The organism is Oceanobacter sp. 3_MG-2023, from assembly GCF_030688925.1.
Taxonomy (GTDB): domain Bacteria; phylum Pseudomonadota; class Gammaproteobacteria; order Pseudomonadales; family Oceanobacteraceae; genus Oceanobacter.
The window spans coordinates 288,357-345,469 of sequence record NZ_JAUYVX010000001.1 but is presented as its reverse complement, the minus strand read 5'-3'; the positions used below and the strand labels follow the sequence as shown (position 1 = coordinate 345,469).

Sequence of the window (57,113 nt, the reverse complement as noted above, 5' to 3'; positions counted from 1 at the left end):
TCTCACTGGCCGGTCGGCAGGCACTGGATGCCGCACTGCACCCGGATGAGGGTGATGCCTTGTTCTTTGTGGCGCGCGGGGACGGCTCACACGTGTTCTCCGCGACGTTTGCGCAGCACAACAAGGCTGTGTACCAATACCAGATACGTAACCGCAAGGCGGATTACCGTTCAACGCCGGAACCGGCGGCACCTTCTTCACCCGCATCGCCTGACGCAGGAACACAACCATGACTTCAGCCAACACCCCGCCGCCACGCGGCAAATTCATTACCTTTGAAGGAGGGGAGGGTGTTGGTAAGACGACCAATGTCCAGTGGTGTGCCGACTGGCTGATGGAGCGCGGGCTGGAGGTAATGGTGACCAGAGAGCCTGGGGGGACACCGATTGCCGAGCTGATTCGCAACAAGTTGCTTAAAGCCCATCATGCCGAGTCCATGGTGCCAATGGCTGAGTTGCTGCTGGTGTTTGCTGCCCGGGTACAACATCTCGAAGCGGTTATTTTACCGGCGTTGTCACAGGGCACCTGGGTATTGTGTGACCGTTTTACGGATTCCACCATTGCCTATCAGGGGTTTGGTCGAGGTCTGGACCTGGGTAGTATTGAAACGCTCAAAAACCTGGCTCAGGGCACACTGGAACCAGACTGTACCTTGCTGCTTGATGCTCCTGTTGACGTTGGAATGGCACGGGCACGTGGTCGTACAGCCATCAGCGGTGAAGACATCGATCGCTTTGAAACAGAACAAATGGCTTTTTTTGAACGGGTAAGAGACGGCTTTCAAGCCCTGGCGGCGACCCAGGCCCGTTTTGTTACTCTGGATGCCACTCAGTCACTGGATGATATTCAATCCGAGTTGGCGATTCGGCTCAGCCTGTTGAGTGGGCTATGAGCGATTCTCACTGGTCGCATGTTTATCCTTGGCAGTCCGACCTTTGGGATAGCCTGATCAAACGGCATCAGCAGCAGGGGTTGCCCCATGCACTGATGCTTACCGGTGTTGAAGGAATTGGCAAACACGCCCTGGCGCTGGAAACGGCGCGCTGGCTACTCTGTACCCGTCGGATTGAACAGCATGCCAATGTTGCTTGTGGCGAATGTCACAGCTGTCGTTTGTGGCAAGCAGGCAATCATCCGGATTTTATGGAATGCCAGCCAGAAGACGACAGTCGGCAAATTCGTATCGACGGCGTGCGCAAACTCAACGAATTTCTGATGCAAACACCGCAAATCAGCCGGTGTCAGGTGGTCAGCCTGCATCCGGTGGAAGTCTTGAATGGCAACGCCGCCAACGCCTTGCTTAAAACCCTGGAAGAACCACCGGGCGAAAGCTTCCTGTTACTCGAAACCGAGCGTCTTGGCTCGGTCATGCCGACCATTCGCAGCCGCTGCCAGCGTTTGACACTGGCGACACCATCGCCGCAGCAGTCCCTTGACTGGATGCAGGCCAACGGCTGTGACCCCTTGGTGGCTGAACAGGCGCTACGCATGAACCAGATGGCACCGATCGCGGCTCTGGCATGGGTACAACAACAACGCCATGAACAACATAACCACTGGTTGCAACAACTGCAGCAATGGTCCAACGGCAGCTTGCCACTCGATGCCATGGTTGCCATCTGGAAAAAAGACGAGCTGACCGGGATTCTGTCCTGGCTGGGGCAGCTGAGTGCTGATTTGATGCGGGCACATATGGGGGCCGACCACAGCCAGTTGCTGGAGCCTGCCATCTTGGGCTGCTTTGACGCATCTACTCTGCAGCCCGCAAAACTGATAGCCTTGCATGACCGGATCAACAGCACATTAGGGCAAATACAGTCCGGTGCCAGCTATTTTAATCGCCAGCTGTTGCTGGAATCATTGATGATCGAGTGGCAAACACTCGTAACCAACCCAGGGAGAGACTGATGGCCAATATGGGGCGTAGCGGTATTCTGACGCTGACCATCAAAGATAAGGCTGTTCTGTACGGTGCGTATATGCCGTTTCTCAAAGAAGGCGGCTTGTTTATTCCAACTAACCGCAGCTACAAGTTGGGTGATGAAGTCTTTTTGTTATTAAAGCTGATGGATGACCCGGAAAAACTGCCGGTGGCAGGCAAGGTTGTCTGGATTACACCGCAGGGAGCACAGGGAAATAAAACGGCCGGTATTGGCGTCCAGTTCTCTGGCGATAACACCATGGCACGGGACCGGATCGAAACCCATCTCGTCGGGGCGATGAAATCTGAACGCCTTACCCACACCATGTGATACCCATGTGCCTGGACACGCCCGGCCTGACCGGCCCTGTCTGTGGCGCGACACCCGTTCTGTCACGTCAAGCACTCTTCCGATCGCACGCGACCGGAAAGTGATGTATACGGAGTACGAACGTCGTCTGAACACTACAAGGTTTGTATATGTCTGATTCTGATTTTCGTCACCTGAGTGCCACACCGGTTGAGTCGCTCAACCTGGTGGTTCACCACTATGAACACACCGGCACCGGGGCGGTCCACTACCACCTTGAGTCTGATCACGACGAAAAGGCCTTTATGGTCGCAGTCCGTACCATGCCGAAAGACTCCACCGGGGTCGCCCATATTCTTGAGCATACGGTGCTGTGCGGCTCAGAAAAATTCCCGGTGCGTGATCCTTTCTTTATGATGACCCGGCGCTCGCTCAACACCTTTATGAACGCCATGACCAGCAGCGACTGGACCGCCTATCCGTTTGCTTCCCAGAACGACAAAGACTTCAATAACCTGCTTGATGTGTATCTTGACGCGGTGTTTTTCTCGCGACTGCATCCGCTCGATTTTGCCCAGGAAGGCCATCGTCTGGAACTGGAAGACCCGCAAGACCCGAACTCCAAGCTGGTCTTCAAGGGCGTGGTGTTCAATGAAATGAAAGGGGCCATGTCTTCACCGGTGTCACAACTGTGGCAAGGTATCAGTGCCTACCTGTTTCCAACCACCACCTACCACTTCAACAGCGGCGGTGATCCGGCTGAAATTACCCAGCTCAGCTACGAGCAGTTGATGAGCTTTTACAAAAGCCATTACCACCCCAGCAACGCGGTGTTTATGACGTTTGGCAATCTCGACGTTGACGCACTGCAAGCACGGCTTGAAAGCGAAGTCTTGTCCCGCTTTGAGCGGCAGACCCAGCGCTGGAGCGTACCCGCAGAACAACGTTATGCCGCGCCAGTTGCCGTACAGGAATACTACGGCGTCGACAGCGACGACCTCAGCGGTAAAACCCACCATGTCACCGGTTGGCTGCTGGGCTCTTCGGTTGATCTCGACGCCCAGCTGGAAGCCAACCTGCTCAGCCAGATTCTGCTCGATAACAGCGCTTCGCCATTACGCCGGGCGCTGGAACAAACCGAACTGGGTGGCTCACCATCGCCGCTGTGTGGGCTGGAAGAATCCAACCACGAAATGAGCTTTATGTGTGGCGTCGAAGGCAGTGAGCCGGAACACGGCCAAGCCATTGAAACCCTGATTCTCGACACCCTGCAACAGATCGCCACCGATGGCGTGGACGCTGACATTGTTGAATCCGCCTTGCACCAGCTGGAATTGCATCAGCGGGAAATCGGTGGCGATCATTACCCATACGGTCTGCAACTGGTGTTTAACGCCTTGCCCGCTGCGATCCATCATGGTGACCCGGTGGCAATGCTCAATCTGGATCCGGCGCTGGCCCGCTTGCGCGCCAACGCCAGCCAGCCAGGCTGGGTGCAGGCAACCGTGACCCGGTTGCTGCTCAACAACCGCCATCGGGTACGTTACAGCCTGTTGCCGGACGCCGGGCTGAATGCGGAAGCCAAACGACTGGAACAACAGCGACTGGATACCATTCGCGCCAACCTGACGGAACAACAGCTGCAAGCCATTCGCGACCAGGCGGAGGCGCTGCAACAACGCCAGGCGGCAGAAGACGATCCCGGCTTGCTGCCCCAGGTGACTCTCGAGGACGTCAAACCGGATATCCACTACGTTGCCCCCGATAATCATTACACCGACACACTGACAACCACTGAATATGTTACCGGCACCAACGGTATTCTTTACCAGCAACTGATTGTCGGCCTGCCAGCATTCAATGCAGAACAGCTCAGCTGGTTACCTATGTTTACCAATGCCTGGAGTGAAGTGGGCGCTGGCGGTAACGATTACCTCACCCAACAAATCAAGCAGACCGCACTGGTGGGGAGCCTGTCGAGCTACGCCTCTATCCGTGGTGATGTCGACAGCAATCAGCACCTGCACGGTCACCTGGTAATGAGCGGTAAGGCCTTGGGCAGTAAAGCAGAGGACTTCAGCGCGCTGATGAAAGAGACCTGGCAGACTCCGACTTTCGACGACAATGCCCGGTTACTGGATCTGATGACGCAAATGAAAGCCCGTCGCGAGCAAGGTGTGACCGGCAGTGGCCACAGCCTGGCGATGTCAGTCGCGGCGTCGACCTTGAACCCGGTCGCCAATATCACCAATATCATGACCGGTATGCCCCAGCTGGTTGAATTGAAACAACGACTGAAACAGGCACAACAAGACGGTGGCGCCTCGCTGTCGGCAGCACTGAACAGCCTGTACGCCTGTATTGCCAGCAGCCCGGATGAAGCCTTGCTGATTCACGACGCACCATATCGGGAAATACACCTCGATGCACTGCAGCAACAGTGGCCCCAGGCATCGGCCAGTACACCCATCGACTTGCCCTGGGCACCCGTTGCGAGCGCCAATTACTGGATGGTCGATTCCCAGGTCAATTTCTGCGCCTGGGCGTTGCCCACCGTCTCTATGGTGAACGAGGACGCCGCCGCCCTGTCGGTATTGGCAGGTGTCATGCGCAACGCCTACCTGCACACTGCCATCAGGGAAAAAGGCGGTGCCTATGGTGCCGGTGCCACACAAGACAACAGCAGCAGCTGCTTCAAGTTCTACTCCTATCGCGATCCTCGGGTAGAAGGAACGTTTGATGATTTCGCGGCTTCTATCGACTGGGTGCTGGAACGTACCAGCGGCGATGACCTGGTTGAGCAAGCAGTGCTGGGACTGATTGGCGGTATGGATCGCCCCGGCTCTCCGGCCGGAGAAGCCAAACAGGCATTCCATATGGATCGGGGTGGTCGCACCCGGGCTCTGCGTCAACAATACCGCGAGCGTCTTCTGTCTATTCGCTGGAGCGACGTTCAGCGGGTCGCCGCTACCTACCTGCAAGGGCAGGAGGGCAGCAAGGCAGTGATTGCGCCACGAGGCACACAGGATATTGCCGCGGCACTGGGCCTGACCGCACAAGACTTTTAGACCATCGGTTTTTAAGTCAGACTTTTCACTACTAACGCTTGAACTACACAACCAGTAGGTGTTTGCCACCTGCTGGTTGCTTTTTTTTACCCACTTTTAGAGCAACCTGATGACCATCTTGCTTTATCTCGCCCGTATTTTGCTTGTCGCCGTACTGGTTGTGGTGGTTTGGGCTTCGCTCAAACAAACCGGCAGTGCCATCGCAGGATCCGACAAAACTGCTCACTTCCTTGCGTATATGGCATTGGCTGGACTGGGGCTGGCCAGCTTCCAGTTATTGCGCAATCAGGGATTGTTTATGCTGTTCTGCCTGGCACTGGGAGGCGCGATGGAACTGATTCAGGGACAGCTTCCCAGTCGAGTCATGGGCTGGGACGACATGCTGGCCAACAGCCTGGGCGTGCTGGCAGCGATTGTCGTGTATTGGCCTTTGAGGAAATGGATTGACCGGCTGCTGGGGCGGGGAGGAGCTACTGTTATTCGTGGTGAATAACGTCGTTCTTGCGTATCTGCTGCGGCAGGACATTATCTGGCAACGATATGGTGTATTCAGGGAGGAATTCGTATGGTCGAGCATAACTATTATCGCTATCTGGGCAAGGCCAGTGCTGGGGAAGGCAGTACGCCCCGCTACCATTTATTGGCTTATCACTCGCTTGACGTGGCGGCAACGGGGTATACGTTGTTGTCTCAGAAGGATGGATTACTGGACGATTTGGCGGATTTACTGACGCTTCCTCCAGAGTCATTAAAACGTCTGCTTACCTTTCTGTTGGCATTACATGATCTTGGCAAGTTTTCGGCGGCTTTTCAGCAATTGCCTGTGTTTTCGGCTTTCCCTTCCGGGCTTAAATCCCCAGCCAGAGTCTATGATGCCAGTACACACCGTCATGATCGTTTGGGTAGCTACCTGGTGGAACAATTGTTTCGCCACGGCCAGGTTGATATTCCAAGTTGGAATTATCGATCGGTTCATGCTCGTAAAAGTGCCGTGCAGTTCAGTAAATTAATGGATGTCATGCTTGGCCACCATGGCAAGCCGATCAATGCTCGTACCGATGGGATGCAAGCTTTTTATTGCGAGGAAAATATTGCCGATGCGTCAGCTTTTGTGGCAGATGTGTTCAATTTGCTCGATGTTGATATACCCATTGAACAACTGGTAAATAAAGAGTGGCAAGATCGATTCACTCTGGCCAGCTGGGTTCTGGCCGGTTGGGCAGTTATCTCAGACTGGGTTGGTTCGGATCAGCAATATTTCCATTACTGCACTGATGTGATGCTGGTTGATGAGTATTGGCCAATAGCGCAACAAAATGCTCGTAGAGCGTTGAATGCAACGGATCTGATTGCCGGTATTCGGGCCAGTGATTTTCCAGGGTTTCAAGCCCTGTTTGGTTTTGAGCCAACGCCGTTACAGCGTTGGGCGGAACACGTCGAGTTATCCGAGCAGCCGCAACTGTTTATTCTGGAGGACATTACCGGGTCGGGTAAAACTGAAGCTGCATTGACGCTGGTGCATCGATTGATGGCGGCAAAACACGCCAAGGGTTTTTATTTTGGCTTGCCGACCATGGCGACGGCTAATGCCATGTTTCATCGTCTGGCAGATCATTATTTGAAAATGTTTGACACGAGTTCTGACCGTAAGCCCTCGTTGGTATTGGCACACTCTGCCCGCGCAATGGATGAGCGCTTCCGGGAGGCTGTCGGGGTTCAGGGAGCCGATGACAGTGCTTATGATCATGATGATGAAACCGCCAGCTTGTATTGTAATCACTGGCTGGCAGACTCTCGCAAAAAAGCCCTGTTGGCCCCGGTAGGGGTTGGCACGATCGATCAGGCTTTACTCGGGGTGTTGCCACGGAAGCATCAGAGTTTGCGGGTGCTGGGGCTGCATCACAAAGTATTGGTGTTCGATGAAGTTCACAGCGCTGATGCCTATCAGCTGCAATTGCTGGAAACCCTCTTGAAGCTCCACCTCCATCAAGGGGGGAGTGCTATATTGCTCACCGCTACCTTGAGCTTTGATGCTCGTGAGCGGTTGTGCCGAATCTGGAATGAGGTACCGGTGTCGTCATGGGGTAAGCCTTTAAGGGGCCCTTGGTTGACACAGTCGAGAAGACTGGATGCCTTTCCTTTGGCGACTCGTGTTGCAAAAGGGAGTATTCCGGATGAGGCATCTGTGGGCGGTAGAGCTGCAGTTTCCCGGCGAGTCGACGTTGATTTTTTGCATGATGTTGAGCTTGTGATCCAGCAATTGTTGGCTGCGGCTAAAGCGGGGCGTTGTGTTGTGTGGGTTCGTAACTCCGTTGGGGATGCCCAGCAAGCCTATGACACCATTAACCAGCGATTGGCTGATTCTCCATCAGACTCTGTCTGCTCTTGTGAAACCCTGTTGTTTCACAGTCGCTTTACGCTGCATGATCGTCAACGTATCGAACGGCAGGTATTACATTGGATTGGAAAAGCGAGCCAACCGGTCCACCGCGCTGGCAAAATCATTGTCTGTACCCAGGTATTCCAGGAAAGCCTGGATGCTGATGCGGATTTGTTGATAACCGACTTGTGCCCAATCGATGATCTGATTCAGCGGGCAGGGAGACTGCATCGTCATTTTCGGCAGTATCGGTTGGGCGAACCTCCCAAACTACTGGTTTATTCGCCAGAATGGCAAGAGCAGCCAGGCCTTGATTGGCTGCAACAGGATTTTCGAGCGACACAAGCAGTGTATCAAAGTCCGGCTTCGCTCTGGATGGCAATGAAAGTGCTGCGAGAGGAGGGCGGATACCGTATGCCGGACGATGCCAGACGGTTGATCGAATCGGTTTATGGTGAGTTGGCTCCAGCGTTGCCAGAAGCTTTTGAAACGATTGAATTGGAATATCGAACGGCGCAGCGTCGCAAGGCCAGTGCTGGCCAGATTCGTCGTATATCCATTGAACAGGGTTATAGCTGGGGGGTTGATGGCGACTGGCCAGAGGATCAATCTGATCTCAGCACCCGTTACCAGGAAGTTGATCAGGATTCGCTGGTTTTGGTACGTCGGGTTGATGACCAGTTAATCCCCTGGGTGACTGATGCACAATTCGCGATAGAGCTCAGCACCGTCAAGCTCGCATCGAACAAACGTAAACAGCTGACAGCCTTGCTGGGCCCTTCGGATGGCAAAAGTGGCTCCCCAGACGTGCTGGATTTTCTGCAGCGTTATCGTAATGCCAGATACCAGTACCTCTGGTTGGCGGAAGAAGATGAGGTGATGCGGTATTGTATGGAATCAGGTGTTATTGCTGGCGTAATAAATAAAAGCTAATGTCTTTCAGTTATTTTGATTGGTATAGTGTGTATCAAATGAATACACAAAAAGACAGGTATTGTTATGGCTAGAACAGCGCCAATCAATATGAGAGTTGAGCCAAGTCAACAGGCACTATTGACCAAGGCAGCAGCTTTGGTACACAAGGATAGAACATCTTTTATCTTGGAGGTTGCCTGTCGAGAGGCTGAGAATATACTGCTCGACCGGCGACTCTTTCAGCTGGACGATAGCGCGTTCCAGACATTTGAAGAAGCGCTTGATCGGCCAGTACCTATGAATACAAAGCTGAAAAATCTTTTGTCGGAAGAATTTCCCTGGGATTGAGGGAATCTGTAAAACCCCGCAAAGCGGGGAACAACAGCGAACTACAGCAGTAAACTACAGCCATCGTTGGTATATCTCCAAATTGTTGGAGAACAGTTTGAGTCTAACTGATAGTCGTATATTTAAAAAGGAAGACGATAGCTGTTGTTATTTTTTTGGAATTGTTGATATTCTGGATGCTAGGCAAAGATAGGAGTTTGTATTGATGGGAGCGCTGCTACAGCCTATGGCATTGAATCATACTCATGAGTTACTGGGGTTCGATTGCGGCAACGAGACCTTGAATGAATGGTTGATAAAACGTGCGCTCAAAAATCAGGCCGGTGGGGCCAGTCGTACTTTTGTGATCTGCTCTGACCAGAGGGTGGTTGGTTACTATGCGCTGGCAACAGGCAGTGTCGAACGTGCGCTGACGAATAGTAATTTTGCTCGTAATATGCCAGAACCTATTCCGGTGATTGTATTGGGACGGTTGGCGATTGACACGCGTTGGCAGGGGAAGCGATTGGGCGCTGCTTTATTAAAAGACGCACTGACAAGAGTTTTACAGGTGTCCGATCAGGTAGGTATTCGGGGAGTATTGGTACAAGCAATCTCAGATGCTGCAAAAGTTTTTTATCAGCAGTATGGATTCCAGCCGTCGCCTGCGGATGACATGTCGTTACTGATTTCTGTTAAAACCATACGGGAACATATTGTCTCGTGACTACCCCGATAGATTTTTTACTCTGAGCAAGCATAAAACGAAGGTTTCGATAGATAACACAGGAGGTGTGATGAATCTGCTCAATGACCCGTGGCTACCGGTTATTCTGATCAACGGCCAGCAAACAAATATCCGCATGGCAGAGATTGTCAGGCCGGATATCCAAAATCTTGCATTTCCTCGCACCGATTTTCAAGGTGCTGCCTATCAGCTGATAATCGGCGTATTACAAACCGCGTTTGCGCCGGAAAATGAAGATGATTGGCTTGAGCGTTTGCAAACCCCACCGTCAGAAGACAATCTGCAGCAGGCGTTCGAACAAATAGCCCATGCCTTTAACTTGGCTGGCGATGGCCCTTTGTTTATGCAGGATTTTGACTCATTAGAGAGCGCCAAATCATCATCTGTTGCGTCGCTGTTGATCGAAGCTCCGGGCGAAAACGGCATCAAGCTTAACACCGACTTTTTTGTTAAACGGCAGATTGTGCAGCAGATGTCGTTACCGATGGCGGCCTTGGCCTTGTTTACGCTACAAATCAACGCGCCTTCTGGAGGTCAGGGGCATCGTACCGGTTTGCGTGGTGGTGGACCGCTATCGACACTGGTGTTGTCGAATCAGACTGATGCCACGTTGTGGTCATCGCTGTGGCTGAATGTTATGTGTTTGAGTTGGCTCCAACAAGCGATCAAAAATGAATGGCCGGAACCGGATTTTACCGATGGTTCAGTATTTCCCTGGTTGGCCGCCACCCGTACCAGCGAGAAGAAGGGTAGTGCCGTACTACCAATAGATGTACATCCGCTGCAGCGCTATTGGGCTATGCCTCGTCGTATTCGCTTGATCCCCGAAGAAAGGGAGGGGCAGTGCGATCTTTCTGGAATGGTATCGAAACCGCTGGTCAGCCAATACCGGTCACAAAATTACGGTGCTAACTATGAAGGTGACTGGTATGTCCACCCATTCACACCGTATCGCGGTGATCCTAAAAAACCTGAAAATGAACGTTTGTCGATCAAGGGTCAACCGGGTGGCATCAGCTATAAGCACTGGGATGTCTTGCGGCTGGCCGCAGATAGCAGTTCTGGTGCTAACCAGACCCCTGCATTAGTGGTCGAGCATATGCATGAAATGGCCTACCAGCTGGCAGATGAGCTGCAAGACCAACTGCGTTTATGGGCGTTTGCCTACGATATGGACAATATGAAACCCCGTGGTTTCTATAGCATTGAAATGCCGTTTGTTGCTTTGCCACCGGCGTTGGAAAAAGCCTTTTTTAGCGAGGTTAAACGGCTGCAAGGCTTGGCGACGGACATGCTCAAACAAGTACGCTCCCAGATCAAAAAGGCCTGGTTTGAACGCTCTGAAGATGCCAAAGGCGACTTCGGCTTTATTGATCTCACCTTTTGGCAGCGAACGGAAGTGCACTTTTTTACTGCCATCAGTGAGCTTGGCAAAATCGCCAAGGCGCATCCGGATTATCTGCAATTGTCGCCAGAGAGTGCCCGGCGTTGGTTATGGTCCATGCAGCGCAGCGCGCTGGATATCTTTGACGAAACGGTACTCTCCAGTGAGCCAGAACCACGCAAAATGAAAGACAAGATACAGGCCAGAAACGAACTGAAAGCCTGGCTGAATTACAGTAAAAAACCGATTCAACAGTTCAAAACGGATTATCAGGTTGACGTAACCAAACCACAGGAGGTGAACCAGTGACAATCGCACCCTATTGCCAGTATTTAACGGAAGAGCAAGCCAAGCAGCTTCGACGCTGGCACCAATCGATGAATGCGGCTCCGAGTGAACTACAAGAGCAGAATATTATGCCAGCACCTTCTGGCCAGCGAGCCAGGTTATGCCGATCTGAAAATCTGCCTGCGCTCCTGATGACCGATGGGTTTCGTCGGCTCTGGTTCGCGATCAACCCTCCAGAACACAATGATAATGACGACGCTTCCTGCTTGCCAGACGCCGGCAAGTCAGCGGTCAAGTCGGTACTGAGCGAGCGGGTACAACACACTCCGTCTCCAACCAAACGCAACTACCTGAATAACCACTTCGCCATGCTGGCCTGGGCCTGTGTGGCGGGTGTATTGGCGGATGTACGGACCGATGTTACCCCAAGGGCAAAAACCAAAGCCCCTGCCAAGGGGAAATCCAGAAGCGAAGAAAACATCGATTATCGCTCGCTGGCCGCTATGGCCGGATCACCTGCAAAAAACAGTGATCGCTCCCAGTTGAGTGAGCTGAGATTTCAGCGGCTTCAGACCGCAGAGAGTGAAGAAGAGTTGTTACTGCTATTGCGCCGTCTGGTGAAACAACTGGATCGTAAGGCACCACTGGCCCGACTGGCCGACGACATCCTCTGCTGGTTTGCGGAATATCACGACCGTGTGCCCCGGGACGTCGAAAAACGCATTGCTCTGAAATGGGCGACTGAATATTACCGCGCTGCCAGCAGCCACTCTAAATAAACTCACCGTAAAAGGAATTCATCATGAGCCAGTTTTTACAGCTTCATATCCTCACATCTTATCCGCCATCCAATCTCAATCGTGATGATATGGGCCGACCCAAAACTGCCCGTATGGGCGGCAGTGAGCGCCTGCGCATCAGCTCCCAGAGTCTGAAACGACACTGGCGCACATCCGACTTGTTTGAGGATGCTTTGTCCGGCCATATCGGCACGCGTACCAAAAACATCGGCCCCAACGTTTATGCTGAACTGGTGGCTAATGGCGTGGCTGAGAAAAAAGCCAAAGAATGGGCAGCAGACATTGCCAATGTGTTTGGCAAGGCAAAAAAAGAACAGCTGGAGATTGAACAACTGGTGCATGTCAGCCAGGCGGAGTGGGAGGGCGCCATGGCGTTGGCCAAACAGTTAGCCGAAGAACAAAGGGCCCCGGAAAAAGAAGAATTGGAACTGTTGCGTAAGGACCGAATGGATGCCGATATCGCCTTGTTCGGTCGTATGCTGGCATCCAAACCTGCTGAAAATGTCGACGCTGCCTGTCAGGTTGCTCATGCTATCAGCGTCCATTCTGTCACCATTGAAGACGACTATTTCACCGCAGTGGATGATCTGAATGACGGACAAGATGATCTTGGTGCCGCGCATATTGGCGAGCGGGGTTTTGCTGCTGCCTTGTTCTACAGCTACCTTTGTATCAATGTTGACCAGCTGGTGGAGAACCTTAACGGCAATAAAGATCTTGCTGACAAAACACTCAAGGCACTGACGGAAGCCGCTGTCAAAGTCTCGCCAACTGGCTATCAAAACAGCTTCGGCAGCCGCGCTTATGCCAGTTACGTATTGGCAGAACAAGGCGAGCAGCAGCCTCGCTCCTTGTCTGTTGCCTTCCTCAAGCCCGTAGACGGGCGAGAGCAGGGTATGGCGCTGGACACCATCGATGCGCTGAACAAACAAGTCGAGATTTTCGACCAGGTCTATGAACCTTGTGCAGATACTCGCTACGCACTCGATGCCGTCACCGGCCAGGGAAGCTTCAAGGAATTGTTAGCATTTGTTGGTTTGAATGATGAGATCGGCAGCGGGGAATAGCCAATATGGAATATCTGGTTTTTCGACTCTATGGACCAATGGCCAGTTGGGGACAAGCCGCCGTTGGCGGTGACCGGCCAACCGCAATGGCCCCTGGAAGAGCCGCTATCATTGGTTTGCTGGGTGCCGCTTTGGGGGTGAAACGTGATGATGAAGCCGGTCAACAGCGGCTGTTCGACACGATTGTCGTGGCAGTAAAACAGCTGGGTGCGGGCACTTTGCTGCGTGATTATCACACCGTACAAGCACCTTCGACGGATAAAAAATTCACTCATTACAGCCGTAAAAGTGAACTGGCGGGCCCCAAGGAAAAACTGAATACCGTATTGTCGAGTCGTCATTATCGTCAGGATGGTGTTTGGGTGGTGGCCATTTCTCTTTCCCAACACTCAGCAGAACTGACTTTGGAATACTTGCAAGCAAAGCTGCAACGCCCGGTTTTTCCACTGTATCTGGGACGTAAATCTTGCCCGCTGGCATTGCCTTTGACCCCCATGCTGGTATCGACCGATCAACTGAAACACGCTTTGGACACTGAATTCCCTGCCATCGTGGGAAGGGATGGTGTGGGCAGCGATGTACATACCAGTGTTGCGACGGACCGCTATTGGTTGGGTATGGGTAAACAGGCGACTTACTACTGGCAAGGTGAGCTGGTGGATCTCGATGGAGAACGTCACGATGACACCTTGACGTATCATCCCTGGGATAACCCCATCAGTCGTAGCCGCTGGCAGTTTGGCCAACGCCGTCAACACCAGCTTACCCTGATGGAGGATCGCTGATGTATTTTTCCCGAGTCACAATCAGCAACGCCTTGACTGCATCCCAAGAGCTTGTGGAGCTGCAAAAAAATGGCGCATACGCCAGTCATGCATTGCTATGGCAGCTGTTTCCCGGCTATGAAGACAGCTGGAGCAACCTTAAAGGTAAAGCAAAAGAACAGACCCAACGCCCGTTTCTGTTTCGCGAAGAAATCGATAGCAATGGTCTGCCGCTTTTTTATGTGCTGTCTGAACAACAGCCAGTAGTGACACATTCTGCCCTTACCTGTCAGACCAAACCGTATCAGCCACAATTGAGCGTGGGTGATCGGCTGGCCTTCAAGCTGCGGGTGAACCCTGTGGTCAGTATTCGTGACGCGCAAGGTAAATCACGGCGTCACGATGTCCTTATGAACGCCAAGAAAAACGCCGACGTCTCTGGCCTGAACTCCCACGCAGCACAGCAAAAAAAAGCACTGGCAGCCCATCAAGCTGCCCTTGGCTGGATTTCCGACAACAAACGTCTGGCGGAGTGGGGCATACAGTTGGAAAGTGAACCCGAGCTTGATCACGACAGTTATTATCAACACCAACATTATCAGCCAAAAGGAAAACACACGATTCGCTACTCCACGGTGGATTATCAAGGGTTGTTGACGGTTGTTGATCCCGAGCGTTTTTTGCAGACCCTGGCCAAAGGCGTTGGCAAGGCCAAAGGCTTTGGCTGTGGATTGTGGTTAATTCGTCGGTGTTAGTCATGAACATCCAGATAAGCCTGGCCTGTATCGGCCAGGCTCTGTTGAGCGGATACTGGCCGCAAGAGGTTTACCCCATGACCCAAACTTGCTCAGAATCTGATTTGGCGGACTGTTCGACGACATCGGCTTAACTTATTACCCACTTGCAAGGATGCACTTATGAGTTTTATTCCCCTTAAGCCCATCCCCATCAAAGACCGCAACTCCATGATCTTTATTGGTATGGGGCGCATTGACGTCCGTGATGGCGCTTTTGTTGTTATCGATGAAGTGCACGGCGAACGCATGCACATTCCGGTGGGGTCTATCGCCTGTTTGATGCTGGAACCTGGCACCCGTATTAGCCACGCGGCGGTTAAGCTGGCTGCTACCACAGGCACTTTGCTGATCTGGGTGGGTGAAGCGGGTGTCCGGCTCTATTCTGCAGGACAACCTGGTGGAGCACGATCTGACAAATTGCTGTACCAGGCACAACTGGCACTCGATGCCGATCTGCGGTTGAAAGTTGTTCGTAAAATGTTCGAAATCCGCTTTGGTGAAGAAGCGCCACAGCGGCGTAGTATCGACCAGTTACGTGGCATTGAGGGCAGTCGGGTTCGTAAAATCTATCAGCAACTCGCCAAACAATATGGCGTGGACTGGCGCGGCCGGGACTACGACGTAAAAGACTGGGACAAAGGAGATGCCATTAATCAATGTCTGAGTTCAGCCACTGCTTGTCTGTATGGCGTCACCGAAGCGGCCGTATTGGCTGCGGGATATGCACCGGCCATCGGATTTTTACACTCAGGTAAACCGTTGTCGTTTGTGTACGACATTGCCGATCTGGTCAAATTTGAAACTGTCGTACCCATAGCTTTCAAAATAGCCGCTAAAAAGCCACGTCAGCCAGACCGGGAAGTGCGTATTGCCTGTCGTGAAATATTTCGCTCCAGCCGTTTACTAAGTCGACTGATTCCATTGATCGAAGACGTACTGGCTGCAGGAGAAATAGAACCGCCCAAACCACCAGAAGACGCCCAGCCACCCGCGATACCGGAACCACCCGGAGTGGGGGATGAAGGGCACAGGAGTAAATAGCCATGAGCATGGTAATGGTTGTTACAGAAGCCGTACCGCCACGACTGCGCGGACGACTGGCTGTATGGCTGTTGGAAATCCGGGCAGGCGTTTACGTTGGTGATGTATCACGGCGAATACGTGAAATGATCTGGCAACAAGTCGATGTACTCGCCGAAGACGGCAACGTCGTGATGGCCTGGGCAACCAATACAGAGTCAGGCTTTGACTTTATTACTTACGGCCATAATCGTCGTATGCCCATTGATTTTGATGGGCTTCGACTGGTGCGCTTTCTACCCGATGAACCCGATTCAAAAGATGCATGAATGAAGTTCCGAAACGTTCTTTAATAACATAAATTTTTTGGTGGATTTTGAAGGTATAAATTTCCTTTTTAAAATCAACCATGTACATTTAGTGCGTTCCCCGCGTAGCCGGGGATCAACCGGACGGTGAAATATCCGGCGGCCAGGTTGTAGGGCGTTCCCCGCGTAGCCGGGGATCAACCGCGCGCATCAATCCGAATCAGCGACTGGTGCAAGCGTTCCCCGCGTAGCCGGGGATCAACCGACCGGGGCGCAGCAGTCTATGAGCTGACAATTGCGTTCCCCGCGTAGCCGGGGATCAACCGCAAAATCTTGCAGAGGTGATGGCGACCGAAACGCGTTCCCCGCGTAGCCGGGGATCAACCGCCTTGGAACCTTTTTTCAAATACTGTTGGCAAGCGTTCCCCGCGTAGCCGGGGATCAACCGACTGATCACGCGAACAACCCCCGACATCATTCGCGTTCCCCGCGTAGCCGGGGATCAACCGTGGAAAACCGCACCGGTGACGAGGTAGTCATTGCGTTCCCCGCGTAGCCGGGGATCAACCGTCCGGTCTCCATTCGCACTACCAGTAGTCGGTGCGTTCCCCGCGTAGCCGGGGATCAACCGAAAATCCGCGTTCAACAGGTGATCTGGGACACGCGTTCCCCGCGTAGCCGGGGATCAACCGGCACCGATATTGGTACCGCCCGGGCAGAAGCCGCGTTCCCCGCGTAGCCGGGGATCAACCGAATCCGTCAGGCATGTCTGGAGACTGGATGAAGCGTTCCCCGCGTAGCCGGGGATCAACCGGAAAATATGGCCACCTCGGTGAAAAACATCAAGCGTTCCCCGCGTAGCCGGGGATCAACCGGGCTATTATCATTTCATTTGAGAACAATATCGGCGTTCCCCGCGTAGCCGGGGATCAACCGGTTCGCCACGACTTTGCCGCCGCTGCCGTCGAGCGTTCCCCGCGTAGCCGGGGATCAACCGGGGATGACAGGTGCCACTATACCACAGAATTTGCGTTCCCCGCGTAGCCGGGGATCAACCGCCATTGGCGGCAGCTGGGCACAAACCCGCACCGCGTTCCCCGCGTAGCCGGGGATCAACCGTATTTCTGGTGGGTCTGTTCTTCTTCATTCTTGCGTTCCCCGCGTAGCCGGGGATCAACCGCGGGCGGACTGGCAGGCGCCGCCGATACCCTTGCGTTCCCCGCGTAGCCGGGGATCAACCGAGGGCGTTTCTATTCGCTGGGGTGGTGACTGGGCGTTCCCCGCGTAGCCGGGGATCAACCGCTACCCCATGGGCACCATGGTCTATATTGATCGCGTTCCCCGCGTAGCCGGGGATCAACCGACCGCAGCCCCAGCCTGCCCGGTTTGGGAGTCGCGTTCCCCGCGTAGCCGGGGATCAACCGGCCTTGTCGATGCCGATGGCGACGGCGTCGCTGCGTTCCCCGCGTAGCCGGGGATCAACCGATTTTGCTGCTCCATCATGCGCAGCATTGTCGGCGTTCCCCGCGTAGCCGGGGATCAACCGATGCTTAACCAGCAAATCAGAGCCGATACGCAGCGTTCCCCGCGTAGCCGGGGATCAACCGGTATAATGTCTTTATCAACTGAGGAAACAGTTGCGTTCCCCGCGTAGCCGGGGATCAACCGTTTTTCTCGGAATCAAACTGATTATCAAAAATGCGTTCCCCGCGTAGCCGGGGATCAACCGATTTATAATCATGTCTTCCCCCTTTTAAATCCGCGTTCCCCGCGTAGCCGGGGATCAACCGATTAGCAAGGTTGTGTGGTGTTGCCCGGTATCGCGTTCCCCGCGTAGCCGGGGATCAACCGCCCGCTGGCACTTGTCGGCTGACCTAAAATCCGCGTTCCCCGCGTAGCCGGGGATCAACCGCCGTGGTGTTGGTGCGGTCAAAATTGCCGCGAGCGTTCCCCGCGTAGCCGGGGATCAACCGAATGTTTGCCCTTGTAGCTCAAGTGGATAGAGGCGTTCCCCGCGTAGCCGGGGATCAACCGTGGAAGAACGCGCGAAAAAGCGCTTCATCGGAGCGTTCCCCGCGTAGCCGGGGATCAACCGCCGTTTGGCTTTGATGTGTACGAAGATAATGAGCGTTCCCCGCGTAGCCGGGGATCAACCGGGTGGTATTGAATATCTGGACGCATATATAACGCGTTCCCCGCGTAGCCGGGGATCAACCGACACCTCAACCATTGACTGGGATTCTGCGACCGCGTTCCCCGCGTAGCCGGGGATCGACTGCGATTCCGCGGGATCTCTCTGTCTTCACCCCAAATAATTTGTATTGGCAGTTGCGTTCTGCTCTCAGTTTGCTCGTCAGATGACAAAGGCATCCATGCCGTGGCTACCGATGGCTTTATGATAAAGATTTTGGTTCATTGGTTTGCAGCCATGGCAGGGCGACAAGCAGCAGCAGGGTAATGGCGATCACGGGGAAGGTGATCAGGTTGAGTTCGTACCAGCCGTAGAGGTTGAATTGTCTGCCAGCACCAAGGGACGCGAGGGCGACAGTGCCAAATACCAGCAGGTCGTTGAGGGCTTGCACCTTGGATTTTTCTTCTGGTCGGTAGGTCTTGGTCAACAGGTTGGTTGCGCCAATAAAGCCGAAGTTCCAGCCTAAGCCAAGCAGGATTAACGATCCCCAGAAGTGTATCACTTCCATCCCGGACATGGCGGTAGCGGCGGAGGTGAACAGCAGCATCAGTCCCAGCGCGGTGATCCAGCGGGCACCGAAGCGGCTGATCAATCGGCCGGTAAAAAAGCTGGGAGCAAACATGGCGAGGATGTGCCATTGAATGCCGAGGGTGGCTGTGCCGCTACTATGACCTTCGTGCACCATGGCGATCGGGGCGGCAGTCATGATAAAGGACATCAGAGAGTAGGATACTGTACCTGCCAGGGCAGCAACGATAAATCCCGGGGTTTTGGCTATTTGCCATAAGGACCGGGTGTGCTCACTGATGTGGTGGCGGCGGGGTGGCGGTAATCGGAGTGATAGCAAAATAGGAATGGCGAAGAGTGCCAATACGCCCTGGGCAATAAAGCTGGCAGCGAAAGGGGCGGACTCCCAAAGGTTTTGGGTCCAATAAACGGTTTGTGGACCAATAATGGCAGCGGCTAACCCGCCCAGCATAATCAGTGAGATCGCGTTGGCTTTATGGCTGACAGGTACCAGGTCGGCGGCGGCAAAGCGGTAGTTTTGGACGCAGGCACCATAAAACCCGGTCAGTCCAAGTGCTGCACAAAAAAGCCAGAATGAGGTGTTGGCAATGGCGCTGGCGGCTAGTGCAGCGGCCACTACACACACCAAGGTTCCGATCAGGTAGGTGGCTTTGCGTCCGGCATTTTTCATTAACATGGCGACGGGAATCATGGCGAGGGCGACGCCGATGCCATACAGGCTGACCGGGAGTGTGGCCAGTGCGGGATCCGGGGTCAGCCGTTGGCCAACTAGGCCGCCAATGGAGATGATGATCGGTGCTGAAGAGCCGCCCAGCGCCTGGGCTGAAAACAGTTTGCCTAGGTTGCGTTGAGTGAAGGCGTCCAGGGTTTTAAGCGACATACGGGTATCCAGTCTGGAAGGTGAAATCGGCCATGTTATGTTGGCGTTGCATTGGCCTGGGTTACCAAGACCTGGTCGCGCTTGGCACGACCTGGGTATTCCATTACCGGGTACGTTTGTGGGAAAGACGAACTAGCTCTTTTTAGTTATTGGTGGGGTTGTCGCCATTCGGTTTTCACGTAGTTGTTTGATTTTGATTCTGCCTGGAATTGCCATAATGATATGCATCAAGGAATTTCCTTTATGTAGGGCAATCCTACAAATTTTTTGTTGTGTAAATCGGGCAGGAATGATACGAGGTTGTGGCCAGATTGTCAGCCCTGGCATGGATTCTGTTGCTGTTATTGAGACAGGGTGTCCACTTTTGCAGTCGGATGGTTGGCGTACAGTGAGGTAATGAGGGAGGACCAATAGGCGTTATCTTGTTCTGATGCAACGGTGTCGTGACCGATCCGACTGGATGGCTTGGCTGGACTTTGTTTGAATGCGCGGCCAGCGTGAATGTTGTGGTTGTCGGACATCAAAGTGGTGGCAGCCGCTATATTCTGTTTGTATCACTCACAGGTAATAACGAGAAATATTGTGCATAACATCCCTGAAGATGCCATCAGTTGGTTGAATTGGGCCGCGCTGGCCTGGTTTTTGTTCTGCTGGATTGTTTATGGGCGCTTTGCCAAGTACATGGCAAAGCGTACCGCTTCTCTGTCATCGGTGATGCATGTACACCGGATCAATTGGATGCGACGGCTGCTGATGCGAGAGGTAAGGGTCGGGGATGCGGCCTTGCTGGCCAACGTCGAACGGAATGTTAACTTTTTTGCGTCTTCCTGTGTGTTGGTGTTGGCGGGTTTGTTGACGGCTATGTCGGCGGTGAACGAAATTCAGGATGTCTTGCTGGAAATTTCTTTTGTTACCCCTGACAGTCTGTTGGCCATGGAATTGAAGGTCGGGGTCATGATTGGCGTATTTATTTATGCTTTCTTTACTTTTACCTGGTCGATGCGGCAGTTTGGTTTTGCTTCGGTCTTGATTGGGGCGGCACCGTTCCCTAATGATAAAACCGTAACGGCGGCCGAACGGCGCAGTTTTGCTATTTATGCTGCCAAGGTGATCGATCAGGCTGGCCACAGTTATAACAACGGCTTGCGAGCTTTTTATTTTTCTCTGGCGTTGTTGTTGTGGTTTGTCAATGTCTGGTTGTTTATGGCCAGTGCCGCAACGGTGGTATTTATTCTGTATGAACGGGAGTTTTTATCCAGTTCATTAAAAGCATTAAAGATGGTTGAAAATGTTGGTGAAAAACTGACTCGGGATGACAAGGAATTGTCGAACTATTGATTCCTGTGGCCGAGTGGCTGATGAGTCGCTTATGATTCGGGTCCACTATTGATAAACGGATGGAATAATGCTGGATATACTTCTGGTTGCAGTGATTGCCGGTTTGCTGGGTTATGCCTTGCGTCGTGCGGGGGTTGGCAGTAAAGGGGCGGATGAAAATATCGCGCTGGGAGATGCCTTTCTGGCAAAGAACGGAGCGGAAGACGGGGTTGTCTCGACCGCTTCGGGTTTGCAATACAAGGTGTTAAAACCGGGTAATGGTGGTGAGCACCCAGCCGCCAGTAGCAAGGTAACAGTGCATTATCATGGTACCTTACTGAACGGTACTGTCTTTGATAGCTCGGTTGAGCGTGGAGAAACCATCAGTTTTCGTTTGAATCAGGTGATTCCTGGTTGGACGGAAGGTGTGCAGTTGATGACCGTTGGCCAGAAGAATATCTTTTATATCCCGTCAGAGCTGGGCTATGGCAAACGCCGTGCTGGCCGGATCGAACCGGGCAGCCTGCTGATATTCGAAGTGGAATTGCTCGGTATCGAGTAGGGATTGGTTCTGTCGGTGTTTTTGTCCTGTTCTTGTCAGCTGCTCCGTCTAAAGCAAAACCGGCTCGCCTGTATGGGCGAGCCGGTTTTGACTATCTATCAGGCTATCAGACTATCAGACTTTGTTTTGTGCTTCTGACTCAGCCGGTTTGCCCAGGCTTTTGTTCAGAACCATATAACCAAGGATGCCGGAAGCAATCGAGCCAATCAGAATCCCCAAGCGCTCATCGAAAGTGTTTTCGATACCGCCACCGTCCTCAAAGGCCAACGAGCCGATAAACAAACTCATGGTAAAGCCGACGCCACACAATGCGGCGGTGCCGTAGAGTGTTGTCCAGGAGACGTTGCTAGGCAGTTTGGTCCAGCCGATCTTGATGGCCAGCCAGCAGAACGCAAAGATCCCTAGTTGTTTACCGATGAACAGGCCTGCGGCAATCCCGACCGGGATTGGGTGTAGCAGTTGATCCATGCCGATGCCGGTGAGGTTGAGGCCCGCGTTGGCAAAGGCAAAAACGGGTAAGATGAAGAACGCAACGACCGGGTGCAAGTCTTTTTCCAGTTGGTGGGCCGGTGAGTAACCAGGCTGGCGATCAAGTTTCATTGGTACGAACATCGCCAACATGATGCCCGACAGGGTGGCGTGTACACCGGATTTCAGCATCGAAACCCACATGATGGCTCCCAAGAGCATGTAGACACTTTTGGAGGCTACTTGAAGCCGGTTCACCATGAATAGTATCGGCAAGCACAAGGCGATGACGCTGAGTGCCGTCAGGGAAATGTTGTCGGTATAAAACACGGCGATAATGATAATGGCGCCAATATCGTCAAAGATGGCCAGAGATGTCAGGAATATCTTGATGCTGGTCGGGACGCGAGAGCCCAATAACATCAAAATACCGAGAGCAAAAGCAATATCCGTGGCTGCCGGGATAGCCCAACCCTGAATATCCAACTCATTTTTGTGATTGAACGCGATGTAAATCACCGCAGGTACGAGCATGCCGCCCAAGGCACCGATGCCTGGCAAGACAACGTTGCGTTTGTCGCGTAACTCACCTTCGAGCCATTCGTATTTCAGCTCCAGACCTACCATAAAGAAGAAGATAGCCATCAGGCCATCGTTAATCCAAAGCAGCAGGGGTTTGGCAATATGCAGCGCGCCAATATGGACTTCTACCGGAGTGTCCAGTAGCAGATTGTAAAACGGTTCCAGTGGAGTATTGGCAAAGATGATCGCCATCAGTGCGGCAAACATCAGCAACAGACCGCTGGCGGATTCCATCTTGAAAAAACTGTTCAAGCTGTTCAGTGATTTCGGCAAGAGTGAGGGTATGTTCATAGGTAATGAATAGGCTTCCTGTCGTTCAGAGGTGTCTACATTATCATTTTGCTTGTCTGTCGGGCCAGCATGATCGGATATAAATATTCGATCTGGAAGGAGTTTTTACGTTGGATTTGATTTCTTGTAAATTTGAATAATCAACTGTTAATTCAGGGGTTTAGCGGATTAAGTCAAGCTGGGTTAATATGTCATCTTTGTACGATCCACCGAAGGTGTTGGCGGGTTGGAATATTACAGATTTTGGAATTGTCATTATGCTTACCGAAAAAATCCGCAACAGGGAAAGTGGCATCGTGTTGTACGGCATCGTGCCACCGAAAAAAGGTACGGAGCCAGCCCGGATTGCAGAGATCGCTGAGCTGCAAATCCAGCGCATGCAGTCATTGCCTATCGATGGTCTGGTGCTGTACGACATTCAGGACGAAGAATCACGAACCGCCGAGAAGCGGCCTTTTCCGTTTATCGAAACCCTGGATTGTTTTGACTACAGCCGCCAACAGCTGGCAGCGCTGACCGTACCCAAAATCATTTATCGCGCCGCTGGCAAGTATCCAGGCGAGCAATTGAGTGCGTTTCTCCAGCAGGTCTCTGCGACAGATAATCTGACTGTCTTTGTTGGTGCTGCCTCAAAAGACCAGTCGGTCACCATGACCATGTCTGAAGCTTACCAGTTAAAGCAGCGGGTTCGGCCGGATGTCCTGCTGGGAGGTGTGATGATTCCTGAGCGCCACCGGGCCAAGGGTGATGAGCATCTGCGTGTTTTTGAAAAGATTCGCCAGGGCTGTTCGTTTTTTATCTCCCAGGGGGTTTACGACTTGCAGGCATCGAAGGATTTTTTGTCTGACTATTATTACGCTGGTAAAGCCCAGGGAATCGATCTGGTGCCGGTAATCTTTACCTTGACGCCCTGTGGGTCTGTGCAGACGCTGAATTTCATGAAATGGCTGGGGATCAGTATTCCACGCTGGCTGGAGAATGAGCTGCTGCACGCTCACGATATTCTTGAGCAATCGGTCAATTATTCTGAAGCTAACTGGCGCGAGCTCAAGGCTTTTGCGGATACTCTGGGGGTGCCGGTGGGATGCAATATCGAAAGTGTTGCTGTACGCAAGGTCGAAGTAGAAGCGGCTATTGAGTTACTGAACCGGGTGTCGCGACCGGCTCCGTCCGTATCCTGAGCTGGTTCTGCCCTGATGTCCTTTGAGTTGACTCATTCGTACCCTGAGAGCTGGTTCTGTCCGCTGAACCAGCTCTGTCGATGACGCCGAAGCTGACCGGTTCGCCGATGAATCCGGAGTGGCCTAGTGTAAGAGCTTAGCGTTGGGGATCGATAGGGGTGACAGGAGGTCTGGAATTGGGTTGATCCTGCGTTGTAGCTGGAATCACGGAGCTTGCTTTGTTGGTCGGCTGGCGAGGGCCAAAACGAGGGGCAGGCAGGCTAGGGGTTCGAAGAGCACGATGCGCCTGAAGTCGAGAATTGGGTTTGGTCATGTCGATTCCTGTTCAGTCTGGATGGGGCCAGGCTCTGTCAATGAACTTTGGTTCGGTTGTTAAACACCGGATAACCAATGCGAACATTGCGGTGTCTGCTGTTACTGATGTGGTTGTTTTTCCGGTCTGCTTTGCCTCATCCGTGGGCCGTTGGGCATCCTGTCAGCGCCCCAGTCTATCATAGTTGAGCACTCTATAATTAGGGTTTGCCGCGACAGCTTGCCTGATAACGGCTTTCTGCCGGTGAATCAATCGCCATTGACTGCATGGATTTCAGCGTGGTCTCTGCCGGATGCCTGCCAGGAATCACCGTGTGCGATGTTGCCTGATGGTGTTGCATAAACGCTATTTGTGACTGGGTTGAAGGTATTAGAGGGTATTAAATGCCTGTCAATCTTTATTTTTTCTGGCTTTGTCGTTATGGTCGAAAGCCAAATATGACCTGTTCGGGACAGAAATTATCATGGAAAAACTCTGGTTGGCGGTGCTGTTGGTATTGGGATCAACATTGACGATGGCGGACACCATTTTTGTGGATGTGCGTACTGATGAAGAATATCAGCAGGATCATCTCACCGGTGCTGCCCATATTCCTTTTCAGCAAATAGCCGAAAAAATAGGCCAGTTGCAGCTGCAGAAAGATGATCAGGTTGTGCTGTACTGTCGTTCCGGGCGTCGCGCCAGTATTGCTGCCGATACCCTGGATGGTATGGGATTTACTAATATCAAGAATATCAAGACATTGAGCAGTGCCCGGGCATACCGGAGCGAATTGCTCGACAAGCCTTAAGTCGATGGCTGGCAGCTGCATGTAGTCTTTTACAATAAATTCACCTTCGACTGCCAAGCGACCTGCCAAGCCACCGACGAATGCTGCACTGCAGCTGTTGGTGGCTTTTGTGGTTGCCTGTTTATGTCTGCTCGACAAAGGCGAGAGCTTGCTCCATGACTTCCGGTCCAGAGCCTTTTTTGTAGGCATTTTCACTAAGATGTCGGCGATATAAACGAGCACCTTTCTGGGCATTGAACAGCCCCAGTGTGTGGCGGCTGATATGGCTTAATGTGGCGCCGAGGCTGAGTTGCTCTTCAATATACGGGTAGAGGCTGCGAATAATGTCCGCTTTTGACATCGGGCCGGTGCTGTCGGGTGTTGTGTCGAAATACAAGCGGTCAACGTCCAGCAAAATGCCAGGGTTCTGGTAAGCCTCCCGGCCAATCATGACACCATCGATATGTTGCAGGCTCTGTAACGACTCGTCGTGGGTTTTCAAACCGCCGTTTAACAGAATATCCAGATGCGGAAATTCCTGCTTCAGGCGATAAACATAGTCGTATTTCAGTGGCGGCACTTCGCGGTTTTCCTTGGGGGAAAGCCCCTGCAAAACCGCTTTGCGGGCGTGCACAATAAACACCTCACAGCCTGCTTCGGCGACGGTGGCGACAAAGTCGCGCATATGGTCATAGCTGTCCTGATCGTCGATACCGATTCGGTGTTTGACTGTGACCGGAATGGAGCAGTGGTCTTGCATGGCCTTGACGCAGTCGGCGACCAGTTGCGGATGACCCATCAGGCAAGCGCCAATCATGTTGTTCTGTACCCGGTCGCTGGGGCAGCCGACATTCAGGTTCACTTCATCGTAACCCCAGTCTTCAGCAAAACGAGCGCATTGGGCCAGCTCGTCCGGATTACTGCCGCCCAATTGCAAGGCAATCGGGTGCTCGATGTCGTTGTACTGTAAAAAGCGCTCACGGTTGCCATGAATCAGGGCGCCGGTAGTAACCATCTCGGTGTACAACAGTGCTTGTCTGGACAGGTGGCGCCAGAAATAACGGCAATGACGATCGGACCAGTCCATCATCGGAGCGGTGCTGAAGCGGCGATTCAGTGTCCTCATTCGCTGTTGCCCGGTCGTGATAATTGCGCCAGGGCGTTGAGGTATTGTTTACGGCGCAGTAGCAGATGCCAGCGGCGTCCGCCTACCTGGCGCCAAAGGATGGCTGCCCGGATGCCAGATAACAGCAGCGCCCGTACCTTGTTGGCGGTGTGTTCGTTTTGCAGGTGCATCGGGTCACCGGTGACATGAATGCGGAAGCTGAGGTTGCTGAGGGTTTGCTTGTAGAGCTCGGCCAGAGCGGAAATGGTGTTTTCGTGGCTGATGGAAAAGTGATCCACCTGGCGAGATGCTTGCTGGATGCCATTGCCGAGCGCTGCAATCATATCGTGGTTGCGGCGCAGTTTGCTTTCCAGGTGCAATATGGCGACGGTGTAGCGGGTGATATCGGGGCTGAGGCTGTCTCCCTTGCCGGATGCCAGCGTTTGCAGGGTGTTGATACCGAGGTGCAGGCTGTGGCTGGGGTCGCCGTAGATGTCATCAAATGACTCCGGATTCTGTTCAAACAGACTGGCCAGGAGTGGTGTAGCATCGCTGATGGAGGTATCTCCGGTACGAGCCAGCTGCTCTACCAGAGTGGCGGCCTGAACGACGGCGGCAATGGCAATGGCTTGCTGACGGCGGTCAGTCATGTTGGTTCCCTGCTGTGACGGATGAGTCATTAGTGGATGGTTGATTGCTGGTGGTTTCAATAACGCCGCCGCCGAGGCAAACGTCATCCAGATAAAAAACCACCGATTGCCCCGGTGTGATGGCGCGTTGTGGCTGTTCGAAAATCACCCGGTAGCCCGTCTGACCATCGACGGTGTCTTGTCGTTCAATCACGCAGTGCTGGTCACTCTGGCGATAACGGACTTTGGCGGTGCAGTGTAAGGGCAACTTGGCCGGTTCCTGATTTACCCAGAAAATAGCACCGGTGGTGAGTGTGTCGGTAAACAGCAGCGGGTGGTTTTTACCCTGTACGGCAATCAGAACGTTATGTTCCAGGTCTTTGCCGGCGACAAACCAGGGTTGGTCCGGATGGTTGGCCAGCCCGCCAATACCCAGTCCCTGGCGTTGACCCAGGGTGTGGTACATCAACCCCTGGTGCTCACCAATGTCTTCACCTTCCGGGGTTTTGATGCGGCCGGGTTGGGCTGGCAGGTATTGTTTGAGAAAATCACGAAAACGCCGTTCACCGATAAAGCAGATGCCGGTCGAGTCTTTTTTGTTGGCGGTGACCAGTCCGTTGGCTTCGGCAATCTTGCGGACTTCAGGTTTCTCCAGCTCGCCAACGGGAAATAATGTCTGGGCGATTTCTTCACCGCCGACCGCGTGCAGAAAATAGCTCTGGTCTTTGTTGGGATCGAGCCCCTTGAGCAGCTCGGTCTGGCCGGATGAAGTGTCGCGTCGGCGAACATAATGCCCGGTGGCGATCAGGTCAGCCCCCAGTACTTTGGCGTATTCCAGAAAGGCTTTGAACTTGATTTCGCGGTTGCAGAGGATGTCTGGATTCGGGGTGCGGCCAGCCTTGTATTCCGCGAGGAAGTATTCGAAGACATTGTCCCAGTATTCGGCGGCAAAGTTGGCCTGGTGCAAGGGAATGTCCAGCGCATCGCAGACTTGTTGGGCATCAGCGAGATCGTCTTTGGCGGTGCAGTATTCGGTGCCGTCGTCTTCGTCCCAGTTTTTCATAAACAGGCCTTCGACCTGATACCCCTGTTGCTGTAACAGCCAGGCGGAAACGGACGAGTCAACACCGCCGGACATGCCAACGATGACTTTGGTGTTCTGGTTTGGCATCTTACGGGTGCTCAACGATTGCGTTTAACGGGAATTGTTTGCCACTGAGGTAGTCTTCGACGCAGCTCAGAACCATGGCACTACGGAGATTGGGGCAGTGGCGTAATTCTTCAATGGTCATCCAGCGGGGGCCAATGATGCCATCGTCAAGCGGGCTGTCTGGCAAAAAGCGGTCGGCTTTGGCACTGAAGCAGTAGCGATGGTAGGTCACGCCATTGGCCGGAGCGGTGTAGGTGTAAAGGCCAATCAGTGCGGTCGGGGTGACTTGCCAGCCGCTTTCTTCAAGGGTTTCCCGGATGGCGGCATCGATAATGGTTTCATGCTGTTCAATATGCCCGGCGGGCTGGTTGATCACGGTTTTTCCGGCGCTGATTTCTTCAACCATCAGAAAACGTTGATCTTGCTCAACAATGGTGGCAACGGTAGCGTGGGGTGTCCAGCGATTAGGCATGATGGCTCCAGATAACAACGAGAGAGAATAATAAACGATAGTGACAGCAAAACCCAAAAATGACGTTGAGCTGACCAATGAGGGGAGGGAAGTAGCTGTTTTTCCAATATTGTCCGGGAAAAACAGTTATTCCTGATTGATCGTTATCGGCGGCGTGTTCCTGCGGATTTTCCCGCCCTGGAAGTCCGGCCAGAAGCGGTACGGCGATTATTTTTGGGCCGTTCAGAGGGTTGTGGCATATGCACGGTTTCAACCCGGAACTCTCCGGGCGCCAGGTTGTTCAGAGTCCAGTTACCGATGGCGGTTCGGACCAGTCGCAAGGTTGGGTGGCCAATGTGGGCTGTCATGCGTCGCACCTGGCGGTTACGGCCTTCCTTGATGCGTATTTCGAGCCAGCTGGTGACGTCGTTGGCGCGCTGTCGAATGGGCGGATGCCTTGGCCAGAGCCGGGGTTCGGCAATCCTGGCCACTTGGGCAGGGCGTGTCGGGCCGTCTTTCAATGTGACGCCCTGGCGTAGTTGTTCGAGTGCTTTTTGATCAGGAATACCTTCAACCTGGACCCAATAAGTCTTCTCCATTTTTTGTGCCGGATGAGCAATTCTGGCCTGGAGTTGACCGTTGTCAGTAAGCAAAAGCAGGCCTTCGGAGTCATAATCCAAACGGCCCGCGGGGTAGACTTTTGGGATGTCGACTAAAGTAGCTAGGGTTTTTCGTCCTTCAGTATCGGTAAACTGGGAGAGGACGTTAAAAGGTTTGTTGACAAGGATAAGCAGGGCCATATGAGCTCATTGTTCTGTAGGAAAACTACTTAACTAAATAGTCTAGCTTGCATTTTTTGTAGAAAAACTACAAATTATGCGCCGTTTTCACGATCGAAATGCTACCGGAGTAGGTGGTGTTTCAGCGAGTCCAGGCAATCCCTTGACTTGTTTTATCATTTGTCTGCGGGTTTCTACCTCAGCATAACTACCACAAGTGGTTATCAGGAAATCCGAGCGCTATAGCAATTTCAGCTCACACAACAGGAGTAAGAATGTCTATTAATAATCCTACGATCATCTACACCGACACTGACGAGGCTCCGGCTCTCGCGACCTATTCCTTACTCCCAATCGTTAAAGCCTTTGCAGGGCAGACTGGTATCAATGTAGAGACTCGGGATATTTCTCTCGCAGCTCGTATTATTTGTCAGTTTCCAGAATACCTGACCGAAGAGCAACGCCAGGCGGATGAATTGGCCTTTTTGGGTAAGTTGGCGAAACAACCAGAAGCCAACATCATCAAGCTGCCGAACATCAGTGCTTCGATCCCTCAATTGGAAGCTACCGTTAAGGAACTGCAATCCAAAGGTTACAAGCTGCCTGACTATCCGGCTAACCCGGTGACTGATGAAGAAAAAGACATCCGTAGCCGTTACGACCGCGTCAAAGGCAGTGCAGTTAACCCGGTGCTGCGTGAAGGTAACTCTGACCGTCGTGCTCCAGAATCTGTCAAGGCTTATGCTCGTGCCAACCCACACTCCATGGGTGAGTGGAGCAAAGAATCCAAATCCAATGTTGCTTTCATGGAAGACGGTGATTTTTACGGCAGTGAAAAATCCGTTACCTTGCCGGCTGCTACCGACGTTCGTATTGAGCTGGTGAATGAAGCGGGCGAAACCGTTGTCTTGAAAGAAAAACTGTCGTTGTTGGCTGATGAAGTCATCGACGGGTCCAGTATGAGCGTTGCCAAGCTGCGTGAATTCTACGAGCAAGCAGCCGAAAAGGCGAAAGCAGAGGATGTACTTCTGTCCTTGCACCTGAAAGCCACCATGATGAAGGTATCTGACCCGATCATGTTTGGCCACGCGGTAGAGGTGTATTACAAAGACGTATTTGCCAAATACGCTGACACCTTCGAAAAACTGGGTGTGGATGTGAAAAATGGTCTGGGCGATGTGTATGCCAAGATCAAATCCCTGCCAGATGCAGAGCGTGAAGCGATTGAAGCGGATATCGCTGCTGTTTATGAGTCCCGTGCTGACCTGGCTATGGTGAACTCGGACAAGGGCATCACCAACCTGCACGTACCAAACGATGTGATCGTGGATGCATCCATGCCGGCGATGATCCGTTCTTCCGGTAAAATGTGGGGTGCTGATGGCAAACTGCATGATTCCCTGGCCATGATTCCAGACCGTTGTTATGCCGGTGTCTATCAGGAAGCGATTGATTTCTGTCGTGAAAACGGTGCTTTTGATCCGCGCACCATGGGTACCGTACCGAATGTGGGGCTGATGGCCCAGAAAGCAGAAGAATACGGTTCACACGATAAAACCTTTGAAATCCCTGCTGCTGGTACCGTACGCGTCACTGATGCCGCGGGTACTGTGTTGATGGAACATGCGGTTGAGTCTGGTGATATCTGGCGTATGTGTCAGGCCAAGGATGCACCGATTCAGGATTGGGTGAAGCTGGCGGTTAGCCGTGCTCGCGCTACTGGCTGGCCAACCATCTTTTGGCTGGATCCTGAGCGTGCCCACGATGCTGAGCTGATCAAGAAGGTAAATGCCTACCTGCCGCAGCACGACACCGAGGGTTTGGATATTCGTATCATGACTCCAGTGGAAGCGACTCACTTCTCGCTGGAACGCATGAAGAAAGGTGAAAACACCATTTCTGTTACCGGTAATGTTCTGCGTGATTACCTGACTGACCTGTTCCCGATTCTGGAACTGGGTACGTCTGCCAAAATGTTGTCCATTGTGCCGCTGATGAGCGGTGGTGGCTTGTTTGAAACCGGTGCTGGTGGTTCCGCACCAAAACACGTTGAGCAGCTGATCAACGAGAACTACCTGCGCTGGGATTCGCTGGGCGAATTTATGGCACTGGCAGCCTCTCTGGAGCATCTGTCTGAATTTGCTGATCTGCCTAAAGCCAATGTATTGGCCAAGGCGCTGGATTCTGCAACCGGTAAATTCCTGGTTGAAAACAAGTCGCCTGCTCGTAAGGTCGGCGGTCTGGATAACCGTGGTAGTCATTTCTACCTGGCCATGTACTGGGCTGAGGCGTTATCCACTCAGGATGAAGACGCTGAGCTGAAAGAAATCTTTGCCCCGGTTTACGCCGCCATGGCTGAAAACGAAGACAAAATTGTTGCTGAGTTGGCGGCAGTTCAGGGCAAACCGGTAGATCTTGGTGGTTACTACAAGGTCGACAAAGAGCTGGTTAAAACCATTATGCGTCCTAGTGCAACACTGAACGAAATAGTGGATGGTCTGGCCAAGTAATTGATCAGAGCATAAAAAAACCGCCGAAAGGCGGTTTTTTTATGTCTGGTTGCTGCGTTTTGAAATTATTCTGTCCTGAAATGGAACACTCAGTTTGCTAAATATTACAAATTGAAGATGGTCCTCTTTGCCTGTATGTCTCTGTTTTGATGCCAGGCCGTCTCAGGCAGACACCGGCATCTCGTTGCTGCAGACCGCTGTGGCAACCGATTCAGAGATTGTGCCTGGAGTGGTGTCTGGCGTTGTGGTGGCAGCTTGAGATGCTGTGGCATCCAGAGTGCGAATATTGATGGCGTGAGTGCCCTTATCGCTTGGTTTGGTGTCGAATTGTACGGCCTGACCGGCCTTGAGCGTGCGATAACCATCCATCACGATGGTGGAGTAGTGGGCGAACAACTCCTCGTTGTCTTCATCGGTGAGGATAAATCCATAGCCCTTGGCGTTGTTGAACCATTTGACAGTTCCGGTCTTCATCGCAATACCTCCTTGTTTTGTTGTCAGTATGTTGCTGTGACAATTATTACGACGCGGGCCAATACAGTACTGGTGGTCGTGTCGGGCGTCAAGCCGCTAGAGCATCCTTGCTTGCACAGGTATCATGAAATCAAATTCCAAGATCATCAGTGCTATGTACCTTACTTCCAAAACTCAACTAGAATCAAACATGAGCAACCAGCCAGGGGATGAGCGTGAAGGCGGTGTAGCGGTTGAAAATACCAAACCTGCCCTCAAGAAACCTTCTATGTACAGTGTGATTATGATGAACGACGATTACACGCCCATGGAATTTGTGGTCGAAGTGCTGCAACGGTTTTTTAACAGAAGTCCGGAGCAGGCCACACAAATCATGTTGACAGTTCATACCAAAGGCAGTGCAGTATGTGCCATCTACACTCGGGATGTTGCTGAAACTAAAGCTGAGTTGGTGAATCAATACGCTAGAGATTGCCAGCATCCATTGCTGTGCGAGGTAGCACCAGCTGACGATTAGGGGGACTATTCAATGCTGAACAAAGAGTTAGAGCTTACTCTGAATGAGGCTTTTAAAGATGCTCGCTCAAAACGGCATGAGTTTATGACCGTAGAGCATTTGTTGTTGGCATTGCTCGACAATGATGCTGCGTCAGCCGTATTGGGAGCCTGTGGTGCTGATGTGCCACGGATTCGCAAGGAGTTGACGGATTTTGTGGACGCGACAACACCACTGATTCCAGACACGGATGACGAGCGTGAGACCCAGCCAACCTTGGGCTTCCAACGAGTACTGCAGCGTGCTGTGTTTCATGTGCAATCGTCTGGCAAGGCGGAAGTGACCGGTGCCAACGTACTGGTTGCCATCTTCAGCGAGCAGGAAAGCCAGGCCGTTTATTTTCTCAAACAACAGAATATTGCCCGTATTGACGTGGTGAATTACATCTCCCATGGCATTTCCAAAGTGTCGGGCCAGGAAGATGAATCCGGTACTACCGGTACGTCGGGTGTCACCGATGAAGATGGCGAACCAACAGCCAGTAATGCATTGGAAGGCTACGCCACCAATCTCAACAAGGTCGCCCGGGATGGCAAGATTGATCCACTGATCGGCCGTGATCAGGAAGTCAGTCGCCTGATCCAGATCCTGTCGCGTCGACGCAAGAACAACCCATTGCTGGTAGGGGATTCCGGTGTCGGTAAAACGGCGATTGTAGAAGGTCTGGCGAAGCGGATTGTTGACGGCGAAGTGCCGGATGTGATCGCCAATGCCGTTGTATACAGTCTGGATATGGGCGCATTGTTGGCCGGTACCAAGTATCGGGGTGACTTCGAGAAACGTCTCAAGGCTTTGTTGGCCGAGCTGAAGCGCCAGCCTCATGGCATTTTGTTTATCGATGAAATTCACACGATCATCGGTGCAGGAGCGGCTTCTGGTGGTGTTATGGATGCCAGTAACCTGCTGAAACCGATGTTGAGTTCTGGTGAAATTCGCTGTGTTGGCTCAACCACCTTTACTGAATTCCGTGGAATCTTTGAAAAAGACAGTGCATTAACCCGTCGTTTCCAGAAAATCGACGTGGCGGCACCGTCTGTTGATGATACCTACAAGATTCTTAAGGGGCTGAAGTCCAAGTTTGAAGATCATCACAACGTCAAATACACCGACAAGGCACTGCGTGCTGCGGCAGAGCTGTCAGACCGCTATATTACCGATCGTAATATGCCGGACAAGGCCATCGATGTTATCGACGAGGTGGGAGCGTTACAGCAATTGATGCCCGTCAGTCGGCGCAAGAAACAGATCAATGTGGCCGAAATTGAGCAGGTGATTGCCGCGATTGCCCGTATTCCGCCAAAAACCGTCTCTGCCGATGACAAAGAGTTGCTGTTCAAGCTGGAAGACAAGCTGGAAATGGTGGTGTTCGGGCAAAATGAAGCCATTCAGACTCTGTCGACGGCCATCAAGATGTCTCGTGCCGGACTCAGTGCACCACAAAAACCCATTGGTTCATTCCTGTTTGCTGGCCCTACGGGGGTTGGTAAAACGGAAGTGTCGCGCCAGTTGGCCAATGTCATGGGGATGGAACTGATTCGTTTTGATATGTCGGAGTACATGGAGCGTCATACCGTGTCCCGCTTGATTGGTGCACCTCCTGGCTATGTGGGTTACGACCAGGGTGGCTTGTTGACCGAAACCGTTAATAAAACGCCGCATTGTGTGTTGTTGCTGGATGAGATCGAAAAGGCACATCCGGAAGTCTTCAACATTCTGTTGCAGGTTATGGATCACGGTACGCTGACGGATAACAACGGTCGCAAGACCGATTTCCGCAACGTGATTCTGATCATGACTACCAATGCCGGTGCCGAGCGGATGAGTCGAGCCAGTATCGGCTTTACACATCAGGACCATACGGTTGACGGTGCTGAGGAATTGAAAAAATTCTTTACTCCGGAATTCCGCAACCGCCTGGATGCTACGGTACAGTTTGCAGCCCTGGGTCGAGATACCATTCTGAATGTCGTCGACAAGTTCCTGGTTGAGTTGCAGGGACAACTGGACGACAAACGTGTGATGCTGCATATCGATGACGATGCCCGTCAATGGTTGGCTGAGCATGGCTATGACGAAAAAATGGGTGCTCGCCCGATGGCTCGTCTGGTGCAGGAAAAGGTCAAAAAACCGCTGGCAGAGAAAATTCTGTTTGGGGAGTTGGCACGTGGGGGGGATGTGATGGTTCAGGTTGAGGACGGCGAACTGGTCGTTGTGGTACCTGAAGAGGTTTCTGCCTGAAAAGGCAGTAACCAGACTGTGAGTTGGTAGTCTGTGGCCCCACCTGTCAGGTAGGGGTCACAGATATCACAGCCGGTTAGCGGGCGCGATAGGTAATTCGGCCTTTACTGAGGTCGTAGGGAGTCAGCTCAACCTTGACCTTGTCACCAGTCAGAATGCGGATATAGTTCTTGCGCATCTTTCCAGAGATATGAGCCGTAACCACGTGACCATTTTCAAGTTTTACGCGGAACATGGTATTAGGCAGAGTGTCTATCACCTCACCTTCCATTTCTATATGATCGTCTTTCGCCATTCATCACCTGTTTAGAGAATATACAGAGCGGGCGCATTCTGCCCTAATTCCTGCCAATAATCAAAGTTATCCGGGCGAATAACTGCACCAATTGCCATTAACAAACTGTTCCAATGGTTGAAAGTCCGTTTTGTATTCCATTTTGGAGCAACCGGGCACCCAATAACCAAGGTAATGGTGAGGTTGTTGCAAGGCCGCTGTCAGGCGCGTGAGCTGCAAAATCATAAAGGTTCCTGGTGACTCCCGTGTGAGTGCCGGATCGTAAAAACAATAAACCGACGATAAGCCATCCATCAGCACATCAAATACCAGGCATGCCCTGAATTGTCCCTGCTCAGTCGCTACCAAAAAACGATGATTGTCAAAACCCTGGATCAGGAAATCCTGAAACTGCTCTTCCGACGGTGGATACATACTGCCATCAGCGTGGCGTTGATGGATGTAGTGGGCGTAATCCGCATACCAGCGCATGGATGGCTTTTCGACATGGAGTTGCCAGTGTTGGAGGCGTTTTAACACCTTGCGAAAGCGGCGCTTGGGGGTGAAACGGTCAACAGGAATACGCAACGAGGTGCAGGCATTACAGGTTGGGCAATCGGGCCGATAAAGGCTGCGGCCGCTGCGCCGAAAACCGTTGAGGTTCAGCTGGCTGAGCAGGAAGTCGTCCATCGGTGTGTTGGGGTCAACATACAGACTGACGGATTCCTGTTGAGGCAAATAGCCACAAGAGTGAGTGGTCTGTGGCTTGAGTAGCATGACGCGGGTCATCGTGGCACCTCCGATGGCATGGCGGAGCTGGTGGCGGCTGAATGGTCAAGCCAGGTTGGCAGCAATGGTCGGGTAGGTTGGTGGCTGGTTGCTTGAAGCAGATGGTTTTCGAATGATCGACGATCCAGGTTGACGATACCGAATCGGGCCAGGTGCTCGGTATGCATTTGGCAATCGATTATTTTTATACCGTTATCAAATAGCTGGGGTGCGGCACAGGCAAACGCCAGCTTGGCGGTGTTGGACTGACGGGAAAACATCGACTCACCAAAAAAAGCCTGGCCAATGCGAATGCCATAGAAACCACCCACCAGCTCACCCTGGTCGTTCCAGCATTCAACACTGAGAGCAAACCCGGCACTGGCCAGGCGATGGTACTCATCGATCATCTCTGGTTGAATCCAGGTGCCGGATTGCTCAGCATGGACTTCCGCGCAGGCAGTCATAACCTGTTTGAATGCCAGGTTGCTGGTAAAACTCAGTGGGCTGCGTTTCAGCTCTTTGCGGATAGTGCGTGATATGCGGAAAGTGTCTGGCAAAATCACTGCTCGGGGAGAGGGTGTCCACCAGAGACGAGGTTCATCCTCTCCGTGCCAGGGAAAGATGCCTCGGGTGTAGGCGTAGTACAGCCAGGGTGGGGTTATATTTCCACCTGCTGCCAGTAGTCCATCCGGGTATTTGAGCGCGTTTGTTGTATCCGGAAATTGCGGATCAGCGCATTCATCCAACCAATCAATCATGTTTTAGCCGTGGTAAACTCAGGTCTTTGTTGATGTCACAGGATATTGAATTGTCTAAGGATACACCGGAAATGGCCGATGCCGTTGATGTCAATTCCGGAGCGCAGGTTACCGCGGGCTGGAGTCGACGCCAGGACGCCCTGTTTTTGTCGTTGACACTGATCTGCTTGCTGCTGTTGATGGCCTTGTCGAGCTATTCTCCTGCCGATCAGGGCTGGTCTGCCAGCGGTTCCGGGCCTGCACATAACGCGGTGGGCAGAGTAGGGGCTGTAGTGGCGGATATCCTGCTGCACGGTTTTGGTTATCTGGCCTATGGCCTGCCTGCTTTCCTGCTGGTGAAGCTCGGCTTGTTGTTCCGTCAACCTCACCGGGCCAGTGGGCTTACCTGGTTGTTACGAGGTGTGGGCATGTTGCTGACTCTGTCGGCCTTGTGCGCTCTGGCACATTTGAGTATCTGGCCGGGCCAGTCCTTGCCTGTCGGCTCTGGTGGCATGCTGGGCGTGGGCGTATTCAACTATCTGTCGCCGCTGTTTGGGTTTGCTGGATCGGTGGTGATCCTGATCGGGATGCTGGCGCTGGGGTTGATGTTGTTCCTGGAGTTTTCATGGTTGGCATTGTTTGACCGTATTGGTGAAATCATTTTGTCGTGGTTGCCCGGCCAGACCAGTGCTGGAAGGGCTGTCAGCAATAGTGCCGAACAACCCGGTCATGAAGCGTCTGATATTGCCTTTGATAACTTCAGGGCTTCTGAAGCAAGCCTGGAAAATAACCAGTCAGAGTCACCTTTGTCCTTGTTGGCAACGGCTGGCAGCCAATCCAACCCTCGAATCGAGAGCGGAATAACAGACGGCGATGATCAGGCCGATATTGTGGATGTGGCTGAATTTACTGCAGGAGCCAGTATCCGGCAGCGATCAGAACCTGTGTTGGGAAATGAATCATTGCTGGGGGTGTTCCCGACGCCTCACGAAGATGAATTGGATGAGCCAGGGTTTTCCGTCAACCCGGAAGCGCCGACTTTGACCGTAGTACAAGAGACACAAAACAAAACAGACTTGTCTGCTGATGACGCTGATATTCCCTGGCTGACTGATGATGATCGCCTGGCCACAGAAGAAGATGCGCCCGTGCTCGACTCTGCCGCCGATGCCATACCACCTCCGGTATTATCCGAGCCATCTGACCCTCGATCTGCCAAGCCGTTGATATCTCCTGTACAAAAACCTGAAAGACAAGAGCCTGAAAGGTTGGCTGGTAGTGGTATGCCTGATGGTGGTGTGCCTGATGTGTCCGGGGCTGTTCCTGATGCATCGTCAGGTTCTTCTGCAGCAAAACGGCCATCTGCTCGCCCAGCCAGACAAAACCCTGGTCGCCCTGCCGCTGTTGCAGCAGAAAAAGCCATTCCGATTCAGCCACTGGAAAAGAAAGACACTGGTGTAAGCGAGCGCGCTTTGCGTGATTTGCAGGCGGGTAACGAACCTCAACCAGAGCTGTCACCGTTACCTTCGATTGCGGTGCTGGACCCGCCCCGCAAGGACCAGGCATTTGGCTTCTCGGATGAACGCTTGCAGGATATGTCCCGATTGCTGGTACAAAAGCTGGCTGATTTTGGCGTCAAGATCACAGTAACCGGAGTAGCTCCCGGCCCGGTGATTACCCGTTTTGAGATCCAGCCGGCACCTGGCGTCAAAGCCAGTAAGATTACCAACCTGGCCAAGGATCTGGCCCGCTCCATGGCGATGATCAGTGTACGGGTGGTGGAAGTCATTCCAGGCAAGTCCGTTATGGGTATTGAGGTGCCGAATGAGAATCGGGCGATTGTTGCCTTGTCTGATGTGCTGTCATCGAAAGATTTTGATGATGCATCATCGCCGCTGACACTGGCCCTGGGTCATGATATTGGTGGTAACGCGATGGTGACAGATCTGGCCAAAATGCCGCATTTGCTGGTAGCGGGTACCACAGGCTCAGGTAAATCCGTTGGTATTAATGCCATGATCCTCAGCTTGTTGTTCAAGTCGACGCCCGAAGAGCTGCGGCTGATCATGGTCGATCCGAAAATGCTCGAACTGTCGGTTTATGAAGGGATTCCGCACCTGTTGACCCCCGTAATTACCGATATGAAAGAAGCCGCTAATGGTTTGCGTTGGTCGGTGGCAGAAATGGAACGTCGTTATCAGTTGATGGCCTCGATGGGGGTTCGTAACCTGGCGAGCTACAACAAGAAAGCACGGGAAGCGATCGAGGCTGGCGAGCCGTTGCTGGATCCGCTCTGGGATATATCCCAGTCGTACGATACCACTCCCAGAATCATGGAACCTTTGCCATATATTGTGATTGTGATCGACGAATTTGCCGACATGATGATGATGGTAGGCAAAAAAGTCGAAGAGCTGATTGCCCGTATCGCCCAGAAAGCCCGGGCGGCAGGGATTCATATGATTCTGGCCACACAGCGGCCATCGGTCGACGTGATTACCGGCTTGATCAAGGCCAACGTGCCAACCCGAATGGCATTTCAGGTGTCGTCCCGCATCGATTCTCGTACGATTCTTGATCAGGGCGGGGCAGAGCAGCTGCTCGGGCACGGTGATATGCTGTACATGCCACCGGGTCAGGCGTTGCCGGATCGGGTGCATGGGGCCTTTGTGGATGACGACGAAGTGCATCGGGTTGTGGCGGAATGGAAACTGCGTGGTGAGCCGGACTATCTGGAAGAGATTACGCAGATGTCGGAAGAATCCTTGACGGCCGCGACGACAGGGGAAAGCGGTGACGAACAGGATGAACTGTTTGATCAGGCCGTTGCCTTTGTAACAGAGTCAGGCAAATGTTCCACCTCAGGGGTGCAGCGCAAATTGCGGATTGGCTACAACCGCGCTGCCCGTCTGGTCGAAGCCATGGAAGCCGCCGGGGTGGTGAGTCCACCAGCCCATAATGGCAGTCGGGAAGTGTTGGCTGCGGCAGCACCGGAGCGACCGTTTTAAATACAATGCTCTCCGAGCGGCACGTATGGCTTATTCGTAACATATTATGAGGATGTCTTTTTTGTATCTTGAATATTTTTTTCGCCCGCTGGTCGGGGTGTCTGTCGTACTGGCTGCGACCCTGTTCCATCCTCTGTTGGCCATGGCAGATGACGCTGCGCTGGCGTCTTTTGTTGAGCGCCTGGGTGGTACCACCACCCTGGAAGCTGATTTTGTCCAGACTATCCGCGACCAGCAAGGGCAGGCGCTGCAACAGACAGAAGGGCGCCTGGCGATTGCCAACCCCGGTAAGTTGCGTTGGCAAACCCGGCCACCATATGAGCAGCTGGTCGTGTCCGATGGTGAACTGGTCTGGATTTTTGATCAGGACCTGGATCAGGTCACCATTCGTAATCTGGAACTGCGAGTGCAGGACATGCCCGCCTTGTTGTTGGGTGGACGACAGGAGGATGTGGCCAGTAATTTTGAGGTGAGCCAGTTTCAGAAAAATGGCCAGCGTGTTTTTCATCTGATTCCCCACGATAAAAGCCAGCTGTTTGAATTTCTGGATTTTGCTTATCAGGGGGATCAACTGATGTCGATGACGATTGCGGATGCCACCGGGCAAGTGACCGATATCCAGCTCAGTGATATTGCCCGTAATCAAACCCTGGATCCGATGGCTTTTGTGTTTGATGTGCCGGACGGGGTTGATGTAATTGATGCCCGAACCCATTTCTGATGGGGCAGGATTCAGACGATCTGTTCGGCCAGCCCGAGGGTTATGAACCGCTGGCATCCCGCATGCGCCCTACCAGTCTGCAAGAATATATTGGCCAGACCCATGTCGTGGGGCCAGGTGCTCCCTTGCGCCGCTCTCTGGATGCCGGGCAGTTGCACTCACTGATTTTCTGGGGGCCGCCGGGAGTGGGCAAAACCACCCTGGCGCGGCTGGTGGCCCAGTATGTCGATGCCCGCTTTATTTCTTTAAGTGCGGTGATGTCGGGGGTCAAGGATATTCGTGCGGCAGTGGAACAGGCCAGTATGTATCGCGCCCGGGGTCTGAAGACCGTTTTGTTTATCGATGAGGTGCATCGGTTTAACAAATCGCAGCAAGATGCGTTTTTGCCCCATGTTGAAGACGGCACCTTGTTGTTTATCGGCGCGACCACTGAAAATCCATCGTTTGAGTTGAATAACGCCTTGCTGTCCCGAGCCCAGGTCTACGTGCTGCGGAGCCTGGATCAGGACGATATCCTGACGGTTTTACAACAGGCAGAGCAACGCTTGCTGGCTGCCGGAGAGTTGCCTGGTGAGGCCGAACCTGAAGCGCTGGCGCGTATCGCTCTGGTGGCGGACGGTGATGCTCGTCGGGCACTGAATAATTATGAATTTGCTCTGCAGCTGGCGGCCGGTCAGGTGCTGACTACCGAGGTGGTCGAGGCATTGTTGACGCAGCCTGGTCGTCGTTTTGACAAAGGTGGCGAAGCCTTTTATGACCAGATTTCTGCGATGCACAAATCGATGCGTGGCTCCGACCCGGATGCCGCGCTGTACTGGTTGGTGCGTATGCTGGACGGCGGTTGTGATCCTCTGTATCTGGCCCGGCGTATTGTGCGTATGGCCAGCGAAGATGTGGGTAATGCAGATCCGCGGGCGCTGGGGTTGTGTCTGAATGCCTGGGATACTCAGGAGCGACTGGGCAGCCCGGAGGGAGAGCTGGCGCTGGCCCAGGCGGTGGTGTACCTGGCCTGTGCTCCCAAAAGCAATGCAGTGTACAAAGCGTATAACGAAGTCCGGGCACTGGTCGCTTCCCAGCCGGGATATGAAGTGCCGATACACTTGCGGAATGCACCTACCCAATTAATGAAAGAGCTCGATTATGGCGCCGAATATCGTTACGCCCATGATGAGCCGGGGGCATTTGCGGCCGGTGAAAACTATTTTCCGGTAGAATTAAAGGATGCTCGTTTCTATCATCCGGTAGCGCGGGGGCTGGAGAGCAAGATCAGTCAGAAGCTGGAACACTTGCAAGCACTGAATCGTCAGTCGCCGACTCCGCGGTATCCTTATCATGAGTCGGATCAGACTGACTAAGCAACCCGAAGGAAAATGATTATGGCGCTGTTGTGGATCGGACTGGGTGGTGCTTTTGGGGCACTATTCCGCTACTGGGTGGCCAGTTCCGTATTCCGTTGGATGGGTAAGGCGTTCCCGTATGGCACGCTGTCAGTGAACCTGATAGGCTCCTTTGTCATTGGTATGGCCTTTGTCTTTCTGGTTCAGCAGCAGTGGGGCGCAGAGCACCACAAGCAACTGGCCATGGTCGGGTTTTTGGGTGCCTTCACCACATTTTCAACGTTTTCGCTTGAAAGTGTGTCGTTGTTGCAGCAGCAGCGCTATAGCGCTGCGGCGGCTTACATAGGCATCTCTGTTATTGGCTGTTTGCTGGCAACCGGTAGTGGCATGGCATTAGCCAGTACCTTGTTGAAAAACCAGGGCTGAGACCTGAGGGCTGCTTGCAAGCGCCTTTATGATGGCAATGTATGTGATGGCAATGTATGGGCCATACCAGTAGTCAATATCACAATTCACTACCAAGGGTGCATCAGGCGGGCCTGTTCTCGAACCGGCGTGGCATGAGTTGACAATGGCAAAATGGCAAGGATCACCTCACGCATGCTGATCAGGCATGGTGAACGTTGTTTGCCGTAAACATTGACAACATCAAAGCTGTACCCCGAATTCACTTTATACGCTTCTTATTATCCGGACTTTATTCTCATGCTCGACATCAAGTTTATTCGCGACAACCTGGAATCTGTAACGGCAGCACTGGCTATTAAAGGCGTTCAATTTGACGCGGCCAGCTTTTCATCCATGGACGAGCGTCGAAAATCCGCACTGACTCGCGCCCAATCCTTGCAGGCTGAGAAGAAAAAAGCATCCCGGGAAATTGGTATCTTGATCAAGCAGGGTGTATCCCCGGACGAAGCCAAAAAGCAGGTAATGGGCGGCATCGATTCCGATATTTCGCTGGCTGAAACCGAAGCCAAGGAAGCCGAACAGGCATTGCATCAGTGGTTGATGGCGATTCCCAACGTGCCGCATGCCGATGTACCAGCAGGCAAGGATGAAGAAGACAACGTCGAGGTCATGACTTGGGGCCAGCCGGTCAAACTGGATTTTGCTGCCCGCGATCATGTGGATCTGGGTGAACCGCTGGGCATGAACTTTGAAGCCGGTACCGCTCTTGCCGGCTCCCGTTTTGTGGCCATGAGTGGCAAGATCGCTCGCCTGCACCGGGCGTTGGCGCAGTTTATGATTGATACCCACGCCGATGAGCATGGATATGAAGAAACCTATGTACCGTATCTGGTGAACAAGAGTGCCCTTGAAGGGACTGGCCAGCTGCCGAAGTTTGCCGAGGATCTGTTCCGTATCCCGGATGCTCAGGGGGATAAGGACTTCTATCTGATTCCGACCGCCGAAGTACCCGTGACCAACCTGTTGCGCGACACTGTTTTTGACGGTGAACTACCCCTCAAGAAAGTAGCGCATACGCCGTGTTTCCGCAGTGAGGCCGGCAGCTATGGCCGGGATACCCGCGGTATGATCCGTCAGCATCAGTTCGACAAGGTGGAATTGGTGCAATTTGTTCAGGCCGGACAATCTGAGGCTGCCCTGGAAGAGCTTACTGGTCACGCCGAAGCGATTCTGCAGAAACTGGCATTGCCGTACCGTAAAGTTATTTTGTGTGGTGGTGATCTCGGCTTTTCCGCAGCCAAAACCTACGACCTGGAAGTCTGGCTGCCAGGGCAGGACAAGTACCGGGAAATATCTTCTTGCAGTAATTTTATGGATTATCAGGCGCGTCGTATGCAAGCGCGCTGGCGTAACCCGGAAACCGGCAAGCCGGAACTGCTGCATACCCTGAATGGTTCCGGTCTGGCTGTGGGGCGGGCATTGGTGGCGGTTCTGGAAAACTACCAACAAGCCGATGGCAGCGTGGTAGTGCCAGAGGTGTTGCGTTCTTATATGGGCGGTCTTGAGGTATTGAAGCCATGATGACACTGCCGCTGGTACTGAAGGGAGATATACGGCCATTTTATGTGGTTGGTGGCGGAGCGGTCGCTGGTCGCAAGGTTCACACTCTGGTTCAGGCTGGGGCGGCAGTGACGGTTATTACGCCATCGGCAGGGGTGGATATCGCCCGCCTGGCACAGCAAGGTTCGATTCAGCTGGAAGCGCGTGAAGCCACGGAGCAAGAGGTGTTTGTTGCCGGTGCTTTTGTCGTGCTGGCAACGGATAACCATTCACTGAATGCAACGCTGGCGGTAACGGCACGTCAGCAGGGTTGTTTTGTTTGTCGGGTGGATTGTCAGGACGATAACGACTTTATCTTCCCGGCGGTGATTGATCGGTCACCGCTGCTGGTGGCGATTTCCAGTCGTGGTGCCTCTCCTGCCTTGACGCGTCATATGCGCCAGCGTCTGGACGCTTTTTTGCCGCAAGAATACCGTCAGTTGGGTGAGATGCTCGAACGGATGCGTGATCAGGTCAAGGAACGTCTGGCTGCGCCGTTGCGAGCCGCTTTCTGGCGTCAGGTGATGCGTAGTAATGTGCCTGAGCTGGTGTTGGCCCGACAACCGGAGCGGGCGCAGTTGCTGGCGAACCAGCTGCTCGCTGGCCAGACTGTGACGATGGGGGAAGTGTATCTGGTGGGTGCTGGGCCAGGAGACCCTGACTTGCTGACATTTCGGGCTTTACGGCTGATTCAGTCGGCGGATGTGGTTTTTTATGATCGACTGGTTGGGCCAGGTGTCATGGCATTGATCGCCAGTGACGCCGAACGGGTGTACGTTGGCAAGGCCAAAAGCAATCATGCCGTACCACAGGAAGAAATCAGCCAGCGTTTGGCAGATGAAGCGCGTAAGGGGCGGCGGGTTTTGCGTCTGAAAGGCGGCGATCCATTTATTTTTGGTCGTGGTGGCGAGGAAATCGAGCTGCTGGCGCAATACGGCGTACCGTTTCAGGTGGTGCCGGGTATTACCGCTGCCAGTGGTTGCGCAGCGTATGCCGGTATTCCGCTGACGCACCGGGATCATGCCCAGAGTGTTCGCTTTGTGACCGGGCATTTGCGTGATGGTAGCTGCAATCTGCCTTGGTCTGAGCTGATTCATCCGCATCAGACATTGGTGGTTTATATGGGACTGAGCGGTATTGCCGAGATCTGTCGTCAGCTGGTTAAACACGGCATGGCAGCGTCAACCCCGATTGCACTGGTTGAAAAAGGTACTTTGCCCGATCAAAAGGTGCATGTGAGTACATTGGCGGATATGCCGGATTTTATTGCAGCAAATGAAGTGCATGCGCCAACATTGACGATCATTGGTAGTGTTGTTGGTTTGCACGGCAAACTGGCCTGGCGCAGCGAATAAATCGCTGCATCAGACCGCTTGCTGGTGTGGCTGCGTGTGACAGTGAGGCTCTGGCCTGGCTGATTCTGCCCCAGCTATCCAGTTTAAGGATGATACCTGCCTTACTTGCTGAGACGGCCAGTGTCCCGTGCCTGCCAGGCCGCCTGGCATTCTGCGGTAATCGCCTCCAGCTGCTCCGGCTGTTTGCGGATCGCCACCAGCGCCAGTGCTGCAGTATGAATCACGGCCTGGTAGGCGTATTCACTGTTCAAGCCACCTTGCCACATCTGTACGAGTAGGTTGCTGTCGATACCTGCGGGTTTGTCGGCAAAATGACTGTGCTGGTTGGGTATTACCAGTTCACCGGATTGGCCATTCAAATGGTAATACGCCCGGCAGCTACGTTCCGGGTTGACTTCAAATTCCCCACCTTCGCCCTTGATCACCAGCATGTCGTTGCCATTAATTGCTGCGGCACCGGCGTGAGTGACGGCGTAACTGGGGTGGAATATGCCTTGCACGCTGGCGGTGCCATGGGGGGCAATGGTTTTTAGCAGGGTATTGATGGGGGAGCGAACCCCAAGAATGGCCTTGAGTGACAGCCAGCGCTGGAATAATGGGTTGATCGCTTCGCAAGGCAGGTACGCCAGGCTGGGGCCATGATTGATCTGGTCAGTATGAGCCAGTGTTGCCAGGTCCAGCTGTTCAAATACTTCGTGCAGATATACCCGGCCTTCGGTATGGGCGGTACTGCCGTGGAACAGGATACGGTAGCCCATCTGCTCCAGCAGCAGTGCTGATAGCAGGCACCAGAATGGCTGGCGGCGTTTGCCTGCGTAACTGGGCCAGACCAGATCGTAGGCAGGGGAATCTGCAGTGGATGCTGGCCACTGGTCGTTGATGGCTGCCGCGAACCCTGCCAGTTCTTCCGCTGTTTCTTCCTTGACCCGTAGCAGCATTAGAATGGCACCGAGCTGTTCTGGCTCAAAGCGCCCGGCAATCAATTCACCCATGGTAAAGCGGGCTTCATCGAAGGTCATGCTGCGGCTGGCATTTTTGCCGCGGGCCAGAATACGGACAAGGTCAGCCAGAGGGTGTTTGTTTGTGTGGCTGATGGTTGTTGGGGTCTGTGTCACAGGCAATTCTCCGGGCGTGGTAGCCCTGCTATTTTGGCGGCTATTTTGGCGGGACTGCCAGGAAACAGCTTGAGTAAATAAATGCTGCTGGCTTGTTCGGCACCAAGATGGGTTTTGATGTATTTGGTCAGCGGCCGCATGGCGGGGGACAGGTCAAACTCGTTATGGAATTGCCGCAATAGCTGCAGAATCTCCCAATGTGCATCGGTGAGCTGGATGTTTTCAGTCTGCGCCAGCTGGTTGGCAACTGCCGGATTCCAATCGTCCAGATTTACCAGAAAGCCGTCTTTGTCCAGTAACAGAGCGTTGCTCATGACGCGTTCCTATTTCCAGTGCACGGTGCGTGAGTGTGTCAGGGTGAGTTGCACCCAGGCATTGTCGTCCACGGCGGTGGCATTGACCGGACTGTCGTTATCGCTCAGGCCACGCTGGTCGTAATCCTGGTGTCGATAATAAAGGTGGATGGCTGTTGAGGCGACGAGGTCTTGTGCAAGCAAGTATACGCCGTCTCCGATTAACAGCAGGCCATCCTGTGGGCTGGCAAAGCGCAGCAGGCGTTGCAGTATTGCAGGGCTGGCCTGGTTCAGGGTGTGTAGCGTGGTCATATCAGAAACTCAGGCAGTGGTGGCTGGAGGCGATCAGGGTTTTGATGGTGTCGTCTGATGCGGCACTTGCCAGGCTGGATAGTTGCTTCGCTGCCAGACACAAGGCATCCCGATCACTGCTGGAGTAATAGATGGCATCGCATTCGTACATGGGCAAGGCAGCAATCAGCCGCGAAGGGGATTTGCCCCCGGCCTTGCGCGCCGCCTGATGATTGATCAGCCAGTATATCCCCGGGCCTGAAAACAGCAGGGTGGTGGGCTGATCAAATGCCGCCAGCGCCAAAGCCATGTCGATGGGTTCCGCATCGCTCACGGGTGCTGAGTTGATAATAATCAGATTGTATGAGGTCGATGACATCAGAACTCCAGGATGCGGTCGGATTGTGCGCAGGCGTCGGCCATTTCACCCAGGCCGGTCAGTTCAAAGCCGGGTTGGAGCGTTGCGCCGGGCAAATCGTACCGTTCACTTTCCTGCTGATCGACCAGACCGCGGCGAATACTGTTGGCGATGCACAGTTGTAATGGGAATTGTCCGGTGTTGGCGAGTTGTTGCCACTGCTCGCCGATATCCTGTTGCCCTTGCGGAGACTGAATGCGATTGCTGCCACAGAGCACAGCATCCTGATAGAAAAATACCCGATGAATCTGATGGCCCTGGGCCAGGGCGGCACGGACAAAATCCTGGGCTTGTTGGTGGCTGGCACCGAGGAAAGGGCTTGCGGTAAGCAGTAAAGAAAAACTGGCCATAAAGCAGACATTCTGGCTGATGAAGTAGCCGTTAATGGTGCGGCTTTCCCGGCGTGGACGCAATAGGAGGGAGGATTTTCAGCTGAGGGCTGGGTGAAAAACGAAAGTGAAGAGTCGTGTCGGCAGGGTTAGCGGCTCGGGTTCTGGCTTATAGAAGGCGTGCATGGACTGCTTAGAGTTAAAAGCAATATATAAAATAAAATATGAAAAATGCTGTGCTGGCAGGTATTTGGGGCGGACATTTTCCTTCAGCAGGGATGAAGTATAGACGACATCCTTAATATTGAGGCCATATTGGTGCCTGGAATACTTTTCTTGTTCTATATCATGGCAACAATATCGACAATGGCAGACGGTTTTGAATATGCAGGGAAAAGTCTGTATTGTAAAAGTACTTACAGCTATAAATAAATAATCATGGCGATACCTGATACGGCATCCATCAAACTCGAAGTAAAAAACCTTTATAAAGTCTTTGGCGATCGTCCTCAACAAGCGTTGGCGCTGGTTGATGAGGGCATCGATAAGGATGAAATATTCACTCGCACAGGACAGACGATTGGCGTTAAGGACGTCAGTCTGAGCATCCGTGAAGGCGAAATATTCGTCATTATGGGATTGTCCGGTTCTGGCAAATCGACACTGGTGCGCTTGCTCAATCGGCTGATTGAACCGACTCGCGGACAGGTACTGGTCGACGGTGAAGATATTGCCGTAATCAACCAGAAACAGTTACGGGATGTCCGGCGTAAAAAAATCAGTATGGTTTTTCAGTCTTTTGCCTTGATGCCCCATATCAATGTGCTGGATAACGCAGCGTTCGGACTGGAGCTGTTGGGCGTTGATGTTGACGAACGCCGTCTGAAGGCGCAAGCCGCTCTGGAACAGGTCGGCTTGTCAGCACACGGCCGTTCTTATCCGGATGAATTGTCGGGTGGTATGCAGCAGCGTGTCGGCTTGGCCCGGGCGCTGGCCAATGACCCGGACATCATGCTGATGGACGAAGCATTTTCAGCGCTGGACCCTCTGATTCGTACCGAGATGCAGGACGAGCTGGTCAAGCTGCAGGCTGATCATAGCCGTACCATTGTCTTTATTTCCCATGACCTCGATGAAGCCATGCGTATTGGTGATCGTATTGCCATTATGCAAAACGGCGAAGTGGTGCAGGTGGGTACGCCCAACGATATCTTGCAGAATCCGGCCAATGAATATGTGAAGTCATTCTTCAAGGGTGTGGATATTTCCAATGTCTACGCTGCACATAATCTGGCAGAAGTCGTGCCGGAATCCACTATTGATAGCGCCGGTAGTGTCGCGGATGCCATGCAGCAGTTAACGGACAGTGGCATGGAATATGGTTATGTCGTGGATAGTGAACAACAGCTGGTTGGTGTGACATCCCTCAGCGAGCTGGATAAAGAAAAGCCCGGCACCATGCTGGAGCAATGTGTGTTCTCCACCGATGATGAGGCAACCCCGCTTGAAGCTGAAACTCCCGTGCGTGAGTTGATCTCAACGGTAGCCCAGTCTGACTACCCGGTTCCGGTAGTCAAGGATGGCGAATATATCGGCAATATTACCAAAACGTGCCTGCTGGAAACCCTCGACCGGGAAGCAGAAGACGATGAAGACGACGCAGGGAATAAACCATCATGAGTAACGATACCAACCCCTTCGCGCCGGAGCCGGAAATATCTCAAAACGACGAATTGCAGGATAACCCGTTTGCCACTGCCGAGCCGGCAGCTGCTGAAACGGGAGGGGATAATCCCTTTGCAACCGAGAATATGGCAGAAACCAACCCCTGGGGTAATGCCGAGCAGTCTGAGGATAACTTTCAGGCCGAAGGCTGGTTGCAGGACGACAGGGTTCAGGAAACTGTTGAAGCAACCTTGTCCAACCCTTTCCCGGAAGCCTGGGTGCCATTACAAGACTGGGTAGAGTACGGGCTGGACTGGATGGTGGTGAACTTTCGCCCCTTCTTTACGGCTGTCAAGGTGCCGGTTGACGCCACGCTGAATTCCATCGATGTATTGCTTAACAGTACGCCGCCTTTGCTGATGATCGCGCTGTTTGCCCTGCTGGCCTGGCAATTGGCCGGTGGCCGTTTGGCGATTGGTACGGCATTGGGCATGTTTGTGCTGGGTACCATTGGTGCCTGGAGTGAAGCTATGACCACTTTGTCGCTGGTGCTTACTTCCGTCTTTTTCTGCATTTTGTTGGGGCTGCCGCTGGGTGTTCTGATGGCCCGCAACGACAGGCTGAATCGAATTTTGCGGCCGACGCTGGATGCCATGCAAACAACGCCGGCGTTTGTTTATCTGGTGCCGATCGTGATGCTGTTTGGTATCGGTAATGTCCCTGGTGTCGTGGTGACGATTGTCTTTGCGATGCCGCCGGTGATTCGGCTGACCAATCTGGGGATTCGTCAGGTTCCTGGCGACCTGATTGAAGCGTCTGAGTCCTTTGGGGCCAGCCCGAGTCAGATGTTGTTCAAGGTACAGTTGCCATTGGCAATGCCTACCATTATGGCTGGAGTAAACCAGACCCTGATGCTGAGCCTGTCGATGGTGGTTATTGCCTCCATGATTTCGGTTGGTGGGTTGGGATTGATGGTGCTGCGAGGCATTGGCCGACTGGATATCGGTCTGGCTGCTGTCGGCGGTATCGGCATTGTGATTCTCGCCATTATTCTTGATCGCCTGACCCAGGCCTTGGGGCAGGATGCCCGCGCCCGCGGTGTGCGTCACTGGTATCAGACCGGCCCCGTCGGGCTGTTGCTCCGATTGACCAGTAAGAACCCATAAGTTAACCACTGAATCAGGAGACTTTTATGAAAACCAGATCTTTGATGGCCGGTATTGCTGCCGGTGTTGTTACTTTGACACTGAGCAGTGTTGTTGGCGCTGCCGACCTGCCGGGTAAAGGCATTAGCGTGCAGTCATTCCATAGTCCTATCTCGGAAGAAAAATTCCAGACCGTGATTGTCAATAAAGCCCTGGCCAAATTGGGTTATGACATCAAACCGATCAAGGAAGTGGATTACAGTGCAGGCTATACCGCCATTGCCAACGGTGATTTGACCTACACCACAGTGAACTGGTACCCACTGCACAACACCATGTATAAAAATGCTGGTGGCGACGACAAATTCTACCGCCAGGGTACTTACATTAATGGTGCTGCCCAGGGTTATCTGATCGATAAAAAGACAGCAGACAAATATGGCATCAGTAAAATCACTGATTTGAAAGACCCCAAAATCGCCAAATTGTTTGATACCAATGGTGACGGCAAAGCCGATCTGGCTGGCTGTAACGCTGGTTGGGGATGCGAAGGTGTGATTGAGTACCAAATGGATGAGTTCAAGCTGCGCGATCGCATCAGCCATAATCAAGGGCAATACGCGGCGATCATTTCCGATACCATCGCCCGTTACAACGAAGGCAAGCCGGTCCTGTACTACACCTGGACCCCATATTGGGTGTCCGGCAAGCTGGTTCCGGGCAAGGACGTAGTCTGGCTGGAAGTACCGTACTCAGCCAACCCGAACGGCACTGATACCAAGCTGGCCAACGGCAAGGACTATGGTTTTGATATTAACGCCGAGCGTATCGTTGCCAATAAAGCCTGGGCAGAGAAAAACCCGGCTGCTGCAAAATTGTTCGCTATCATGACATTACCCATCAATGCCGTCAGTGCAGAAAACATGATGATTGCCAATGGCGATGATTCTGTCGCGGCGATTGAGCGTCATGCTGACTTGTGGATCAAGGCCAATCAAAAAACCTTTGATGGCTGGGTGAAAACAGCGCTGGAAGCTGCTAAGTAACACTGTCTGATCGATCCGGTTAATCATAAGCGGATGGCCTGGTGCCATCCGTTTTTGTTTCTCTCTCGCTGTTTTCTGCTGTTCTTCGTTTTCTCTTTCCTCTGCCTGTTATTTGTCGATTGCTTTCTTGCCGCCGGTGAGGCTGCAATGTTTCTGGGCGATAGATTATGTGTATGGAGGCTATTTGTATTTGTTTATGTAAATATTCCAATATAGTTATATTATGAATAACAGATAAACAAATACCACATCCCATAACCCATGGAGTGTGGGGAGGCAGGAGAGCACTATGAGTTGTGATACACCGCTTAAACCGCGCAAGCCAACAAGGGCTGGTCAGGAAGCTGAAACAATATCTATCACCGAGGAGAAAAAGGCTATGAGTTCAACCATGGTTCGTCGTGAGATGCCAGAGTTTACAATGGATGCCTATAATGCCAAAACCGGGCATTACACAACGGTGTCGAGTGAGGATTTCAAAGGCAAATGGGTTGTGGTGTGTTTCTACCCTGCCGACTTCACCTTTGTTTGCCCGACTGAAATCGCGGCCATGAACGCCAAATATGATGAATTTCAGGCGCTGGGCGTGGAAATCTTGCCCGTGTCTGTGGACTCCAAGTTCTCGCATAAGCGGTTTGCCGAAACCGAACCGGTACTGGCAGGCCTGCAGCTGACCATGGGGGCAGATACTACCCAGCAAGTGAGTCGGGACTTTGGTGTGCTGATCGAAGAAGAGGGTGTGGCATTACGTGGACGCTTTCTGTTTAACCCGGATGGCATCTGCGTAGCGCAGGAAGTCCAGGCAGACTCGGTTGGTCGTAATGTCAATGAATTCCTGCGTCAGGTACAAGCCTGGCAGCATGCATCAGCAACTGGTGAAGTGTGTCCGGCAGGCTGGAGACCAGGCAAGAAAACTCTGCCTGTTAATACCGATGCAGAGCAGATGACCGGTCGAGTGGGTGACTACATTACGATTGAAGAAATTCTGAGCTGATCAGATACACAGCCATCGAGAGATGGCTGGCTGGACTGATAAAGTAGTAACAAAAAAGGCAGCCAATTGGCTGCCTTTTTTGCTGGTATTCCCAGACTTGTTCCCAAAAACGCTCCCAAAGGGCTTTTTCAGGCTAATAAAATCATCTGACTCATTGATTTTATTAGATAAATAATGGCGGAGGGATAGGGATTTGAACCCTAGGTAGGCTATTAACCTACGCCGGTTTTCAAGACCGGTGCTTTCAACCACTCAGCCATCCCTCCGAACTGGCGCGTATAATACCTTCTGTTTTTTATACGTCAACACTTTTGTATGAAATCAACGGCTTAGCCTGCTATTTTGCTTTTTTATGCTGATGTCTGCTGGATAGCCTGTTTCTCGAGCATGGCGGCAATAAACAGCGTGGCTGACCTTGCCAGGGCGTTGAGGTCATAACCGCCTTCCAGTATTGCGAGCCAGGGAATATTGCGACTTTGGCAATAGCGGGCAATCCATTGGCCGATCCAGGCAAAATCCTGCTCTTCAAGGTTGAGTTCAGCCATCGGGTCATCTTTATGGGCATCAAAACCGGCAGATACCAGAATCAATTCCGGTGCAAAGCGTTTAAGGGCCGGTGCCCAGTGCTCTTCTATCCCCTGGCGGAACTCTGTCCCGGTAGCTCCCTGGGACAAATGAACATTGACCAAGTTGGTATACTTGTTTTGTTCAAAATGGGTGTAGGGATAAAACGGGTGCTGGAAGCTGGAAAGCAGCAAAAACCGCTGGTCATTCTGCAAGATATCGATGGTGCCGTTGCCCTGGTGGGCATCAAAATCCAGAATGGCGATACGTTGCAGATGATGGACATCAGCCGCCCGGAGTGCGGCAACGGCCGTGTTGTTGAAAAAACAAAATCCCATCGACTTGCTGCGCTCGGCATGGTGGCCCGGTGGTCTGATGGCAGCAAAGGCGTTGTGGTGCACGTTCTTCAGAAGATCGTCCAGTGCCTGGGTGGTAGTGCCAACAGAGTACAAGGCGGCTTCCAGACTGCCTGAGGACATGGTGGTGTCTTCGTCGACCATAATATGTCCCTGTTCTGGCTGGATCAGGTGCAGCTCATCGACGTAGGCCTTGCTGTGCGCCCGCAGAATATCGGGCAGGTGGGCAGCCTGACCCTCGTGGATGGTCAGGTGATCCCAGACCCCGGATTTTTTGAGAATTTGTTCAAGTGCCAGTATTCGACAGGCATGTTCGGGGTGGTCTTCACCTGTGTCATGGCCAAAGTGCTGGTGGAACGCGTAGTATCCTGTGCTCATAAGACATACTTCTGCTGTTTTTATCAGTGTATCTAGCCGTTACACTCAGGCCAACTCAACTAAAGGATCACAATACATGGGTACTCGCTCCCTCGAGTTGTTCTTTCGGCCCAAAGTGATTGCTGTTATCGGTGCTTCCGAGCGTCCGGGCAGTGTCGGGGGTGCGATTGTTCGCAACCTGCTGAATGGTGAATTTCCTGGCACAATTATTCCGATCAATACTCGTGGTTACAGTCAGGTATACGGAGTGCCTGCCTTGAGCCGGATCAGTCAACTGAAAGAAACTCCCGATCTGGCTATTATTTGTACTCCAGCGGAAACCGTGCCCAAAGTGTTGAAACAGCTGCATGGCAAAGGAGTAGGCGCTGCGTTGCTGCTGACCGGGGGGATCGCCAGAACCCGCTCCTGGCAGTATCGCCCGGCATCCGACCGGCTTGAGCAGGTTATTCAGCAAACCCGTATTCGTGTGCTTGGGCCGGATTGCCTCGGGCTGGTGGTGCCGTGGCGGAAATTTAATGCCAGCTTGCTGCATGTACCAGTCCGGGCTGGCAATATCGCTTATGTTGGCCAGTCTGGGACATTGGCCTCTGGTGTGATGGACTGGGCCTTTAGTCGTAATGTTGGTTTCTCCCATGTGATGACGCTGGGTAGTAATCAGGATGTCAGTTTTTCTGATTTGATCGATTTTGTGGTGCAGGAACCACACGTCAAAACCATTCTGGTGCAGCTGGATGAAATTGGCTCAGGCAAGGCACTGGTGCGGTCGTTACGAGCGGCATCCCGGCACAAGCTGGTGTTGGCGGTAAAAAGTAATCGTTTTCAGGAAAACCCGCTTAATCGAATCAGCACCCCCAAAGGGTTGAGCAGCCGCGATGCCCTGATTGACGAAACCCTCGCCCGTGCGGGTGTGTTACGAGTGAACGATACGGATGAAATGTTCCACTGTGTGGATGCACTGCGGCGGCAGCGTGAGTCGTTCGGGCCACGTTTGGCGGTGGTTGCTAATGGGCGAGGCCCGGCGATTCTGGCGCTGGATCGTCTGCTGCAGGATGGTGGCACACTGGCCAGCCTGTCGGATGAGACCCGCACCCATTTGCGCGGTTTGTTGCCTGAGTATGTCAAAACCGATAACCCCTTGTTGCTGAACCCGGAATTACAGCCACAGCAGCTGGCGGCAGTGACCAATACCTTGCTGGCCGACCGCCAGGTGGATGCCTTGCTGGTTATTTATATTCCGGGTATTGGCACCGATGCGCTGGCGAATGCACAGGCGTTGGTGAAAGTAGCCAAAAACTATAACAAGAGCGTGATTACCAGCTGGATCGGTGAGTTTTCGGTGGAATCATCACGGGATTATTTTGATGAGCAAGGGTTGCCGACCTTCAATACTCCGGATAATGCCATTACGTCGTACATGTATATGGTACGCCACCGGCTAACCCAGGAGCTGTTGCGAGAAACCCCGGAAAGTCTGGAAATTCCTATCTCCAATGCCTACATGGATGTCGACAAGGAAATTCTCGATAACCATCGCCCTGGTGATTATTTGTGGCCCAATTATGCCTGGAAGTTGCTCAAGGCTTATGGCTTTGCCTTTGCAGATAATCGCTACCGGACCTCGTTGTCAGAGTTGCTGGCAGCAGCTCCGGAAATACCGGACCCCTGGGTTTTACGGGTTCATCACCGTGATTATCTGTATCCGTTTGCCTATGGCCGTAACCCGCGTGAGCGGATGCGCAGTGTGGTACGGAATATTCAGTCGCTGGACGAACTGATGGAAGGGGCTGAAAAACTGGAAGGTGAAATTGCTGAACGTTTTCCAAAAAGTCCGGTGTTGGGGTATACGGTACAAACCATGCATCGTGCACTGGATAACCTGCAGTTTTCGTTCGGGATTGGTCGGGATGTCGAAATTGGCCCTTACCTGTTTTTTGGTGGTGGCGGTACTACTGCAGATACGCTGGTTGACCGGCAGGTCGCGCTGCCACCGTTGAATGCCAACCTGGCGGAAAAACTGATCAAGCGCAGCCACTTCTATGATGTGCTGCAGGAACGTTCCGATAACATTGAGCGGGAGTTGGTTACGCTTGAGCGCTGGCTGGTGGCCTTGTCACATATTGCGCTTAATCACCCCTGGCTGGCGGCGCTGGAAGTGAATGCCATTCGTCAACGTGTCGGGCATTACATCGCAATTGGTATTGCTGGCGAAGTGGGGCACCCGGTAAAAAGTGCCATTATGCCGTACCCGAAGGAGCTGGAGTCGTCGTATCAGGGAAATAGCGGCGTGCAGTATCAGATACGCCCTATTCGGGCCGAGGACGAACCACTACTGGAGAGCTTCTATGGTGATTTGAGCGCCGAGTCGTTACGACTAAGGTTTTTTGGCGCTCGTCGACAATTTGATCATAGTGAGCTTGCGCGATTCACCCAGATTGATTATGACAGAGAGATGGCCTTTGTTGCCTGTGTGGATGGCCAGCTGAAAGGTGTTGTACGTGTCTGGATCGATCCGGATGATGTCGCTGGAGAATACTCGGTTATTGTTGGAGATCAATGCCGTGGCGAAGGGTTGGGTAAGCAGTTGATGCAGATTATGATAGATTATCTGACCAATCGTGGCGTCTTGCAGATGTTTGGGACTGTACTTCCTCATAATCCTGGTATGTTGAACCTGAATCGGCGCCTTGGTTTTACGCTGCACCATAATCACGAGGAAGGTGTTGTTGAAGTGACAAAAAATCTGAACCCGCTCAAGTACGCCTGGCAACGCAAGCGTATGTATCCAGCCTGAACACTGATAGAGTCAGGCAATAATAATGTTTCACCTGCGATGATGATTGCTGGTGAGTTAATAAAAAGTGAGGTTAATCTTTGATTTCTGTGTTGGTAGTCGATGATCATGAGCTGGTGCGCTCAGGGATCTCAGCATTGCTGGCTGACGCAAACGGAATTGAGGTCGTAGGGCAGGCTGAAAGTGGCGAACAAGCCATCAAATTTGCCAGAGAGCACGAGCCGGACGTTATTCTGATGGATATTCAGATGCCCGGAATAGGAGGGATGGAGGCCACCCGCAAAATTGCCCGCAGCGATAGTGATATCCGGGTGATTGCCGTGTCGGCCTGTGATGACAACCCCTTTGCCCAGCGCCTGCTGCAAGCAGGCGCTTCTGGTTATATTACCAAGGGGGCTGATGCAGAAGAAATGATCGATGCGATCATGAAAGTGCACCGGGGACAGA

53 protein-coding genes, 1 tRNA gene and 1 CRISPR repeat array (2 of these 55 cut by a window edge) are annotated in these 57,113 nt (G+C 52.8%); of the genes, 35 read left to right on the top strand and 19 right to left on the bottom strand.

From position 1 onward, the window contains the following. The 16 genes from mltG to cas2e form a co-directional block, all read left to right on the top strand. Nucleotides 1–233 carry the final stretch of an endolytic transglycosylase MltG gene (mltG, locus tag Q8W32_RS01565; protein ID WP_305413378.1) on the top strand. 823 nt of this gene lie to the left of the window's left edge, so the window shows 233 of its 1,056 coding nt (coding positions 824–1,056); the start codon falls outside the window, past its left edge; it ends in the stop codon at nucleotides 231–233. Beyond that, nucleotides 230–892: a dTMP kinase gene (gene tmk, locus Q8W32_RS01560; RefSeq protein WP_305413376.1), complete on the top strand. Its 663-nt coding sequence runs from the start codon at nucleotides 230–232 to the stop codon at nucleotides 890–892. Before mltG ends, tmk begins: the two co-directional genes overlap by 4 nt. After that, on the top strand, nucleotides 889–1,908 hold the full coding sequence (gene holB, locus Q8W32_RS01555) for a DNA polymerase III subunit delta' (RefSeq protein WP_305413374.1): 1,020 nt from the start codon (nucleotides 889–891) through the stop codon (nucleotides 1,906–1,908). Before tmk ends, holB begins: the two co-directional genes overlap by 4 nt. After that, nucleotides 1,908–2,252 (top strand): PilZ domain-containing protein, encoded by a 345-nt coding sequence (locus tag Q8W32_RS01550; RefSeq protein ID WP_303431488.1) that lies wholly within the window; start codon nucleotides 1,908–1,910, stop codon nucleotides 2,250–2,252. Before holB ends, Q8W32_RS01550 begins: the two co-directional genes overlap by 1 nt. Before the next feature lie 149 nt (nucleotides 2,253–2,401). Beyond that, nucleotides 2,402–5,299, top strand: a complete 2,898-nt coding sequence (locus tag Q8W32_RS01545; protein WP_305413372.1) for an insulinase family protein — start codon at nucleotides 2,402–2,404, stop codon at nucleotides 5,297–5,299. Between the two features lie 109 nt (nucleotides 5,300–5,408). Beyond that, nucleotides 5,409–5,792, top strand: coding sequence for a VanZ family protein (locus tag Q8W32_RS01540; RefSeq protein ID WP_305413371.1), 384 nt, complete (start codon nucleotides 5,409–5,411; stop codon nucleotides 5,790–5,792). A 72-nt stretch (nucleotides 5,793–5,864) separates the two neighbouring features. Then, a complete protein-coding gene (cas3, locus tag Q8W32_RS01535; RefSeq protein ID WP_303431493.1) occupies nucleotides 5,865–8,612 on the top strand; it encodes a CRISPR-associated helicase Cas3' in 2,748 nt (915 codons plus the stop codon). 66 nt (nucleotides 8,613–8,678) lie between these two features. Continuing rightward, nucleotides 8,679–8,942 (top strand): DUF1778 domain-containing protein, encoded by a 264-nt coding sequence (locus tag Q8W32_RS01530; RefSeq protein WP_305413370.1) that lies wholly within the window; start codon nucleotides 8,679–8,681, stop codon nucleotides 8,940–8,942. A 205-nt stretch (nucleotides 8,943–9,147) separates the two neighbouring features. Then, nucleotides 9,148–9,648, top strand: a complete 501-nt coding sequence (locus Q8W32_RS01525) for a GNAT family N-acetyltransferase (RefSeq protein ID WP_305413431.1) — start codon at nucleotides 9,148–9,150, stop codon at nucleotides 9,646–9,648. Between the two features lie 70 nt (nucleotides 9,649–9,718). Next, nucleotides 9,719–11,362 (top strand): type I-E CRISPR-associated protein Cse1/CasA, encoded by a 1,644-nt coding sequence (casA, locus tag Q8W32_RS01520; protein ID WP_305413369.1) that lies wholly within the window; start codon nucleotides 9,719–9,721, stop codon nucleotides 11,360–11,362. After that, the gene (gene casB, locus Q8W32_RS01515; protein WP_305413368.1) at nucleotides 11,359–12,120 is read left to right on the top strand and encodes a type I-E CRISPR-associated protein Cse2/CasB; all 762 of its coding nucleotides are present in this window, start codon (nucleotides 11,359–11,361) and stop codon (nucleotides 12,118–12,120) included. The genes casA and casB overlap by 4 nt, the downstream gene beginning before the upstream one ends. A 23-nt stretch (nucleotides 12,121–12,143) precedes the next feature. Further along, on the top strand, nucleotides 12,144–13,208 hold the full coding sequence (gene cas7e / locus Q8W32_RS01510; protein WP_305413367.1) for a type I-E CRISPR-associated protein Cas7/Cse4/CasC: 1,065 nt from the start codon (nucleotides 12,144–12,146) through the stop codon (nucleotides 13,206–13,208). A 5-nt stretch (nucleotides 13,209–13,213) separates the two neighbouring features. After that, on the top strand, nucleotides 13,214–13,993 hold the full coding sequence (gene cas5e / locus Q8W32_RS01505) for a type I-E CRISPR-associated protein Cas5/CasD (RefSeq protein WP_305413366.1): 780 nt from the start codon (nucleotides 13,214–13,216) through the stop codon (nucleotides 13,991–13,993). After that, a complete protein-coding gene (cas6e, locus tag Q8W32_RS01500) occupies nucleotides 13,993–14,727 on the top strand; it encodes a type I-E CRISPR-associated protein Cas6/Cse3/CasE (protein WP_305413364.1) in 735 nt (244 codons plus the stop codon). The genes cas5e and cas6e overlap by 1 nt, the downstream gene beginning before the upstream one ends. A gap of 162 nt (nucleotides 14,728–14,889) precedes the next feature. Beyond that, nucleotides 14,890–15,810, top strand: a complete 921-nt coding sequence (cas1e, locus tag Q8W32_RS01495; protein ID WP_303431501.1) for a type I-E CRISPR-associated endonuclease Cas1e — start codon at nucleotides 14,890–14,892, stop codon at nucleotides 15,808–15,810. Nucleotides 15,811–15,812: 2 nt separating this feature from the next. Then, nucleotides 15,813–16,118 carry a type I-E CRISPR-associated endoribonuclease Cas2e gene (gene cas2e, locus Q8W32_RS01490; RefSeq protein ID WP_303431502.1) on the top strand — a complete coding sequence of 102 codons (306 nt, stop codon included), beginning with the start codon at nucleotides 15,813–15,815 and terminating at the stop codon, nucleotides 16,116–16,118. 93 nt (nucleotides 16,119–16,211) lie between these two features. Further along, nucleotides 16,212–18,375: direct repeats of the CRISPR family, unit length 29 nt; unit sequence GCGTTCCCCGCGTAGCCGGGGATCAACCG. A 115-nt stretch (nucleotides 18,376–18,490) separates the two neighbouring features. Here cas2e and Q8W32_RS01485 read toward each other — a convergent pair. After that, nucleotides 18,491–19,696 (bottom strand): MFS transporter, encoded by a 1,206-nt coding sequence (locus Q8W32_RS01485; RefSeq protein ID WP_305413363.1) that lies wholly within the window; start codon nucleotides 19,694–19,696, stop codon nucleotides 18,491–18,493. Between the two features lie 582 nt (nucleotides 19,697–20,278). Here Q8W32_RS01485 and Q8W32_RS01480 point away from each other — a divergent pair. Both Q8W32_RS01480 and Q8W32_RS01475 read left to right on the top strand, forming a co-directional pair. Next, complete coding sequence (locus tag Q8W32_RS01480; protein WP_303431506.1) at nucleotides 20,279–21,034, top strand: DUF599 domain-containing protein; 756 nt, start codon at nucleotides 20,279–20,281, stop codon at nucleotides 21,032–21,034. Nucleotides 21,035–21,101: 67 nt separating this feature from the next. After that, a complete protein-coding gene (locus Q8W32_RS01475) occupies nucleotides 21,102–21,575 on the top strand; it encodes an FKBP-type peptidyl-prolyl cis-trans isomerase (protein WP_303431507.1) in 474 nt (157 codons plus the stop codon). A gap of 114 nt (nucleotides 21,576–21,689) precedes the next feature. Here Q8W32_RS01475 and nhaA read toward each other — a convergent pair whose 3' ends face one another. Then, nucleotides 21,690–22,916, bottom strand: a complete 1,227-nt coding sequence (gene nhaA / locus Q8W32_RS01470; RefSeq protein ID WP_305413361.1) for a Na+/H+ antiporter NhaA — start codon at nucleotides 22,914–22,916, stop codon at nucleotides 21,690–21,692. A gap of 257 nt (nucleotides 22,917–23,173) precedes the next feature. Here nhaA and Q8W32_RS01465 point away from each other — a divergent pair, with 257 nt between their 5' ends. After that, nucleotides 23,174–24,097, top strand: a complete 924-nt coding sequence (locus Q8W32_RS01465; protein WP_305413360.1) for a methylenetetrahydrofolate reductase — start codon at nucleotides 23,174–23,176, stop codon at nucleotides 24,095–24,097. 512 nt (nucleotides 24,098–24,609) lie between these two features. Here the strand turns inward: Q8W32_RS01465 and Q8W32_RS01460 are convergent. Continuing rightward, a complete protein-coding gene (locus Q8W32_RS01460) occupies nucleotides 24,610–24,750 on the bottom strand; it encodes a hypothetical protein (RefSeq protein WP_305413359.1) in 141 nt (46 codons plus the stop codon). A gap of 123 nt (nucleotides 24,751–24,873) precedes the next feature. Here Q8W32_RS01460 and Q8W32_RS01455 point away from each other — a divergent pair, with 123 nt between their 5' ends. Then, nucleotides 24,874–25,200: a rhodanese-like domain-containing protein gene (locus Q8W32_RS01455; RefSeq protein WP_303431511.1), complete on the top strand. Its 327-nt coding sequence runs from the start codon at nucleotides 24,874–24,876 to the stop codon at nucleotides 25,198–25,200. A 121-nt stretch (nucleotides 25,201–25,321) separates the two neighbouring features. On the opposite strand, the gene dusA is transcribed toward Q8W32_RS01455, so the two are convergent. The 5 genes from dusA to Q8W32_RS01430 form a co-directional block, all read right to left on the bottom strand. Next, on the bottom strand, nucleotides 25,322–26,305 hold the full coding sequence (dusA, locus tag Q8W32_RS01450; protein WP_303431512.1) for a tRNA dihydrouridine(20/20a) synthase DusA: 984 nt from the start codon (nucleotides 26,303–26,305) through the stop codon (nucleotides 25,322–25,324). Then, nucleotides 26,302–26,934 (bottom strand): high frequency lysogenization protein HflD, encoded by a 633-nt coding sequence (hflD, locus tag Q8W32_RS01445; protein ID WP_303431513.1) that lies wholly within the window; start codon nucleotides 26,932–26,934, stop codon nucleotides 26,302–26,304. The genes dusA and hflD overlap by 4 nt, the downstream gene beginning before the upstream one ends. Then, a complete protein-coding gene (gene mnmA / locus Q8W32_RS01440) occupies nucleotides 26,927–28,084 on the bottom strand; it encodes a tRNA 2-thiouridine(34) synthase MnmA (protein ID WP_303431514.1) in 1,158 nt (385 codons plus the stop codon). Before mnmA ends, hflD begins: the two co-directional genes overlap by 8 nt. 1 nt (nucleotide 28,085) lies before the next feature. Beyond that, on the bottom strand, nucleotides 28,086–28,535 hold the full coding sequence (locus Q8W32_RS01435; protein WP_303431515.1) for an NUDIX hydrolase: 450 nt from the start codon (nucleotides 28,533–28,535) through the stop codon (nucleotides 28,086–28,088). A gap of 143 nt (nucleotides 28,536–28,678) precedes the next feature. Then, nucleotides 28,679–29,314: a pseudouridine synthase gene (locus tag Q8W32_RS01430; RefSeq protein WP_305413357.1), complete on the bottom strand. Its 636-nt coding sequence runs from the start codon at nucleotides 29,312–29,314 to the stop codon at nucleotides 28,679–28,681. A gap of 254 nt (nucleotides 29,315–29,568) precedes the next feature. On the opposite strand from Q8W32_RS01430, the gene Q8W32_RS01425 reads away from it, so the two are divergent. After that, nucleotides 29,569–31,803, top strand: a complete 2,235-nt coding sequence (locus Q8W32_RS01425) for an NADP-dependent isocitrate dehydrogenase (protein WP_305413356.1) — start codon at nucleotides 29,569–29,571, stop codon at nucleotides 31,801–31,803. Between the two features lie 162 nt (nucleotides 31,804–31,965). On the opposite strand, the gene Q8W32_RS01420 is transcribed toward Q8W32_RS01425, so the two are convergent. Beyond that, complete coding sequence (locus Q8W32_RS01420; protein ID WP_303431518.1) at nucleotides 31,966–32,277, bottom strand: cold shock domain-containing protein; 312 nt, start codon at nucleotides 32,275–32,277, stop codon at nucleotides 31,966–31,968. Nucleotides 32,278–32,467: 190 nt separating this feature from the next. On the opposite strand from Q8W32_RS01420, the gene clpS reads away from it, so the two are divergent. After that, nucleotides 32,468–32,794: an ATP-dependent Clp protease adapter ClpS gene (gene clpS / locus Q8W32_RS01415; RefSeq protein ID WP_370693297.1), complete on the top strand. Its 327-nt coding sequence runs from the start codon at nucleotides 32,468–32,470 to the stop codon at nucleotides 32,792–32,794. Nucleotides 32,795–32,806: 12 nt separating this feature from the next. Continuing rightward, on the top strand, nucleotides 32,807–35,071 hold the full coding sequence (gene clpA / locus Q8W32_RS01410) for an ATP-dependent Clp protease ATP-binding subunit ClpA (protein ID WP_303431520.1): 2,265 nt from the start codon (nucleotides 32,807–32,809) through the stop codon (nucleotides 35,069–35,071). Between the two features lie 76 nt (nucleotides 35,072–35,147). Here the strand turns inward: clpA and infA are convergent, their stop codons facing one another. The 3 genes from infA to aat form a co-directional block, all read right to left on the bottom strand. Further along, complete coding sequence (gene infA / locus Q8W32_RS01405; RefSeq protein ID WP_028292799.1) at nucleotides 35,148–35,366, bottom strand: translation initiation factor IF-1; 219 nt, start codon at nucleotides 35,364–35,366, stop codon at nucleotides 35,148–35,150. A 66-nt stretch (nucleotides 35,367–35,432) separates the two neighbouring features. Next, nucleotides 35,433–36,134: an arginyltransferase gene (locus Q8W32_RS01400; protein WP_305413351.1), complete on the bottom strand. Its 702-nt coding sequence runs from the start codon at nucleotides 36,132–36,134 to the stop codon at nucleotides 35,433–35,435. Next, nucleotides 36,131–36,874 (bottom strand): leucyl/phenylalanyl-tRNA--protein transferase, encoded by a 744-nt coding sequence (gene aat, locus Q8W32_RS01395; protein ID WP_305413349.1) that lies wholly within the window; start codon nucleotides 36,872–36,874, stop codon nucleotides 36,131–36,133. The genes Q8W32_RS01400 and aat overlap by 4 nt, the downstream gene beginning before the upstream one ends. Before the next feature lie 50 nt (nucleotides 36,875–36,924). On the opposite strand from aat, the gene Q8W32_RS01390 reads away from it, so the two are divergent. The 6 genes from Q8W32_RS01390 to cysG all read left to right on the top strand — a co-directional run bounded on the left by Q8W32_RS01390 (nucleotide 36,925) and on the right by cysG (nucleotide 45,281). Beyond that, nucleotides 36,925–39,861, top strand: a complete 2,937-nt coding sequence (locus tag Q8W32_RS01390; protein WP_305413347.1) for a DNA translocase FtsK — start codon at nucleotides 36,925–36,927, stop codon at nucleotides 39,859–39,861. Nucleotides 39,862–39,922: 61 nt separating this feature from the next. Then, nucleotides 39,923–40,582, top strand: coding sequence for an outer membrane lipoprotein chaperone LolA (lolA, locus tag Q8W32_RS01385; RefSeq protein WP_303431530.1), 660 nt, complete (start codon nucleotides 39,923–39,925; stop codon nucleotides 40,580–40,582). 62 nt (nucleotides 40,583–40,644) lie between these two features. Beyond that, nucleotides 40,645–41,937: a replication-associated recombination protein A gene (locus Q8W32_RS01380; RefSeq protein ID WP_370693663.1), complete on the top strand. Its 1,293-nt coding sequence runs from the start codon at nucleotides 40,645–40,647 to the stop codon at nucleotides 41,935–41,937. Nucleotides 41,938–41,958: 21 nt separating this feature from the next. After that, nucleotides 41,959–42,345: a fluoride efflux transporter CrcB gene (gene crcB / locus Q8W32_RS01375; protein WP_303431533.1), complete on the top strand. Its 387-nt coding sequence runs from the start codon at nucleotides 41,959–41,961 to the stop codon at nucleotides 42,343–42,345. Between the two features lie 279 nt (nucleotides 42,346–42,624). Beyond that, on the top strand, nucleotides 42,625–43,908 hold the full coding sequence (gene serS, locus Q8W32_RS01370; RefSeq protein ID WP_303431534.1) for a serine--tRNA ligase: 1,284 nt from the start codon (nucleotides 42,625–42,627) through the stop codon (nucleotides 43,906–43,908). Further along, nucleotides 43,905–45,281: a siroheme synthase CysG gene (cysG, locus tag Q8W32_RS01365; RefSeq protein WP_303431535.1), complete on the top strand. Its 1,377-nt coding sequence runs from the start codon at nucleotides 43,905–43,907 to the stop codon at nucleotides 45,279–45,281. The genes serS and cysG overlap by 4 nt, the downstream gene beginning before the upstream one ends. Before the next feature lie 101 nt (nucleotides 45,282–45,382). Here cysG and Q8W32_RS01360 read toward each other — a convergent pair whose 3' ends face one another. The 5 genes from Q8W32_RS01360 to tusD are packed head-to-tail and all read right to left on the bottom strand — an operon-like array spanning nucleotide 45,383 to nucleotide 47,748. Further along, complete coding sequence (locus Q8W32_RS01360; RefSeq protein WP_305413343.1) at nucleotides 45,383–46,396, bottom strand: glycosyl transferase family protein; 1,014 nt, start codon at nucleotides 46,394–46,396, stop codon at nucleotides 45,383–45,385. Beyond that, complete coding sequence (locus Q8W32_RS01355; RefSeq protein WP_305413342.1) at nucleotides 46,393–46,710, bottom strand: TusE/DsrC/DsvC family sulfur relay protein; 318 nt, start codon at nucleotides 46,708–46,710, stop codon at nucleotides 46,393–46,395. The genes Q8W32_RS01360 and Q8W32_RS01355 overlap by 4 nt, the downstream gene beginning before the upstream one ends. Before the next feature lie 9 nt (nucleotides 46,711–46,719). Further along, on the bottom strand, nucleotides 46,720–47,001 hold the full coding sequence (tusB, locus tag Q8W32_RS01350; RefSeq protein WP_305413341.1) for a sulfurtransferase complex subunit TusB: 282 nt from the start codon (nucleotides 46,999–47,001) through the stop codon (nucleotides 46,720–46,722). Nucleotide 47,002: 1 nt separating this feature from the next. After that, on the bottom strand, nucleotides 47,003–47,359 hold the full coding sequence (locus Q8W32_RS01345) for a DsrE family protein (protein WP_303431539.1): 357 nt from the start codon (nucleotides 47,357–47,359) through the stop codon (nucleotides 47,003–47,005). After that, entirely contained in the window at nucleotides 47,359–47,748 is a 390-nt protein-coding gene (gene tusD, locus Q8W32_RS01340; protein ID WP_303431540.1) for a sulfurtransferase complex subunit TusD, read from the bottom strand. The genes Q8W32_RS01345 and tusD overlap by 1 nt, the downstream gene beginning before the upstream one ends. 417 nt (nucleotides 47,749–48,165) lie before the next feature. On the opposite strand from tusD, the gene proV reads away from it, so the two are divergent. From proV to Q8W32_RS01320, 4 genes are all read left to right on the top strand, one after another. Next, nucleotides 48,166–49,407 (top strand): glycine betaine/L-proline ABC transporter ATP-binding protein ProV, encoded by a 1,242-nt coding sequence (gene proV / locus Q8W32_RS01335; protein WP_303431541.1) that lies wholly within the window; start codon nucleotides 48,166–48,168, stop codon nucleotides 49,405–49,407. Continuing rightward, complete coding sequence (gene proW, locus Q8W32_RS01330; protein ID WP_305413337.1) at nucleotides 49,404–50,558, top strand: glycine betaine/L-proline ABC transporter permease ProW; 1,155 nt, start codon at nucleotides 49,404–49,406, stop codon at nucleotides 50,556–50,558. Before proV ends, proW begins: the two co-directional genes overlap by 4 nt. Nucleotides 50,559–50,584: 26 nt before the next feature. Then, a complete protein-coding gene (gene proX, locus Q8W32_RS01325) occupies nucleotides 50,585–51,583 on the top strand; it encodes a glycine betaine/L-proline ABC transporter substrate-binding protein ProX (protein ID WP_305413335.1) in 999 nt (332 codons plus the stop codon). 379 nt (nucleotides 51,584–51,962) lie between these two features. Beyond that, nucleotides 51,963–52,577 (top strand): peroxiredoxin, encoded by a 615-nt coding sequence (locus Q8W32_RS01320; RefSeq protein ID WP_303431544.1) that lies wholly within the window; start codon nucleotides 51,963–51,965, stop codon nucleotides 52,575–52,577. 175 nt (nucleotides 52,578–52,752) lie between these two features. On the opposite strand, the gene Q8W32_RS01315 is transcribed toward Q8W32_RS01320, so the two are convergent. Both Q8W32_RS01315 and Q8W32_RS01310 read right to left on the bottom strand, forming a co-directional pair. After that, nucleotides 52,753–52,843 (bottom strand) — tRNA-Ser (locus Q8W32_RS01315). An 84-nt stretch (nucleotides 52,844–52,927) separates the two neighbouring features. Continuing rightward, the gene (locus Q8W32_RS01310; protein ID WP_305413334.1) at nucleotides 52,928–53,875 is read right to left on the bottom strand and encodes a histone deacetylase family protein; all 948 of its coding nucleotides are present in this window, start codon (nucleotides 53,873–53,875) and stop codon (nucleotides 52,928–52,930) included. Nucleotides 53,876–53,951: 76 nt separating this feature from the next. Here Q8W32_RS01310 and Q8W32_RS01305 point away from each other — a divergent pair, with 76 nt between their 5' ends. Together Q8W32_RS01305 and uvrY are read left to right on the top strand one after the other, a co-directional pair. Then, nucleotides 53,952–56,666 carry a bifunctional acetate--CoA ligase family protein/GNAT family N-acetyltransferase gene (locus tag Q8W32_RS01305; protein WP_303431547.1) on the top strand — a complete coding sequence of 905 codons (2,715 nt, stop codon included), beginning with the start codon at nucleotides 53,952–53,954 and terminating at the stop codon, nucleotides 56,664–56,666. An 80-nt stretch (nucleotides 56,667–56,746) separates the two neighbouring features. After that, nucleotides 56,747–57,113, top strand: the 5' portion of a protein-coding gene (uvrY, locus tag Q8W32_RS01300) for a UvrY/SirA/GacA family response regulator transcription factor (protein WP_305413333.1). 281 nt of this gene lie beyond the right edge of the window; only the first 367 of its 648 coding nucleotides appear in the window; it begins with the start codon at nucleotides 56,747–56,749; the stop codon falls past the right edge of the window.

Excerpts from the sequence above, each read along its gene's own strand:
- Q8W32_RS01545 (WP_305413372.1), top strand. The coding sequence starts at position 2,402 with ATGTCTGATTCTGATTTTCGTCACCTGAGTGCCACACCGGTTGAGTCG.
- holB (WP_305413374.1), top strand. The coding sequence starts at position 889 with ATGAGCGATTCTCACTGGTCGCATGTTTATCCTTGGCAGTCCGACCTT.
- Q8W32_RS01345 (WP_303431539.1), bottom strand. The coding sequence starts at position 47,359 with ATGTCATCGACCTCATACAATCTGATTATTATCAACTCAGCACCCGTG.
- infA (WP_028292799.1), bottom strand. The coding sequence starts at position 35,366 with ATGGCGAAAGACGATCATATAGAAATGGAAGGTGAGGTGATAGACACT.
- clpS (WP_370693297.1), top strand. The coding sequence starts at position 32,468 with ATGAGCAACCAGCCAGGGGATGAGCGTGAAGGCGGTGTAGCGGTTGAA.
- Q8W32_RS01475 (WP_303431507.1), top strand. The coding sequence starts at position 21,102 with ATGCTGGATATACTTCTGGTTGCAGTGATTGCCGGTTTGCTGGGTTAT.
- clpA (WP_303431520.1), top strand. The coding sequence starts at position 32,807 with ATGCTGAACAAAGAGTTAGAGCTTACTCTGAATGAGGCTTTTAAAGAT.
- cas2e (WP_303431502.1), top strand. The coding sequence starts at position 15,813 with ATGAGCATGGTAATGGTTGTTACAGAAGCCGTACCGCCACGACTGCGC.
- cas5e (WP_305413366.1), top strand. The coding sequence starts at position 13,214 with ATGGAATATCTGGTTTTTCGACTCTATGGACCAATGGCCAGTTGGGGA.
- cas7e (WP_305413367.1), top strand. The coding sequence starts at position 12,144 with ATGAGCCAGTTTTTACAGCTTCATATCCTCACATCTTATCCGCCATCC.
- tusB (WP_305413341.1), bottom strand. The coding sequence starts at position 47,001 with ATGACCACGCTACACACCCTGAACCAGGCCAGCCCTGCAATACTGCAA.
- Q8W32_RS01455 (WP_303431511.1), top strand. The coding sequence starts at position 24,874 with ATGGAAAAACTCTGGTTGGCGGTGCTGTTGGTATTGGGATCAACATTG.
- Q8W32_RS01430 (WP_305413357.1), bottom strand. The coding sequence starts at position 29,314 with ATGGCCCTGCTTATCCTTGTCAACAAACCTTTTAACGTCCTCTCCCAG.
- tusD (WP_303431540.1), bottom strand. The coding sequence starts at position 47,748 with ATGGCCAGTTTTTCTTTACTGCTTACCGCAAGCCCTTTCCTCGGTGCC.
- Q8W32_RS01355 (WP_305413342.1), bottom strand. The coding sequence starts at position 46,710 with ATGAGCAACGCTCTGTTACTGGACAAAGACGGCTTTCTGGTAAATCTG.
- Q8W32_RS01380 (WP_370693663.1), top strand. The coding sequence starts at position 40,645 with ATGCGCCCTACCAGTCTGCAAGAATATATTGGCCAGACCCATGTCGTG.
- Q8W32_RS01400 (WP_305413351.1), bottom strand. The coding sequence starts at position 36,134 with ATGACCCGCGTCATGCTACTCAAGCCACAGACCACTCACTCTTGTGGC.
- Q8W32_RS01465 (WP_305413360.1), top strand. The coding sequence starts at position 23,174 with ATGCTTACCGAAAAAATCCGCAACAGGGAAAGTGGCATCGTGTTGTAC.
- Q8W32_RS01460 (WP_305413359.1), bottom strand. The coding sequence starts at position 24,750 with ATGCAACACCATCAGGCAACATCGCACACGGTGATTCCTGGCAGGCAT.
- dusA (WP_303431512.1), bottom strand. The coding sequence starts at position 26,305 with ATGAGGACACTGAATCGCCGCTTCAGCACCGCTCCGATGATGGACTGG.
- hflD (WP_303431513.1), bottom strand. The coding sequence starts at position 26,934 with ATGACTGACCGCCGTCAGCAAGCCATTGCCATTGCCGCCGTCGTTCAG.
- Q8W32_RS01420 (WP_303431518.1), bottom strand. The coding sequence starts at position 32,277 with ATGAAGACCGGAACTGTCAAATGGTTCAACAACGCCAAGGGCTATGGA.
- cas1e (WP_303431501.1), top strand. The coding sequence starts at position 14,890 with ATGAGTTTTATTCCCCTTAAGCCCATCCCCATCAAAGACCGCAACTCC.
- Q8W32_RS01530 (WP_305413370.1), top strand. The coding sequence starts at position 8,679 with ATGGCTAGAACAGCGCCAATCAATATGAGAGTTGAGCCAAGTCAACAG.
- Q8W32_RS01525 (WP_305413431.1), top strand. The coding sequence starts at position 9,148 with ATGGGAGCGCTGCTACAGCCTATGGCATTGAATCATACTCATGAGTTA.
- Q8W32_RS01320 (WP_303431544.1), top strand. The coding sequence starts at position 51,963 with ATGAGTTCAACCATGGTTCGTCGTGAGATGCCAGAGTTTACAATGGAT.
- crcB (WP_303431533.1), top strand. The coding sequence starts at position 41,959 with ATGGCGCTGTTGTGGATCGGACTGGGTGGTGCTTTTGGGGCACTATTC.
- tmk (WP_305413376.1), top strand. The coding sequence starts at position 230 with ATGACTTCAGCCAACACCCCGCCGCCACGCGGCAAATTCATTACCTTT.
- proW (WP_305413337.1), top strand. The coding sequence starts at position 49,404 with ATGAGTAACGATACCAACCCCTTCGCGCCGGAGCCGGAAATATCTCAA.
- proX (WP_305413335.1), top strand. The coding sequence starts at position 50,585 with ATGAAAACCAGATCTTTGATGGCCGGTATTGCTGCCGGTGTTGTTACT.
- Q8W32_RS01305 (WP_303431547.1), top strand. The coding sequence starts at position 53,952 with ATGGGTACTCGCTCCCTCGAGTTGTTCTTTCGGCCCAAAGTGATTGCT.
- mnmA (WP_303431514.1), bottom strand. The coding sequence starts at position 28,084 with ATGCCAAACCAGAACACCAAAGTCATCGTTGGCATGTCCGGCGGTGTT.
- cas6e (WP_305413364.1), top strand. The coding sequence starts at position 13,993 with ATGTATTTTTCCCGAGTCACAATCAGCAACGCCTTGACTGCATCCCAA.
- Q8W32_RS01435 (WP_303431515.1), bottom strand. The coding sequence starts at position 28,535 with ATGCCTAATCGCTGGACACCCCACGCTACCGTTGCCACCATTGTTGAG.
- cas3 (WP_303431493.1), top strand. The coding sequence starts at position 5,865 with ATGGTCGAGCATAACTATTATCGCTATCTGGGCAAGGCCAGTGCTGGG.
- Q8W32_RS01540 (WP_305413371.1), top strand. The coding sequence starts at position 5,409 with ATGACCATCTTGCTTTATCTCGCCCGTATTTTGCTTGTCGCCGTACTG.
- proV (WP_303431541.1), top strand. The coding sequence starts at position 48,166 with ATGGCGATACCTGATACGGCATCCATCAAACTCGAAGTAAAAAACCTT.
- Q8W32_RS01485 (WP_305413363.1), bottom strand. The coding sequence starts at position 19,696 with ATGTCGCTTAAAACCCTGGACGCCTTCACTCAACGCAACCTAGGCAAA.
- Q8W32_RS01425 (WP_305413356.1), top strand. The coding sequence starts at position 29,569 with ATGTCTATTAATAATCCTACGATCATCTACACCGACACTGACGAGGCT.
- Q8W32_RS01550 (WP_303431488.1), top strand. The coding sequence starts at position 1,908 with ATGGCCAATATGGGGCGTAGCGGTATTCTGACGCTGACCATCAAAGAT.
- Q8W32_RS01310 (WP_305413334.1), bottom strand. The coding sequence starts at position 53,875 with ATGAGCACAGGATACTACGCGTTCCACCAGCACTTTGGCCATGACACA.
- aat (WP_305413349.1), bottom strand. The coding sequence starts at position 36,874 with ATGATTGATTGGTTGGATGAATGCGCTGATCCGCAATTTCCGGATACA.
- nhaA (WP_305413361.1), bottom strand. The coding sequence starts at position 22,916 with ATGAACATACCCTCACTCTTGCCGAAATCACTGAACAGCTTGAACAGT.
- cysG (WP_303431535.1), top strand. The coding sequence starts at position 43,905 with ATGATGACACTGCCGCTGGTACTGAAGGGAGATATACGGCCATTTTAT.
- serS (WP_303431534.1), top strand. The coding sequence starts at position 42,625 with ATGCTCGACATCAAGTTTATTCGCGACAACCTGGAATCTGTAACGGCA.
- casA (WP_305413369.1), top strand. The coding sequence starts at position 9,719 with ATGAATCTGCTCAATGACCCGTGGCTACCGGTTATTCTGATCAACGGC.